49 protein-coding genes (2 of these 49 cut by a window edge) are annotated in these 57,671 nt (G+C 62.6%); 29 read left to right on the top strand and 20 right to left on the bottom strand.

Annotation, left to right across the window (positions count from 1 at the left end):
• The 3 genes from ntrC to ntrX all read left to right on the top strand — a co-directional run.
• Window positions 1-149, top strand: partial view of a nitrogen regulation protein NR(I) gene (gene ntrC, locus AC6H34_RS24265; RefSeq protein ID WP_448147515.1) — the final stretch only. It extends 1,291 nt beyond the left edge of the window; only the last 149 of its 1,440 coding nucleotides appear in the window; its start codon lies beyond the left edge, outside the window; it ends in the stop codon at window positions 147-149.
• Window positions 150-382: 233 nt separating this feature from the next.
• Window positions 383-2,692 (top strand): sensor histidine kinase NtrY-like, encoded by a 2,310-nt coding sequence (locus tag AC6H34_RS24260; RefSeq protein ID WP_497540499.1) that lies wholly within the window; start codon window positions 383-385, stop codon window positions 2,690-2,692.
• 110 nt (window positions 2,693-2,802) lie between these two features.
• Window positions 2,803-4,173, top strand: a complete 1,371-nt coding sequence (gene ntrX, locus AC6H34_RS24255; RefSeq protein ID WP_448147513.1) for a nitrogen assimilation response regulator NtrX — start codon at window positions 2,803-2,805, stop codon at window positions 4,171-4,173.
• A gap of 3 nt (window positions 4,174-4,176) precedes the next feature.
• Here ntrX and AC6H34_RS24250 read toward each other — a convergent pair whose 3' ends face one another.
• The 3 genes from AC6H34_RS24250 to AC6H34_RS24240 form a co-directional block, all read right to left on the bottom strand.
• Window positions 4,177-4,824: a protein-L-isoaspartate(D-aspartate) O-methyltransferase gene (locus AC6H34_RS24250; protein ID WP_497540498.1), complete on the bottom strand. Its 648-nt coding sequence runs from the start codon at window positions 4,822-4,824 to the stop codon at window positions 4,177-4,179.
• Window positions 4,825-4,931: 107 nt separating this feature from the next.
• Window positions 4,932-7,127, bottom strand: a complete 2,196-nt coding sequence (gene mdoH, locus AC6H34_RS24245; protein ID WP_497540497.1) for a glucans biosynthesis glucosyltransferase MdoH — start codon at window positions 7,125-7,127, stop codon at window positions 4,932-4,934.
• On the bottom strand, window positions 7,115-8,644 hold the full coding sequence (locus AC6H34_RS24240) for an OpgD/OpgG family glucan biosynthesis protein (protein ID WP_448147510.1): 1,530 nt from the start codon (window positions 8,642-8,644) through the stop codon (window positions 7,115-7,117). Before AC6H34_RS24240 ends, mdoH begins: the two co-directional genes overlap by 13 nt.
• 338 nt (window positions 8,645-8,982) lie before the next feature.
• Between AC6H34_RS24240 and glmU the strand changes: the two genes are divergently transcribed.
• Both glmU and AC6H34_RS24230 read left to right on the top strand, forming a co-directional pair.
• Window positions 8,983-10,338 carry a bifunctional UDP-N-acetylglucosamine diphosphorylase/glucosamine-1-phosphate N-acetyltransferase GlmU gene (gene glmU / locus AC6H34_RS24235; RefSeq protein WP_497540496.1) on the top strand — a complete coding sequence of 452 codons (1,356 nt, stop codon included), beginning with the start codon at window positions 8,983-8,985 and terminating at the stop codon, window positions 10,336-10,338.
• A gap of 140 nt (window positions 10,339-10,478) precedes the next feature.
• Entirely contained in the window at window positions 10,479-13,250 is a 2,772-nt protein-coding gene (locus AC6H34_RS24230) for a valine--tRNA ligase (RefSeq protein WP_497540495.1), read from the top strand.
• A gap of 111 nt (window positions 13,251-13,361) precedes the next feature.
• On the opposite strand, the gene AC6H34_RS24225 is transcribed toward AC6H34_RS24230, so the two are convergent.
• Both AC6H34_RS24225 and AC6H34_RS24220 read right to left on the bottom strand, forming a co-directional pair.
• Window positions 13,362-15,107, bottom strand: a complete 1,746-nt coding sequence (locus AC6H34_RS24225) for a hypothetical protein (RefSeq protein ID WP_497540494.1) — start codon at window positions 15,105-15,107, stop codon at window positions 13,362-13,364.
• Between the two features lie 313 nt (window positions 15,108-15,420).
• Window positions 15,421-16,122 carry an HAD family hydrolase gene (locus tag AC6H34_RS24220; RefSeq protein WP_497540493.1) on the bottom strand — a complete coding sequence of 234 codons (702 nt, stop codon included), beginning with the start codon at window positions 16,120-16,122 and terminating at the stop codon, window positions 15,421-15,423.
• Between the two features lie 140 nt (window positions 16,123-16,262).
• On the opposite strand from AC6H34_RS24220, the gene betC reads away from it, so the two are divergent.
• Together betC and AC6H34_RS24210 are read left to right on the top strand one after the other, a co-directional pair.
• Window positions 16,263-17,783 carry a choline-sulfatase gene (gene betC, locus AC6H34_RS24215; protein ID WP_497540492.1) on the top strand — a complete coding sequence of 507 codons (1,521 nt, stop codon included), beginning with the start codon at window positions 16,263-16,265 and terminating at the stop codon, window positions 17,781-17,783.
• Window positions 17,784-18,170: 387 nt separating this feature from the next.
• A complete protein-coding gene (locus AC6H34_RS24210; protein ID WP_448147504.1) occupies window positions 18,171-19,070 on the top strand; it encodes a tetratricopeptide repeat protein in 900 nt (299 codons plus the stop codon).
• A 42-nt stretch (window positions 19,071-19,112) separates the two neighbouring features.
• On the opposite strand, the gene AC6H34_RS24205 is transcribed toward AC6H34_RS24210, so the two are convergent.
• On the bottom strand, window positions 19,113-21,314 hold the full coding sequence (locus AC6H34_RS24205; protein WP_497540491.1) for a CHASE2 domain-containing protein: 2,202 nt from the start codon (window positions 21,312-21,314) through the stop codon (window positions 19,113-19,115).
• A gap of 219 nt (window positions 21,315-21,533) precedes the next feature.
• On the opposite strand from AC6H34_RS24205, the gene AC6H34_RS24200 reads away from it, so the two are divergent.
• Window positions 21,534-22,298, top strand: a complete 765-nt coding sequence (locus AC6H34_RS24200) for a FecR family protein (RefSeq protein ID WP_497540490.1) — start codon at window positions 21,534-21,536, stop codon at window positions 22,296-22,298.
• 14 nt (window positions 22,299-22,312) lie between these two features.
• On the opposite strand, the gene xth is transcribed toward AC6H34_RS24200, so the two are convergent.
• The 9 genes from xth to AC6H34_RS24155 form a co-directional block, all read right to left on the bottom strand.
• Window positions 22,313-23,095, bottom strand: coding sequence for an exodeoxyribonuclease III (xth, locus tag AC6H34_RS24195; protein ID WP_497540489.1), 783 nt, complete (start codon window positions 23,093-23,095; stop codon window positions 22,313-22,315).
• 4 nt (window positions 23,096-23,099) lie between these two features.
• Window positions 23,100-23,429, bottom strand: a complete 330-nt coding sequence (gene erpA / locus AC6H34_RS24190; RefSeq protein ID WP_448147500.1) for an iron-sulfur cluster insertion protein ErpA — start codon at window positions 23,427-23,429, stop codon at window positions 23,100-23,102.
• A 95-nt stretch (window positions 23,430-23,524) separates the two neighbouring features.
• Window positions 23,525-24,325, bottom strand: coding sequence for an ABC transporter permease subunit (locus AC6H34_RS24185; RefSeq protein ID WP_497540488.1), 801 nt, complete (start codon window positions 24,323-24,325; stop codon window positions 23,525-23,527).
• A gap of 2 nt (window positions 24,326-24,327) precedes the next feature.
• Window positions 24,328-25,185, bottom strand: a complete 858-nt coding sequence (locus AC6H34_RS24180) for a 2-aminoethylphosphonate ABC transporter permease subunit (protein WP_497540487.1) — start codon at window positions 25,183-25,185, stop codon at window positions 24,328-24,330.
• Window positions 25,178-26,314 carry an ABC transporter ATP-binding protein gene (locus AC6H34_RS24175; protein WP_497540486.1) on the bottom strand — a complete coding sequence of 379 codons (1,137 nt, stop codon included), beginning with the start codon at window positions 26,312-26,314 and terminating at the stop codon, window positions 25,178-25,180. The genes AC6H34_RS24180 and AC6H34_RS24175 overlap by 8 nt, the downstream gene beginning before the upstream one ends.
• A 9-nt stretch (window positions 26,315-26,323) precedes the next feature.
• Complete coding sequence (locus AC6H34_RS24170) at window positions 26,324-27,340, bottom strand: 2-aminoethylphosphonate ABC transporter substrate-binding protein (protein WP_497540485.1); 1,017 nt, start codon at window positions 27,338-27,340, stop codon at window positions 26,324-26,326.
• Between the two features lie 98 nt (window positions 27,341-27,438).
• A complete protein-coding gene (gene pbfA / locus AC6H34_RS24165; protein ID WP_497540484.1) occupies window positions 27,439-28,785 on the bottom strand; it encodes a (R)-1-hydroxy-2-aminoethylphosphonate ammonia-lyase in 1,347 nt (448 codons plus the stop codon).
• Window positions 28,782-29,585: a phosphonoacetaldehyde hydrolase gene (gene phnX, locus AC6H34_RS24160; protein ID WP_497540483.1), complete on the bottom strand. Its 804-nt coding sequence runs from the start codon at window positions 29,583-29,585 to the stop codon at window positions 28,782-28,784. Before phnX ends, pbfA begins: the two co-directional genes overlap by 4 nt.
• Before the next feature lie 16 nt (window positions 29,586-29,601).
• Window positions 29,602-30,735: a TIGR03364 family FAD-dependent oxidoreductase gene (locus AC6H34_RS24155; RefSeq protein ID WP_497540482.1), complete on the bottom strand. Its 1,134-nt coding sequence runs from the start codon at window positions 30,733-30,735 to the stop codon at window positions 29,602-29,604.
• Between the two features lie 165 nt (window positions 30,736-30,900).
• On the opposite strand from AC6H34_RS24155, the gene AC6H34_RS24150 reads away from it, so the two are divergent.
• The 14 genes from AC6H34_RS24150 to AC6H34_RS24085 all read left to right on the top strand — a co-directional run bounded on the left by AC6H34_RS24150 (window position 30,901) and on the right by AC6H34_RS24085 (window position 45,586).
• Window positions 30,901-32,121, top strand: coding sequence for a deoxyguanosinetriphosphate triphosphohydrolase (locus AC6H34_RS24150; RefSeq protein ID WP_448147492.1), 1,221 nt, complete (start codon window positions 30,901-30,903; stop codon window positions 32,119-32,121).
• Window positions 32,121-33,257, top strand: coding sequence for a DALR anticodon-binding domain-containing protein (locus tag AC6H34_RS24145; protein ID WP_497540481.1), 1,137 nt, complete (start codon window positions 32,121-32,123; stop codon window positions 33,255-33,257). The genes AC6H34_RS24150 and AC6H34_RS24145 overlap by 1 nt, the downstream gene beginning before the upstream one ends.
• Window positions 33,258-33,484: 227 nt before the next feature.
• Window positions 33,485-34,966, top strand: coding sequence for an SPOR domain-containing protein (locus AC6H34_RS24140; protein ID WP_497540480.1), 1,482 nt, complete (start codon window positions 33,485-33,487; stop codon window positions 34,964-34,966).
• 72 nt (window positions 34,967-35,038) lie between these two features.
• Window positions 35,039-36,061 (top strand): beta-N-acetylhexosaminidase, encoded by a 1,023-nt coding sequence (nagZ, locus tag AC6H34_RS24135; RefSeq protein ID WP_497540479.1) that lies wholly within the window; start codon window positions 35,039-35,041, stop codon window positions 36,059-36,061.
• Window positions 36,062-36,856, top strand: a complete 795-nt coding sequence (locus AC6H34_RS24130; protein WP_448147488.1) for a segregation and condensation protein A — start codon at window positions 36,062-36,064, stop codon at window positions 36,854-36,856. It begins immediately after the preceding gene.
• Window positions 36,857-36,869: 13 nt separating this feature from the next.
• Complete coding sequence (gene scpB / locus AC6H34_RS24125) at window positions 36,870-37,562, top strand: SMC-Scp complex subunit ScpB (RefSeq protein WP_448147487.1); 693 nt, start codon at window positions 36,870-36,872, stop codon at window positions 37,560-37,562.
• A 123-nt stretch (window positions 37,563-37,685) separates the two neighbouring features.
• Complete coding sequence (locus AC6H34_RS24120; RefSeq protein WP_448147486.1) at window positions 37,686-37,913, top strand: twin-arginine translocase TatA/TatE family subunit; 228 nt, start codon at window positions 37,686-37,688, stop codon at window positions 37,911-37,913.
• Window positions 37,914-37,993: 80 nt separating this feature from the next.
• Window positions 37,994-38,476, top strand: a complete 483-nt coding sequence (gene tatB / locus AC6H34_RS24115; RefSeq protein ID WP_497540478.1) for a Sec-independent protein translocase protein TatB — start codon at window positions 37,994-37,996, stop codon at window positions 38,474-38,476.
• 11 nt (window positions 38,477-38,487) lie between these two features.
• Window positions 38,488-39,282: a twin-arginine translocase subunit TatC gene (gene tatC / locus AC6H34_RS24110; RefSeq protein WP_497540477.1), complete on the top strand. Its 795-nt coding sequence runs from the start codon at window positions 38,488-38,490 to the stop codon at window positions 39,280-39,282.
• A 36-nt stretch (window positions 39,283-39,318) separates the two neighbouring features.
• Entirely contained in the window at window positions 39,319-40,602 is a 1,284-nt protein-coding gene (gene serS / locus AC6H34_RS24105) for a serine--tRNA ligase (RefSeq protein ID WP_497540476.1), read from the top strand.
• A 155-nt stretch (window positions 40,603-40,757) separates the two neighbouring features.
• Window positions 40,758-41,528 carry a 5'/3'-nucleotidase SurE gene (gene surE, locus AC6H34_RS24100; RefSeq protein WP_497540475.1) on the top strand — a complete coding sequence of 257 codons (771 nt, stop codon included), beginning with the start codon at window positions 40,758-40,760 and terminating at the stop codon, window positions 41,526-41,528.
• Window positions 41,525-42,199 (top strand): protein-L-isoaspartate(D-aspartate) O-methyltransferase, encoded by a 675-nt coding sequence (locus tag AC6H34_RS24095; protein WP_448147481.1) that lies wholly within the window; start codon window positions 41,525-41,527, stop codon window positions 42,197-42,199. The genes surE and AC6H34_RS24095 overlap by 4 nt, the downstream gene beginning before the upstream one ends.
• A gap of 399 nt (window positions 42,200-42,598) precedes the next feature.
• Window positions 42,599-44,416 carry a peptidoglycan DD-metalloendopeptidase family protein gene (locus tag AC6H34_RS24090; protein WP_497540474.1) on the top strand — a complete coding sequence of 606 codons (1,818 nt, stop codon included), beginning with the start codon at window positions 42,599-42,601 and terminating at the stop codon, window positions 44,414-44,416.
• A 213-nt stretch (window positions 44,417-44,629) separates the two neighbouring features.
• Entirely contained in the window at window positions 44,630-45,586 is a 957-nt protein-coding gene (locus AC6H34_RS24085; RefSeq protein WP_497540473.1) for an aldo/keto reductase, read from the top strand.
• Between the two features lie 68 nt (window positions 45,587-45,654).
• Here AC6H34_RS24085 and AC6H34_RS24080 read toward each other — a convergent pair whose 3' ends face one another.
• Window positions 45,655-46,521, bottom strand: a complete 867-nt coding sequence (locus tag AC6H34_RS24080) for an ATP-binding protein (protein WP_497540472.1) — start codon at window positions 46,519-46,521, stop codon at window positions 45,655-45,657.
• 432 nt (window positions 46,522-46,953) lie between these two features.
• On the opposite strand from AC6H34_RS24080, the gene yajC reads away from it, so the two are divergent.
• The 5 genes from yajC (at window position 46,954) to AC6H34_RS24055 (ending at window position 51,295) form a co-directional block, all read left to right on the top strand.
• Window positions 46,954-47,304: a preprotein translocase subunit YajC gene (yajC, locus tag AC6H34_RS24075; RefSeq protein WP_448147477.1), complete on the top strand. Its 351-nt coding sequence runs from the start codon at window positions 46,954-46,956 to the stop codon at window positions 47,302-47,304.
• Between the two features lie 132 nt (window positions 47,305-47,436).
• Window positions 47,437-49,035: a protein translocase subunit SecD gene (gene secD, locus AC6H34_RS24070; RefSeq protein ID WP_497540471.1), complete on the top strand. Its 1,599-nt coding sequence runs from the start codon at window positions 47,437-47,439 to the stop codon at window positions 49,033-49,035.
• Window positions 49,036-49,056: 21 nt separating this feature from the next.
• Window positions 49,057-50,016, top strand: a complete 960-nt coding sequence (secF, locus tag AC6H34_RS24065) for a protein translocase subunit SecF (RefSeq protein WP_448147475.1) — start codon at window positions 49,057-49,059, stop codon at window positions 50,014-50,016.
• Window positions 50,017-50,021: 5 nt separating this feature from the next.
• On the top strand, window positions 50,022-50,402 hold the full coding sequence (locus AC6H34_RS24060) for an Mth938-like domain-containing protein (RefSeq protein WP_497540470.1): 381 nt from the start codon (window positions 50,022-50,024) through the stop codon (window positions 50,400-50,402).
• Window positions 50,399-51,295 carry a phytoene/squalene synthase family protein gene (locus AC6H34_RS24055; RefSeq protein WP_497540469.1) on the top strand — a complete coding sequence of 299 codons (897 nt, stop codon included), beginning with the start codon at window positions 50,399-50,401 and terminating at the stop codon, window positions 51,293-51,295. Before AC6H34_RS24060 ends, AC6H34_RS24055 begins: the two co-directional genes overlap by 4 nt.
• On the opposite strand, the gene trmFO is transcribed toward AC6H34_RS24055, so the two are convergent.
• Both trmFO and AC6H34_RS24045 read right to left on the bottom strand, forming a co-directional pair.
• Window positions 51,292-52,710 (bottom strand): methylenetetrahydrofolate--tRNA-(uracil(54)-C(5))-methyltransferase (FADH(2)-oxidizing) TrmFO, encoded by a 1,419-nt coding sequence (trmFO, locus tag AC6H34_RS24050; protein WP_497540468.1) that lies wholly within the window; start codon window positions 52,708-52,710, stop codon window positions 51,292-51,294. The genes AC6H34_RS24055 and trmFO overlap by 4 nt on opposite strands.
• Window positions 52,711-53,115: 405 nt before the next feature.
• Window positions 53,116-53,271 carry a YjiS-like domain-containing protein gene (locus AC6H34_RS24045; protein ID WP_497540467.1) on the bottom strand — a complete coding sequence of 52 codons (156 nt, stop codon included), beginning with the start codon at window positions 53,269-53,271 and terminating at the stop codon, window positions 53,116-53,118.
• 966 nt (window positions 53,272-54,237) lie between these two features.
• Between AC6H34_RS24045 and AC6H34_RS24040 the strand changes: the two genes are divergently transcribed.
• Together AC6H34_RS24040 and AC6H34_RS24035 are read left to right on the top strand one after the other, a co-directional pair.
• The gene (locus AC6H34_RS24040; RefSeq protein WP_448147470.1) at window positions 54,238-55,344 is read left to right on the top strand and encodes a sterol desaturase family protein; all 1,107 of its coding nucleotides are present in this window, start codon (window positions 54,238-54,240) and stop codon (window positions 55,342-55,344) included.
• 189 nt (window positions 55,345-55,533) lie between these two features.
• Complete coding sequence (locus AC6H34_RS24035) at window positions 55,534-56,550, top strand: DUF707 domain-containing protein (RefSeq protein ID WP_448147469.1); 1,017 nt, start codon at window positions 55,534-55,536, stop codon at window positions 56,548-56,550.
• A 69-nt stretch (window positions 56,551-56,619) separates the two neighbouring features.
• Here AC6H34_RS24035 and AC6H34_RS24030 read toward each other — a convergent pair whose 3' ends face one another.
• Both AC6H34_RS24030 and uvrA read right to left on the bottom strand, forming a co-directional pair.
• Entirely contained in the window at window positions 56,620-56,775 is a 156-nt protein-coding gene (locus AC6H34_RS24030) for a YjiS-like domain-containing protein (RefSeq protein ID WP_448147468.1), read from the bottom strand.
• Between the two features lie 297 nt (window positions 56,776-57,072).
• On the bottom strand, window positions 57,073-57,671 hold the 3' portion of the coding sequence (uvrA, locus tag AC6H34_RS24025; protein WP_497540466.1) for an excinuclease ABC subunit UvrA. Its footprint extends 2,326 nt past the window's final position; the window shows 599 of its 2,925 coding nt (coding positions 2,327-2,925); its start codon lies beyond the right edge, outside the window — the gene reads right to left on this strand; its stop codon occupies window positions 57,073-57,075.

Here is a 57,671-nt window from a genome sequence, read left to right as displayed (position 1 = left end):
GGGACATCGAGGAGCCCCTCATCGGTGCCGCTTTGGCCGCCACCAGGGGCAACCAGATCAAGGCGGCAGAGTTGCTGGGCGTCAACCGCAACACACTGCGCAAGAAGATCCGGGATCTCGATATCCAGGTGATTCGCTCGATCCGCTAACCGGTGGGGCATTAGCCGTTCGGCAGGCTCTGCCTTCTCGCCATCCACAGGCATATCGCTTCAAACCGGTATGCAAGCACCGGTTGCAGGTACTTTCGCGGCGCATTCTCGGCGGGCGGCCTTGATTCTGTTACAATTCGGCAACAGTGTTGCAGGAATCACTCAGCGCGCCGAAAGGAAACGGAGGCGCCAGGTGCGTCTTATTGTGCAGGCAGGCGCGGAGCAGCTTCAGCATGGCGGCAGAAGACAAGGCTGAAACATCGGCGTCTGAAGCCGTCGGCATGCCGGCAAGGCGTCTGGGTCTGCTTGGCTTCGGTCTCGTCATCCTTTCAGTTGCTTCGGCCATCGGCACGTTCTTCGTGCTCGTTGACGTCGAGCCGATCTCGTCCTTGCTGAAGAACCTCGTGGCCCGGTCGCGCTTTTGGTTGGGTTTCGATGCGGCGCCTTTGCCGCCCACGACCGATGCCGCCTACAGCAATGCCGTGGACGCGCTCTTCATCGTGAACGCCTCCTTCATCGTGGCCCTGCTGGTGCTTTTGGCGGTCGAAGCCGGCAATCTGATCGCAGCGCGGCGCCGTGGCCAGGCCGGTGCTGCATTGCACATGCGGGTGATCGGCCTGTTTTCGGTCGTGTCGGCCGTCCCGGTGCTGCTGCTCGCGACCGTCGCCATCATCTCGCTCGACAGGGGGCTAGACAATCTGTTCTCGACCCGCGTGAGCAACATCGTCCAAACCTCCGTGGCAGTTGCGAATTCCTACCAGGACGAGCAGGCCCAGCAGCTTCGTTTCGCCGGTCTCTCCATGGCGGCGGACCTCAACAAATATTCGCCGCTCTATTCCGCTGACCGGGCGCAGTTCCAGCAACTGATGGATATGCTTGCCGTCAACTACAGCCTGTCGAGCGCGATGATCCTCACGCGCGAGGGGCGGGTCACGGACCAGTCCTACATTCCCGGCAGCCTGCCGTTCTTCCTGCCGCCGAAGCTCTATCCCGCCCTTGCTACCGCCGATACGCAGCCGAGCGTTCGCATCGATCCGGGCACCAAGAATGTCATGGGCCAGGTGCTGAAGCTTTCGGCCTACGACAACCGCTACCTCTTCATCATCCGCCCCTTTGATCCCAAGATCGCCGAGTATATCCGGCAGACCAGCGAGGATTCGGCTCGGTTCGAAGACCTGAAGGCCACCCGCTTCCCGACCCAGGTCAATTTTGCGCTGCTCTACGCCATCATCGCTCTCAACATGCTCCTGGCGGCGATCTGGATAGGCCTCTCCTTTGCCAACCGCCTCGTGGAGCCGATTCGCAGGCTGATCGGAGCAGCCGACCAGGTCGCAGGCGGCAACCTCAATGTTCATGTGCCCGTGACAACAGGCTCGGGGGATCTCGGCAAACTGGGGGATACCTTCAACAACATGACCGATACGCTGCGTACCCAGCGCAACGACCTGCTCGGCGCCAATGACCTGCTCGACAGCCGCCGGCGCTTCATCGAGGCCGTGTTGTCGGGCGTCTCCACGGGAGTGATCGGCATCGACGACGAGGGCCGGATCACCGTGGTCAATCCGCTGGCAAGCCAATGGATCAAGTCGCGCCAAACGCCTGTCGGCCGGCCGCTTGCCGAGTTGATGCCTGAATTGTCGACCTATCTCAACGATGCCCTGCACACGCGTTCGCGGCTGGTGCAGGGACAGATCACCATCAATCGCGACGGACGCGAGCGCAACGTCACGGTGCGCGTCACCAGCGAGCAATCGACGATGCGTGAACACGGCTATGTGGTGACGCTCGACGACATCACGGAACTGGTGGTGGCACAGCGCAGTTCAGCCTGGGCGGATGTTGCCCGCCGTATCGCCCATGAGATCAAGAATCCGCTGACGCCTATCCAGCTTTCGGCGGAGCGCATCCGCCGGAAATACGGCAAGGTGATCGTCGAGGATCGCGAGGTCTTCGATCAGTGCACCGATACCATCGTGCGGCAGGTCGACGACATCAAGCGCATGGTGGACGAATTCTCCTCCTTCGCGCGCATGCCTAAGCCTTCGATCGAGAGCGAGGACTTCGGCGACATGGTGAAGCAGGTCGTCTTCATGATGCGCATAGGCTATCCGGACATCACCTTCACCTATGACCCGCCCTCCGAGCCCGTCATTGCGCGCTTCGATCGGCGCCTGCTTTCCCAGGCCGTGACCAATATCGTCAAGAATGCCACGGAGGCGATCGCTGGCATGCCCGAAGACCACAAGGAACCGGGGCAGGTAGCCGTCTCCGTGATGCGCAGCGGATCGAACATCGCCGTGCAGGTGATCGACAACGGCATCGGCCTGCCGAAGGAGAATCGGCAGAAGCTGCTGGAGCCCTATGTCACCACCCGCGAGAAAGGCACGGGGCTCGGTCTCGCCATCGTCGGCAAGATCATGGAGGAACACGGCGGCGGCATCGAGCTTCTGGACGCGCCCTCCGTGGCGGATGGCGGCCACGGTGCGATGATGCGCCTTTGGTTCCCAGCCGAGCAGTCCGTGAAGAGCGAGGCCGCGCAATGAGTTTTAACGGCTTTCGGCTGCACCAGTTATTTCAACCGCATGATTTTCACGATGTGTCCGGCCAGGTTTCCTTGCCTGCCGGAGCCTTCCTTTTGAGCAGGGGCTAGAGAATGGCGACGGATATTCTGATCGTTGACGACGAGGCCGATATTCGAGAGCTCGTGGCCGGCATTCTGGAGGACGAAGGTCACGGTGCCCGCACCGCCAAGGATGCAGACGACGCGCTGGCCGCGATAGCGCAGCGCCGGCCCCAGCTGATCTTTCTCGACATCTGGATGCAGGGCTCCCGGCTCGACGGCCTGCAGTTGCTGGAAGTCCTGAAGGCGGAACATCCGGAAGTGCCGGTGGTGATGATCTCCGGCCATGGCAATATCGAGACGGCGGTCGCGGCCATCAAGATCGGCGCCTACGACTTCATCGAGAAGCCGTTCAAGGCGGACCGGCTCGTCCTGGTCGCCGACCGAGCGCTCGAGACCTGGCGTCTACGCCGCGAGGTCACACAGCTCAGGCAGATCTCCGGCAGTTCCTCGAAGATGATCGGCCGGTCCTCCGCCATGAACCAGCTACGCCAGATCATCGAGAAATCCGCTCCGACCAACAGCCGCGTGCTGATTGCCGGACCGCCAGGGTCGGGCAAGGAGTTGACAGCTCGCAGCATCCATCAGGCTTCGGCCAGGGCCAATGGCCCCTTTGTCGTGCTGAACTCGGCATCCATCACGCCGGAGACCATGGAAACGGAGCTTTTCGGTGTCGAGGGCGGCGATGGGCGCACGCGCAAGATCGGCGCTTTCGAGGAAGCGCATGGCGGCACGCTCTTCTTCGACGAGATCGCCGACTTGCCGCGCGAGACGCAGGGCAAGATCCTGCGTGTCCTGATCGACCAGAGCTTCACGCGCGTGGGCGGCGCCACCAAGGTACACGTCGACGTGCGTATCATTACCTCGACCTCACGTGACCTTACCGAGGAGGTCGCCGACGGCCGTTTCCGCGAGGATCTGTTGCATCGGCTCTCCGTGGTGCCGATCCGTGTGCCCGGCCTGTCGGAGCGCCGGGAGGACATTCCCGAATTGGTGGACTATTTCCAGGGCCAGATCGCTGCGGCCACCGGCCTGTCGCGTCGTGTGGTGGGGCCTGACGCCATGGCCGTGCTGCAATCGCATGAATGGCCGGGCAATGTGCGCCAGCTGCGCAACAATATTGAGCGGCTGATGATTCTGGTCGGCGGGGACCCCGATGCCACCATCACGGCCGAGATGCTGCCGCCCGAGATCGGCGCGCTGATGCCGACGCGTCCCAATGGGCAGGGCGGCGAACAGCTGATGGGGCTCCAGTTGCGCGATGCCCGCGAATTGTTCGAACGGGAGTATCTGATTGCCCAGATCAATCGCTTCGGCGGCAATATTTCGCGAACCGCCGAATTCGTGGGCATGGAGCGCTCGGCCCTGCATCGCAAACTGAAGTCGCTTGGCGTAGGCGCCTGAATATCACGGCGTGTCGCCAATGAGCGGCACGAACCTTACGGGCCCGAGGTCCTGCGTCGTGAAGCTGTCCGGTCCGGTCCTGAGCAGGTACAGGAGTGCTTGCTTGGATGCCGGACCGACGGGCATGACGAGGCGGCCGCCCGGCGCAAGCTGTTCCTTGAGGCGAGGGGGAATTTCCGGGCCGCCGGCGGAGACGATGATGGCGTCGAAGGAGAGGTGTTCCGGCCATCCTTTGGTACCGTCCCCGCAGCGCAGGTCCACATTCTCGCAACCAAGCCGCTCCAGCCGCTTGACGGCCTCGCGGGCGAGCGAGGCGGAACGTTCGAGTGCGCAGACCCGTCCCGCCATGCGGCTCAGCAATGCCGACACATAGCCCGATCCGGCGCCGACCTCCAGGACGAGATCCTCGCGTCCGATATCCGCGGCATCCAGCATCAGGGCGACGACGAAAGGCTGCGAAATGGTCTGTCCCTGGCCTATGGGCAAGGGCGAGTCCTCATAGGCGCGAGAGCCGAGTTCCTCATCCACGAAGAACTCGCGTGGCACATGTCGCATCGCCTCCAGAACCGCGGCGTTGCGTATGCCGCGAGCCGCGACCTGCCTCTCCACCATTCGCTTGCGTGCGCCGATGAAGTCCGTTTGATCAGGCACGATCCCGTCCTGCTGTTGCGTACACGCCACCCTGTACCGCAGTGAAACGACAACACCTCACGGTGCTCCTCGCTCCCTACGGAAGCAAGACCAGGACCGTCGATGCCTCAGGCGGGCTCCTGCCGCCCCCTCGCGGGTTGCTGCAACCGCGACAAGCTCTCGATCAGGTTACGATCGTGCAGCGCCACGAAGCGCTCCTTCGGGTTGAGCCATTTCGCCGCTTCCTCGATCGAAGCAGCCTCCGCTATCTTGGCTTGCGCCATCACGCGGTCCTGTTCGAAGCGGCCGCGCTCGCGCCCGTGCGCGACAGGCAGCATCATCTCGTGGAGCGCCCGGAAAGCGGCATCGTGATAGACCACCTCGATGGCATCGTCGTCATCCTCGCCGGCCGCCGCGAGCTCCTGGCTGAGCGCGTTGGCGCGAGTCGCCACCTCGGGCGGGCTGCTTTCCTCGGGCGTCGCCAGAACACCATGGCGCCGCAGCCAAAGGCCGATGCTGAGCTGACCGGAAGCCCAGGACAGCGGAATTGCAAGCAGGAGGCCGATGATCGTGGGTGACATCCAAGTGAACAGATAAGGCGAGATCACATAGGCGGCCACGCCGGCGAACAGGCCGAGAATGGTGTGCGAGCGATGCCGCTTCACGATATCGCCGAAGGGAATCGAACCGTCGTCGCGGCGCTGCGGCTTCCAGCCGGAATCGCGGCCGACCAGGATCTCGAACACCGATCCCGATTGAATCAGCATCATGACCGGCGCCAGCAGGGCCGAGAGGACGATCTCGAGAATCACCGAGAGCACCAGGCGGATTCCCCCGCCGCTCGCCTTCCTGTTCGGGGCGTCGAGCAGCATGATGATCATGCCGAAAAATTTGGGTGCGAGCAGGATGCCCATCGTGCCGCCGAACAGGGCGAGGGCGAGCTCGGCATTGAATACGGGCCACGTCGGGAACAGGGAGAACTCGTCGGTGAAATATTCGCGGCGGATGAAGTGCGCCTGCAGGGCGATGGTCAGGCCGACCAGCAGCTGCATCAGCCAGAGCGGACTGGCGAGATAGGAGAAGATCCCGTTTGCGAAATGCTGGCGCGTACAGGGGTGGAACCCCTTGGCGCCCATCACGCGCACGTGTTGCAGGTTGCCCTGGCACCACCGGCGATCGCGGGCCGACAGGTCTATCAACGAGGGCGGGCTCTCCTCATAGGAGCCGGTGACGTCGTTGAGCATGTAGACCGCATAGCCCGCGCGGCGGACGAGCGCCGCTTCAACGAAGTCATGGCTCAGGATATGCCCACCGAAAGGAGGTTTGCCCGAAAGGTCCGGCATGCCGCAATGGGCCGCGAAGGCCTTGGTGCGGATGATGGCATTGTGGCCCCAATAGTTGCCGTCGTGCCCCATCCAGAGCGACAATCCCTCGGCGATCACCGGCCCGTAGATACGGGCGGCGAATTGCTGGATACGCGCGAACAGCGTGTTGCGATTGATGATCAGCGGCAAGGTCTGGATGATGCCGGCGTCGGGATCACGCTCCATAGCGGCGGCGAGCTGGGTGACAGCGCCGCCGGTCATCAGGCTGTCGGCATCCAGCACCAGCATATGATCGTAGGAGCCGCCCCAGCGTGACACCCAATCCGCGATGTTGCCGGCCTTGCGATTGGTGTTGCGCTGGCGATGCCGATACCAGATCGCGACATCCGGACCGAGACGCTTGCGCATGGACACGAAGGCGCGTTCCTCCGCGATCCACACATTCGGATCCGTGGTGTCGGAGACGAAGAAATACTCGAAGGCCTTGCCGAGCCCGGTCTGTTCGACCGACTCGATGATGGCCTGCATCGCACCGAAAACCCGGCTCGGCGCCTCGTTGTAGATCGGCATGAGCACCGCGGTACGGGTCGTCAGTTCCTGTGGGAGCGGCTGGGTGATGCGCCGATGGAAAAGCAGGTAGACGAAACCGGCGATGGCGGCCGTAAAGGCGAGAGCGATCCAGGAAAAGTTGAGGACGAAAAGGCACACCAGTGCCCACTCCAGCAAGGTGACGCCGCCGACCTCGACCACCTTGTACATCTCCCAGGCGCCGAAGGCCGTGAGCACCAGCATGCCGCCGAAGACGAACAGGCGAATGGCCCAGGAGCCGTGGTGCAGCGCCGGATGTATCCAGGAGCGTTCCTCCGATCGAGACCACTTCGACAGCGACTGCGTCGGCATCGAGAGCGGATTCTCCAAAGGCATGGCAGGCCGGGTGTCGGGCCTTCCCTGCGAGAGAGCCGGTGTGCCTGCGCCGGTTTGATCCGCTACGGTGTCCATCGATAAAGCCACGTCTCACTCACAGGCTTGCCGTCCTTCATCAGGACGGCCCGCATTTCAGAATAGGTCTCGCTGCTCGGGTCCAGCCCGAACGTGAGACGTCCGATGCGCCGGTCCGTATCGAGAGTCAAACTCACATCGCTGAGTTTTCCTGGATTGGCGGAGATATCCGGCGTTACGCCGTTGAGATTATCGGGCTTCGCGAAAAGGTCACCCTGAAAATCGATCACGAACATGCGGCGCTTCTCGCCGAGGGCGCCGATGCGGGTGGCATGGGCGATGGCCATCTGGGGCTGCTCGGGCGGCGTCCAGCACCAGGTGGTGCGATAGTTGAAGGGATATTCTTGTCCGGCTTCCAAGGGATTCTTGGGGCGCCAATAGGTGATGATGTTGTCGTGGATCTCGGCGTCGGTGGGGATCTCGACGAGTTGGATGGAACCTTCTCCCCAATCGCCGCTGGGGGTGATCCAGACGCTCGGCTGGGTTTCGTAGCGATGCCGGCTGTCCTCGAAATCAGCCGGATCGCGATCGCGCTGGAGCAGGCCGAATCCCTTTGGCGTCTTGTCGACGAAAGCCGAGATCTGCAGCGTCTCCGGATTTTGCAGAGGGCGCCAGATCCATTCGCCGCCGCCGGAGAGCATCTGCAGGCCGGACGAGGCATGGACAGCCACGCGGACGTCATCGACGCCCTTGTGGTCGTTGGTGCCGAACAGATACATCGAGTTCAACGGGGCAATGCCCACATGGTCGATTTTCACACGCGGGTAGATCGTGCATTCCACGTCGATGGTGGTGCTGTCGCCCGGATGCAGGGTCAGCTTGAACGCGCCCGTTGCCGTTTCCGAATCAAGCAGGGCATGGACCACCAGATTTTGGGCGTTTTGTGCCGGCCGCTCGATCCAGAAGGCGCGGAAGAAGGGGAATTCCTCGCCCGTGGCCTCGCCGGTATTCACAGCCAGGCCGCGCGCCACGGCGCCATAGACCTGATTCTTGGCGATGGCGCGGAAATAGCTCGCGCCCTGGAAGATGGCGAAATCGTCGTAGCGATCGGGCGCATCGATCGGTGACTTCAAGCGGAAGCCCGAAAATCCCAGCTTTGAATCGGCGGCCGGGGGGGCGATCTTGCCGAAATCGAACATATCCGGCTCGTAGGGCACTATGAGCACGCGCCCATCCTCGACCGTGAAGAGGTCGACCGGCGCCGAATAGATGAAGCCCCGGTGCAGCGGCTCTATTACGAAACCGCGGTGGTCCATGCTCCAGATCGCCCGATCCGGGCGGAAGCGGATCGACACATACTGTTCGTAGTCCAGATTCTGGAGCGCCGAAGGCAGGGTCGGATCCGGCGCCTGATAGCTGTTCTTCGCGAGATTCTTGGCGTACTCGAGCAATTTATCGCGAGAAAAAACCTCGCCTTCCTTCAAGCCGGGGGCGTCGATCGCTGCCATCGCATGATAGGGAGAGGCCAGTACGCCGGCCGCAATGGTGGCTAATGTCAAAAAGTCGCGTCTGTTCATGGGCTTCATAACGCGCTTTCGGAACGCGCAGTGCGGGTGAGAGGGGTTGTGACGTCCCTTCGAAGGAAGTGCGGTCGCAGGTCACCATAGGTGATACGGTGACAGCCAACAACTGCTGGACGCAATTGTTCCGACACCCCCACGCCAATCAAGGACCTGCTTGCGCTCCATCAGCCGAAGAATCGTGACCGCCTCATGATGGCCGCAAGGAACTTTCCATTTTCTTTTCGTAAGGGTTTACTCGCCACGATTTTCGGTGCTGGGAAATGCTTGCATGACGTGCCGGGCTTCCCAATAAGAGCCATTCAACATCACCTCTGCAATTTCCGGATCATTCCATGTCGAGACCCACCCTCGCTGTAATCCTCGCCGCCGGCGAAGGAACCCGCATGAAGTCATCCCTGTCCAAGGTCCTGCACGCGGTCGCGGGCAGACCCATGCTCGCCCATGTGCTTGCGAGCGTGCGCGCTGCAGGCATCAGGGATGCCGCAGTAGTCGTCGGGCCTGGACGCGAGGATGTCGCCGAGGTAGCCCGCAAGAGCTTTCCGGGTTGCTCCGTGTTCACGCAGGCCGAACGCAAGGGCACCGGCCACGCCGTGCTGGCAGCCCGCGAAGCGCTTGAAGGCGGCAAGGATGTCATCGTGCTCTATGCCGACACTCCATTGGTGCAGAGCCGGTCCATCCAGGCGCTGAAGGCGGCGCTGGAGGAGGGCGCGCATGTCGCCGTGCTGGGTTTCCACACCGCCAATCCCACGGGCTATGGCCGCCTGGTGATCGAGGACGGCGCGCTCGCCCGCATCGTCGAGGAGAAGGATGCGACGGCGGACCAGAAGGTGATCGGCTTTTGCAATGGCGGCCTGATGGCTTTGCGCGGCGAGACCAGCCTGTCGCTGCTCGATGCCATCGGCAACGCCAACGCCAAGGGCGAATATTATCTCACCGATGCCGCCGAGATCGCTCATGGACGCGGTCTCAAGGCCGTGGCGCGTCTGATCGCGGAGGAAGAGGTGCAGGGGGTCAACGACCGAGCCCAACTCGCCGCGGCCGAGGCCGTCATGCAGACCCGCCTGCGCACAGCGGCCATGAAGGAGGGCGTGACGCTGGTCGCACCCGACACCGTGTTCTTTTCCTACGATACCGTCATCGGCAATGATGTCGTCGTCGAACCCAATTGCTGGTTCGGGCCAGGCGTAATCGTCGAATCCGGTGCGGTGATCCACGCCTTCTCGCATCTGGAAGGCGCGCGGGTGGCCTCTGGTGCCTCGGTCGGGCCCTTCGCGCGCCTGCGGCCCGGCGCCGATCTGGGAAGAGACGTCAAGGTCGGCAATTTCGTGGAGATCAAGGCCGCCCAGGTCGAGGAAGGCGCCAAGATCAGCCATCTCAGCTATATCGGCGATGCCCGCGTCGGAGCCGAGGCCAATATCGGCGCCGGTACCATCACTTGCAACTACGATGGCTATCTCAAGCATAGGACCGATATCGGAGCGGGGGCTTTCATCGGCTCCAATTCGGCTCTGGTGGCGCCCGTGAAGGTGGGTGACAACGCCAATGTCGGCGCTGGTTCCGTGATCACACGCGACGTCGCCGCTGATGCGCTCGCCGTTGCACGCGGCCGCCAGATCGAGATCGCCGGGTGGGCCAAAAACTACCGGGCGGCCAAGAAGGCGGAGAAAGCAGCAAAGGCCAAAAGGTGAGGCGAAGGGGTTCGCCTCACTGCCGGCTCTTCTTTCTGCTTGTTTCGTTGACTTTCGCCACTGCTTGCTGCCACTACGGGCTCGAATTACCGCGGGCTTCAATCCCGGCGGATAAACTGCCTTTGCCTTGAAAGAAAGCCATGATCGAGACCACTTTTGATCCCGCCAGCGTCGAGCCGCGCGTGTCCGCGGCTTGGGAAGAAGCGGGTGCCTTTCGTGCGGGCCGCGAAGACCGCAAGGGCGCTGCGCCCTATTCGATCGTGATCCCGCCGCCGAACGTCACCGGCTCGCTCCATATGGGCCACGCGCTCAACAACACGCTGCAGGACATCCTTTGCCGCTTCGAGCGCATGCGCGGCAAGGACGTGCTTTGGCAGCCAGGCACCGACCATGCGGGCATCGCCACTCAGATGGTGGTGGAGCGCCAGTTGCAGGAAAGGCAGATCCATCGCCGCGATATCGGCCGAGAAAAGTTCCTGGAGTATGTCTGGGCCTGGAAGGCCGAATCCGGCGGCACGATCGTCAACCAGCTGAAGCGCCTCGGCGCGTCCTGCGACTGGTCGCGGGAACGCTTCACCATGGACGAGGGCCTCTCCAAGGCCGTCATCGAGATCTTCGTGCGCATGAACGAGGCCGGCCTGATCTACAAGGACAAGCGCCTCGTCAACTGGGATCCCAAGCTGCTCACCGCCATCTCGGATCTCGAAGTGGTGCAGGAGGAGATCAACGGTCATCTGTGGCACTTCGCCTACCCGGTGGTGGACGAGGCCGGCAACGAGACGGGCGAGACCATTACGGTGGCGACGACCCGGCCGGAGACCATGCTCGGCGATACCGCCGTGGCCGTGCATCCTGAGGACGAGCGCTATACCCATCTGGTGGGGAAAAAGGTGAAGCTGCCGCTGGTCGGCCGCCTGATCCCGATTGTCGCCGATGAATATTCCGATCCCGAAAAGGGCACCGGCGCGGTGAAGATCACGCCGGCGCATGACTTCAACGACTTCGAGGTCGGCCGGCGCCATGATCTGGAGGTGATCAACATCTTCACCCCGGAGGCGCATCTCGACGACTCCGTGCCCGAGCCCTATCGCGGCCTCGAGCGTTTCGAGGCACGCAAGCGCATTGTGGCCGACATGGAAGCGGCCGGCCGCTTGGTGACGATCGAGAAGCACAAGCACCAGGTGCCGCATGGCGATCGTTCGGGCGTGCCGATCGAGCCGTTCCTGACCGACCAGTGGTACGTCAATGTGCGTCCCCTCGCCGACAGGGCGGTCGAGGCCGTGCGCCGCGGCGAGACCCGCTTCGTCCCGCAGAACTGGGAGAAAACCTTCTTCGACTGGCTGGAGAACATCCAGCCCTGGTGCGTCTCGCGCCAGCTGTGGTGGGGCCACCAGATCCCGGCCTGGTATGGACCGGACGGCGGCTACGTGATAGCCCGCGACGAGGCCGAGGCTCGCACCAAGGCCGATGCGAAATGGGGCGCGGGTTCGGCCATCACGCGCGACGAGGATGTGCTCGATACCTGGTTCTCCTCGGCGCTCTGGCCTTATTCGACCTTCGGCTGGCCCGACAAGACTCCGGAACTCGCCAAATACTATCCCACTTCCGTGGTGGTGACCGGCTTCGACATCATCTTCTTCTGGGTCGCTCGCATGATGATGACGGGCCTGTTCACCCAGAACGAAGTGCCGTTCCGCGACGTCTACATCCATGCCCTCGTTCGTGACGAGAAGGGGGCGAAGATGTCGAAGTCGAAGGGCAACGTGATGGACCCGCTCGACATCATCGACGGCATCGGGCTGGAGTCCCTCGTCGCCAAGCGTACCTCCGCGCTGGCGGACAAGCGTGACATCGTCCACGTGACCTCGGAGACCCGCAAGGCCTATCCGAACGGCATCGACCGCTATGGGGCCGACGCCCTGCGCTTCTTCCTCGCGGCGATGGCGGCGCCCGGACGCGACGTGAAGCTTTCGATCGATCGCGTGAAGGGGTATCGCAACTTCGGCACCAAGCTGTGGAATGCCACACGCTTTGCCGAGATGAAGGGCTGCGTACGCGATCCCAATTTCGACCCCAGGACCGCCAGGATCCCGCTTAACCGCTGGATCGCGGGAGAGGCGGAGAAAGCCGTTGGCGAGATCCAGCGCGCAATAGAGGCCTATCGTTTCAACGATGCCGCCGGGGCAGTCTATCGCTTCATCTGGAACGTCGTCTGCGACTGGTACGTCGAACTCTCCAAACCCCTTATCGACAATGGCGACGACGCGGCCAAGGCGGAGACGCGCGCCATGGTGGCCTTCGTCCTCGACCAGGCGACGTTGCTGCTGCATCCCTTCATGCCGTTCATCACGGAAGAGCTTTGGGCGGTGACGGCAGGTTCGGTGCCCAGGTCCACGCTCGCCGCCCTGACGGCGTGGCCTGATCTTGGCGGCCTGTTCAATGCAGAGGCGGACGAGGAGATCGGCTGGCTGGTCGATCTCGTCTCGCAGATCCGTTCTATCAAGACGGAAGTGGGCGTCCCCGGCGGTGCGCAGACGCCGCTGGTGATGGTCAATGCTTCGCCTGCCGTGGAGAAGCGGGTGGCCACCTATGGCGACACGCTGAAGTTCTTGGCCCGGATCAGCGAGATTTCCTTCGCGCCGGTGGCGCCCAAGGGATCGGTGCAGATCATCGCTCGTGGGGCTGTTGCCGCGTTGGCGCTGGAGGGCGTCATCGACATCGACGCGGAGAAGTCGCGTCTCAAGAAGGAAACGGACAAGATCGACGGCGAGATCGCCAAGATCAACGCCAAGCTGGGGAATCCCGATTTCATCTCCCGTGCCAAGGAAGAGGTGATCGAGGAAAACCGCGATCGTCTCGAGGAGGCGACCGCCCGGCGCGCCAAGCTGCAGGACGCATTGGCGGGCCTCTGACGGACAGCGCCAGGCGCTCCAGTTCCAGGAATGTCGCTCCCGTCGCCTCGGCATCACCGAAGCGGCGGGAGAGCAGCCTATTTGATGGCCGTACTTCCCGAAAAGTGGGTGTTATTTCTCCCACAGCGACGTAAAGCGCGTGTTCGACCCGACGGCATAGCCGTTGACCTGCTCCGGCCTGTAGCCCTGGGGCGGCAGATCGGCGTAAAGCTGCTGATATTGCGAGGGCGTCAGACCGTGCCGCGCCTGCCAGGCGGGAGGGTTGTCCTTGACGAAGATCGCCGCATACCGGGCGCTGCCGTTCACCCCATAGCCGCTGACGACGACAGGCCGGTACCCTTGCGCCGTCAATTGGTCGAAAGTCTGCTGGTAGTCCGCGCTGGTCAGTCCATGTCTGGCGGCCCAGGCTGGCTGGTTGGGTTTCTTGTGCCATACCGCGGCGAAGCGCGGATCCCCGCCGCCGCCATAGCCGCTCACCCAAACCGGCATGTAGCCCTGATGGGTGAGATCGTCGAACGCCTGCTGATACTGGGCAGCCGACAGGCCGTGGCGGGCAGCCCATGCAGGACCGTTCGGCAATTTGTGCCAGATGGAGGCGTAGAGATCGTGGCCGTTCACTGTATAGCCGTTCACAAGGACCGGCGTATATCCTTGTGGCGGCAGGTCGGCGAACAATTGCTGATGCTGCGCCGATGACAGTCCATGCCGCGCCAGCCATGCCGGATGTGCGGCATTCTTGCGCCAGATGGCTGCGTATCGGGCGTCGTTCCCATCCGCATAGCCACTGACACAGATGAGCTGCATTCCCTGATTACCGACCAGATCGTCGAATTTGGCTTGATATTGCTGGCCCGTAAGTCCGTGCCGAGCTTCCCAGCCACCTTCGCCATATTCGCCTCTGTACCAGAGTTCGACATTGCCATCCGTATTCGAGTTGCTGATGATCTTCGTGTGACCGCCGCATTCCGTGTGGGCGTCGTTGACGGTCCAGCTCAGATTGGGCGTCGCCGTTCCGGTCGAAATGGCAATGGAGCGCATGACCGTTTTGCTCGTAGCCGGATACTGCGAGCAATCGGTCACGCCATACGCCTCGAGCGTCTCGTTTGCCCAGGTCAACTCCTCGACCTGGCTGATCGGCAGCGTGGTGTTCGCAATCCCGTGAAACTCGCAGCTGTAATCGAACTTCGCGCCATTGTGACCAGTCAGGGTCATGATGCCGGCCAGCGTGTCGCCGACATTCACATCGATGAGGTCGGTGTGGAACGAAGGGCCGGTCTGGCCATCGGCATACCAGCTTGCAATCGACCACCGCTTGCCGCCGCCCGCGGCGGAAGGCCCCCATTGGAGGACCGGCTGATAGATCATCGTCGAGTTTTGAATGCCGTTGAACAGGAAGATGGTCTGGTCACCCTCCGTCTCGGGCGCAGGCGGCACCACCCACGTCGTGGCGAAGCGGGAGATCGGTTGGCCACTGTTGTTCGTCCAGCCCGAGTAGACGATCCACCCGTCGACGACCGGAAAGGGAACGACCTGCGGAGCTGCGAGCACGGTCGAGTTTGCGCGCACTCGCATTCTGGGCTTGGGAGGAAGCCTGCCCAGGAAGTTCCCTCCCGGGCGCTGCAGCAAGTCACTGGAAAGCGGTCTCGCGGGCGGCCCTGCCAGCTTCGAAAGGTTGGCAGGCATAAGGGGGGTCCTGGACACTTTCCTCTCGATACTCTCGAACTCGCGGACCAATTCGCCGTTCGATCGAGCCAGGACGATCTTGTTTTCCCGCATCTGCAGGATATGGCCGGTGGGGACATGGTGGACAAGTTCGGACGGCTTGTAACCGCCGGGCGTCAAGACCAGGTTCGCCATGATGTCGTGCTCCATCCATTTTGCGGAAGACTGTTGCGTGGTTAGGATCGACGATTGGTCGTGAACCCGTTTTCAGTGCGCCTCACGGGGAATGGGCAACATCTTATGTTCTTTGAAATTTACTTTTTAAATCGGTTCCAGCCAGTGTGCATTGACGAGAATATACTTTAACACTGCACTCCAAGGTGTGATTCTTGCGTGACACTCGTGGCGCTATAGGCCAGTAGATGCCGACGTCGTGGCGACATAAGTCGCCTCGAGACGAGCGCGCCGAAAATCTTGCGAACGGTACAAGCCGCCAAATTAGCGGCGACTATCCCTCGATCTGCTCGATCAGCGCCTCGAGTTCCGCGAGATTGCCGATCTCCCTGAACCTCGGCTCATGCGCCGGCGCTTCGGCGTGCTCGAACGCCCAGGTCAGTTCATGGGGGACATAGATGCCCCAGCTGCCCACTTCCAGCGCCGGGATTACATCCGACTTCAGCGAATTGCCGATCATCATGCTGTGGGCCGGTCCATCGCCGTGACGAGAGAAGGCCCTCTCATAGGTGGCCTTGTTCTTCTCGCTCACGATCTCCACGGCCTCGAAGAGACCCTGCAAGCCGGACTGCGCCACCTTGTTTTCCTGGTGAAAGAGGTCGCCCTTGGTGATCAGTACCAGGCGATACCGGCCGGCGAGTCGTTCCAACGTATCGCGGGCGCCCGGCAGAAGCTCGACGGGGTGGTGCAGCATCTGCTTGCCGGCATCGAGGATCCTGCCGAGCGTTTCAGCCGGCACCTTGCCCCCACTCACGGCGATCGCGGTTTCCATCATCGAGAAGGTGAAGGTCTTCATGCCGAAGCCGTGACTCACCACGTTGCGGCGCCCTGTATCGAGCAGGCGGGCAAGCAGCGTTTCGCGGTCGGCGAAATCCGCGAGCCACTCGATGAATCTCTCCTCGGCCTCGCGGAAATACTGCTCGTTCTGCCAGAGCGTGTCGTCGGCATCGAAGCCGATGGTCGTAAGCTGGGACATCTCGTCAAATCCAAACGCAGGCGCTACTCCATAGTCGGAAAAGCACCCCTCAGGCCAGCCCGTGTCGGATGCGGGCAAGGCCGCTCGGTCCGCCTCTTCCAACAATCATCCATACTGTTTTCCCGAGTCCAATGCCCTCCATGTCCCAGACCAAGCCCAACATCCTCGTCATCATGGTGGATCAGCTCGCGCCCGCGTTCCTGCCGGTGCACGGCTTCGATCTCGTCAAGGCTCCCAACATTTCGAAGCTGGCGGAACGCGGCGTCGTTTTCGACAGCGCTTACTGCAACTCGCCATTGTGTTCGCCCTCGCGCGCCGTGTTCATGAGCGGTCAATTGCCTTCCCGCTCCGGCGTCTATGACAATGCCGCCGAGTTCCGAGCCGATATACCGACCTGGGCCCACTATTTGCGCCGGGAAGGGTACCAAACCATTCTTTCGGGCAAAATGCATTTCTGCGGCCCCGACCAACTCCATGGATTCGAGGATCGGCTGACCACGGACATCTATCCTGCCGATTATGGTTGGACGCCCGATTGGGATCATCCCGAGGATCGGCCGAGCTGGTACCACAACATGTCTTCCGTTATGGACGCCGGCCTGTGCGTACGTACCAATCAGCTCGACTTCGACGACGAGGTGGTGTTCGCCGCCGAGCGCGCGCTCTACGATCACGTACGCAGCCCCGACAAGCGCCCCTTCTGCCTCGTAGCTTCACTGACCCACCCGCACGATCCTTATGCGATCACCGAGGAATTCTGGAACCTCTACCGCGACGATGAGATTCCGCTGCCCTCCCATGTCGTGCCGGCGGGCGAGCTCGACGCCCATTCGAAAAGGTTGCGCCATGTCTGCGACATGGACAATGCGGAGATCACCGAGCAGCAGATCCGGAATGCGCGCAGAGCCTATTTCGGTGCAATCTCCTATGTCGACAGCAATGTGGGCAAGCTGCTGAAGACACTCGAAGCAACAGGCCTGGCCGACGACACCATCGTTGTCTTTACCGGCGACCATGGCGAGATGCTCGGAGAACGGGGCATGTGGTATAAGATGAGCTGGTTCGAAGGCTCCGCCCGCGTGCCCCTCATCATCTCCGCGCCGGGGCGGTACCAGCCGCGCCGCGTGGCTGCCAGCGTGTCCCTGGTCGATATCCTCCCGACCCTGATCGACATGGCAAATCCGCAAGCTGCTGCCGCCCTGAGCGGCGTCGATGGGCGCAGCCTGCTGCCTCACTGCCGGGGGGAGGGCGGCCATGACGAGGTGATCGGCGAATATCTGGCCGAGGGTGCCATCGCGCCCGTGATGATGATTCGAAGGGGAGCTTTCAAATTCGTGCATTCCCCGGACGATCCCGACCAGCTCTACGACCTGTCGAACGATCCCGAAGAACTGGCCAATCTCGCGGATGACCCGGCGCACGCGGAGGTTCTCGAAGACTTCCGTAGGGAAGCGGCCGAACGCTGGAACCTCGTGGATATCGATGCTGCTGTTCGGGAAAGCCAGCGTCGCCGTAGAGTCGTCGACGCAGCCCTTACTTCGGGAAAACTAAATCCCTGGGATTTCCAGCCTTTCAAGGATGCTTCGAAACAATATATGCGCAACAGCATAGATCTTGATGATCTTGAAGCCATGGCCCGCTATCCACGGGTGAGGCCTTAACAACTATGGTTAATGCTTTGCCGCACTGTGTGGCAATCGCGCAACACGGATTTTAAGTCTTTCGTCCTTGGCACCCTTCCATCGACTTGGCCTAGATCCTGCCACAAACTGACCGCTGAATTCAGCCCACCGACGGACAGCCAGCTAAGGCCCGGACGCCGGCGGACGGTAGTGACAGTGGTTGAGTGGCGGTCAGACTTGGATATGGCTTTTCACAAACAGGCAGGGATTGGCGCCCTTGTTGCTTGCGGCAGCGACCGCGGCTTCAGGGAGATTTCGTTGCTGCCTGACGATGTCGTGAAAAAGCCATCAACTTTGCCGCTTTTCCATGTGGGCCGCCGTGAAGCGGTCAAAAAATCGGCAGAAGTTTCCTTTACTTCCTCCGCCATGACCGATGTTTCCATCATAGCCGACAGGCATTTCTCGGCGGACCTTGCGGGCAAGGGTCGCGGTGGCTTGCGCCGTGCCGGCAAATCGGCCTGGCTGCTCTCCTTCCTGCAGGCGAGCGGCCTGGGTGTTCTTCTCACGATCGGCTGTTGCCTCGGCGCACATGCCTTCGACGGCACGAAGACCCCGGCTGATGATCCGACTCCGATGGAGGCCTTCCGCTCTGGCACGCAGGCCTACAAGGCCGGCGACCTCTCCGGCGCCTCGCAGATGCTGGAATTCGCGGCCAGCAAGGGACATGCGCTTGCCCAGTGGAAGTTGGCGCGCATGTATTCGGAGGGCGACGGCGTCCCCCACGATGATCTGAAGGCCTTCCAGTATTACCAGGCTATCGTCGACGCCCATGGCGAAGACAGTCCCGATACCCCTCAGGCTCGCTTTGTTTCCAGTGCCATCGTGGCACTCGGCTCCTACTACCTGACCGGGATTCCCAATTCGCGTGTCCAGCCCAACGCTAGGCACGCCAACGAGATGTTCCAGTACGCTGCCACCTATTTCGGCGACAGCGACGCCCAGTACAATCTCGGCCGCATTTATCTCGACGGGAATGCCGCCCAGGGGCGTGACCCGATGATGGCGGCGCGATGGCTGCGCCTGGCCGCCGACAAGGGACATCACCCGGCTCAGGCCGTTCTGGGCCATGTGCTGTTTTCCGGCGATGACATGCCACGCCAGGCGGCCCGTGGCCTGATGTATCTTACTCTGGCCCGAGACGGTGCGTCCGGCGATCGCGACCAGTGGATCATCGATCTCTATAACGACGCTTTCGGCAAGGCCACTCCCGACGAGCGCGACATGTGCCTGACCTATCTGGCGCAGTTCCTCAAGGACCATTCCTGACGAAGCTCCCGACACGCGACAACGCACTGCCAAGGTGAAACGCTAGAGCTGGGTCACGCCGTGCCATCCGACCTTGGGATGGTCGATCAAGTTGCTGAAGTGGCTCTTGTAATAGGAAAACAGGCGGTCATACCCTCCCTCGTAGAGGGCTGCATGGCGCTCCAGCATTTCCAACGCTTCGGCGAAGGCGCCCTGGCGATATCGCCCCAGGATCTCCCCCTGTGCGTTTCGTAGCGCGACGAAGGCCGGGGTAGCCTGCCCTGTATGCAACGCGAACAGGCCGGTGACACCTTGCCGGCCGCGAACCGTCACGCGATCGATCTCCAGGAAGGGGAGACCGGCGGCCGCTTTGCTGGTTTCCTCCGTAACGACGATTTCAACGCCATAGACCTTGGTCAACGGTTCGATGCGCGCGGCAAGGTTAACCGCATCGCCCAGGGCGGAATATTCCAGGCGCTGCTCCGAACCGAGATTGCCGACACAGGCCTCGCCCGTATGGAGACCGATGCCGATCTGAATCGGCGGATCCTCGAAGCCGCGTGCCATGGCGGCAATGTCGAGTGCCGCCCGGCAGGCGAGCAGGGCGTGGTTGGGCATGTCGAGGGGGGCATTCCAGAACGCCATCATGCCATCGCCGATGAACTTGTCGATGGTGCCGCTGTGCTTGAGCACCGCTTCGGTGGCGGGCGTATGGATGCGGCGGATCAGCGACACCACGCCCTGCGGGGACTGGTTTTCGGCAATGCCGGTGAAGTTGCGCACATCCGAGAACATGATCGTCAGCTCACGGATCTCGCCGCCCAGCACGATGCGGTCCGGCGCCTCGACAAGGCGCTCCACGACGGCGGGCGTCACGAAGCGGCCGAACATGCTGCGCACCTCGGCACGACGATGCTCCGCCTCCTGATAGTGGTAGATCGTCGCCGCCAGGAAGACGGCCAGGATGCCGAGGCTCGGCATCACAGCGTCGAACAGCACACTCTCGCGCACAAAGAGGATCCACGACCAGGAGGCGAGCATGATCGGCATCGAAAGGCCCGCCGCCGCCGAGACCAGGGGCATGTTGCGGGTGCGCCGAAGGATCCAGGCCAGCAGGCCACCCAGCGAAAGGACGAGAAAGGCTTCAACGCCCTGCATCCAGTCCGGCCGCACCAAATTGGCCCCGGCGAGAATCTGCTCGACGATCTGCGCGTGGACCTCAACCCCGGGGATAGCCGGCTCGACCGCCGTGGTACGCTGATCCCGCAGGCCGATGGCGACGGCGCCGACGAAGACGATCCGGCCCCGCACGTCCTCAGGATTGAAGGAACCGTCGATCACTGATGAGGCGGATATCCATGAAGCCGGATCGGACTTGCGGGCAATCAGGCGGATCTCGCCATTGGCCTCGGTATCGACGATGATGTCGGCGGGCGGCGAACCGGCGTCACCGCCATCCTCCGAGGCGATCCGGATGGCGTTGACGCCTGACTCCGTGCCAAAGGCCGTCTGGCCACTGGCGTTGGACGAGCGCACCACGATCGTATTGGCGCGCAGGGCCACCCGGAGCGCTTCGAGCGACAGGGAAGGGGCAAGTTTGCCGCCTGCCGATATCAGCATCGGCACCTTGCGGATCACGCTGTCGGACTCGGGAATCCAGTTGATGGCGCCCACGCCCTGCGCGGTGTTGAAGAGTTGCGGGATCGGGGTTACTGCGCCGCTGAAGGCCGGCACGAAATCGATCGGATTGTCGCCCGCGATGCCAAACCCCGCCTTTGCATTGATCGGAGGACCAGTGTCACCACCGATGAAGCCCAGCACGACGGGCGAATGTTCCAGGGTCTTGGCGAGGACTGCGTCATAGGAGGCCGTCGTCGCCGACATCGCCTTCTCCAGTGCATTCCGCTCCTCGCTGGTCGGCAGCCTGTTGATCAACTGGTCCGGTGAATTCTGGTCAGGCTCGCTGAAGACGATGTCGAAGGCGATGGCGGCAGCGCCCGCATCGGTCAGCTTTTGGGTGAGAGTGGCAATGATGTCCCGCGACCAGGGGAACTGGCCGATCTTGGCCAACGACTTCTCGTCGATGACGACGATGCGCACCGGCGAATCGGGATCGTGGCGCTGAGCGTGAAGGCGCTGGTAGCCGTCGAAGACGATCTCACTGAGCCGGGGCAGCGGGTAGGGAGAAAAAAGGGTGAGAAGGCTGGCGATCAGAAGTGGCAACGCCACAACCAACGGATAGCCCAGAAAGCGTTTCAGTCGCATCTCGATGTCACGCTCATTTTCGGGCGTCCACCCTACCTCTGGAGGAAAGTACACTATTCTACCAGAGTTTTATGCGCGAAATCCCCTGTTCTAGCTCGGCTGGATGATCCGAAAGAGGCCACTTGAAGGAATATGTGAATGCGTCATGATGCATCTCGCATCCTATTCTACCTTCGCTCATCCTTCAGGCGGTTGCTTCGCTCCAACAGGTTCGCCGGCATGTTATTCTCGCGCCTCTTCTACCTGCCCGTATTCGGGGTGGTCGCCCCATTGCTGGCGGGAGCCCCGGCTTCCCTCGGAGCGGAGACAGTGGGGGATGCCGTCGGGGTTACACCCGCGGCAGTCGGAACCGTTTCCGGTGAACTCGGGGTGAACGTCGCCGTTTACCGTGATGAGACAGTGCGGACGGGCCCGTCCGGCGTCCTCGAAATCAAGTTCCTGGACCAGACCGGCCTGGCACTCGGCTCGAATTCCTCGGCCAAGCTCGACCGTTTCGTCTATTCGGGCGGCCAGGCCAAGGACGTCGTGATCGGGTTGTCCAAGGGCGTCTTCCGCTTCGCCACCGGGGTCTCGGCCAAGAAGGCCTACTGGATCCACACGCCTCTTGCGGGTATCGGCGTCCGCGGCACCAACTTCACGGCTGAGATCAGCGAGACCTATGAGCGCTTCACCATCTGGGAAGGCTCCATCGAAGTCTGTCCACGCGAGAGGGGCAAGACGGTCGAGCAGGAGCGCAAGCGCACGCGCTGCCCCGTTCTCAGCCGTCCCGGCGAAACGCTGACCGTCCTGCCGAGCGGAGGGACACGCCGGGGTGGGGCACCCGTGACCTTTGCGCTGAACTGCGCGGAAGCGGGTGCGGGCTCACAGCTATGCGGCCACTATGGCGGAGGGCGCCCGGGGCGCAACGGACAGAATCGGCCGGGCTTCAATTTCCCCACCTTCAATCCGCCACCTCGTCGTGGAGGGACCAACGGCCTGCAGTGATCTTGCAATGCCGTTCAGAGCGCGAGATCACAGCGAATCGGCACGTGGTCCGACGCTTTTTCCTGTCCCCGCATCGCCTTGTCGATGGCGCAGCCTTGTAGCCGAGCCGCTGCCTGGGGCGACAAGAGAAGATGGTCGATGCGGATGCCGTTGTCCTTCTGCCAGCCACCGCCCTGATAATCCCAGAACGTGAAGTGCCCAGGGCCCTCCTCGCACGCCCGGAAAGCATCCGTCAGCCCTAGCGCGAGCAATTCGCGAAACTTGCTCCGGCTCTGCAGCAGGAAGAGCGCATCGTTCACCCATTCGGCCGGGTTCTTGGCGTCCTCCGGGGTCGGGATGATGTTGTAGTCGCCCGCCATGACGAACGGCTCCTCGAGTGCCAGGAGGCCGGCGACGTGGATCCTCAGGCGCTCCATCCAGCGCAGCTTGTAGGGGTATTTCTCGGTGCCGACAGGATTCCCGTTGGGCAGGTAGATCGAAGCCACGCGCAATGCGCCGGAACTGGTGGAAATCACCGCTTCCAGATAGCGTGACTGTTCATCGCCGTCGTCGCCCGGCAAGCGGGCGTGCACTTCGTCAAACGGGTGCTTGGAGAGGATGGCTACGCCGTTGAATGTCTTCTGGCCATGTACGGCAACGTTATAGCCCAGCGCCTCGATTTCCAGGGACGGGAAGGCATCATCCAGGCACTTTATTTCCTGAAGGCAGACGACGTCCGGCTGCGCATCCCTGAGCCAGCCGAGCAGATGAGGAAGCCTCTGGCGGATCGAATTGACGTTCCAACTGGCTACACGCACGAGATCACACCGAGAAGCTGGTGCCACAGCCGCAAGCGGCCACGGCCTGCGGATTATTGATCTTGAAGGCGGAACCGATCAGATCCTCGACATAGTCGAGCTCCGCCCCTTCCATATATTGCTGGGACATCTCATCGATCAGCACCGTGGCGCCGTCTCTTGCGATGGCGAGATCGTCCTCATGGCGCTCGGTGTCGAAGACGAACTTATACTGGAAGCCCGAGCATCCTCCGCCTTCGACACTGATGCGCAGCATCGAGCCGGCAGGCTCGCCTTCGAGGATCTTGGCAATCCGGCGAGCGGCGCGCTCGCTGACGGAAACGGAATTGGTCATGTCTCTCTGCAACCTTGGTCGCTATCCGCCATGAAATTAGGCATGAAACGTCTTGCGTTCAATGCTTAAACCACACTCGGAGCGCATGGCAGCCCTCAGCGCCCGGCAGTAGCCTTCACCGGCACGCGCTCCAGGCACACGAGCAGCAGCAGTGTCGCCAACACAAGCACGATCGTGAGCGCCGCGCCGGAGAAGATGGCTCCCCGGTCAGTCTGGCTGAAAATGGCGACGGGCAAGGTGACCCATCCCGGGGGATAGACCATCACTGTGGCGCCGAGTTCGCCCATCGAGAGGGCGAAGCTGAGCCCGAAGGCAGCGATAAGGTAAGGCGCGACCAGCGGCAGAGTGACATGGCGCAGCCGGTAGGACGGGCGCGCACCAAGGCTCGATGCAACCTGCTCGTAGTCGGGCGCTAGTCGTGCGAGACCAGCGGAGACATTGCCGAAGGTGAAGGCCGAGATCAGTACGAAATGAGCGATCATCACGATGGCGACCGTGCCGTTCAGCAGAAGGGGGCGCTGGCTGAAGGCTACCAGCAGACCCAGGCCGACCGACACCGAGGGCACGGCGCTAGGGATGAAGAACAGCAGGCCCAGGAACTTCTGCAGATGCTCGCCCTGGATTCGAAGGGCGAGGGCGGCCCAGGTCCCCGTGACGAGCGCTAGCAGGCTTGCGAGCAGAGCGGTTACCAGGCTGGCCCAGACCGAGTCGCCGCTGGCGCCCGTGAAGACGTCCCCGTAATTCTCCAGCGTCACACCGCTTGGAAGCACTCCGTTCCATTGCTCGGCGAAGCTCGCCATCAGGATCACGGCGAGCGGCGCCAGGAAAAGGATGGCCAGAAGCACGGCACCGAAAGTCCAGATTGCGATACGGCCTGTGCGTGACCAGACAAGCATTTCTACGCCCCAAACCTTCGCGCAACGAAGCGGTAGAGACCGAAGAGCACCAGCGACAGGGCCACGTTCACCACGGCGATGATGCAGGCCGTCTGGTAGTCCGATTCCTGGATGGCCTTGTCGTAGATGAGCAGCGGCAGCGTAATCACGCCCTTGGCGCCGATGAACAGGACCACGCCGAATTCGTTCACGGTGAGGAGCAGGCACAGACTGCCGCCCGCGATGAGCGCCGGAACGGCGGCGGGCAGGATGACCTGCCGCACGATGCGCGAGGGCCGGGCCCCCAGAATGCTCGCTATCTCGATCTGTCCTCGGTCGATCAGCGAGAAGGCGGCGAGCAACGGGCGCAGGATGAAGGGCGTGTAAACCGTGACTTCCGCCAGGATCACCCCCCAGGCCGAATATAGAAAATCGACGGGAGGCGCATCAAGGCCGAAGGTATGCATGAGAACGCCGTTCAGCATGCCCGCCGAACCGTAGAGAAAGGTGAAGGCGAGCGTGACCAGAAAGGTCGGCAGGGCGATGAAGGTGTCGATCAGTCGGGCCAGGAGCACGCTGCCTGGAAAAGGGACGAAGGCGAGGATGAGGGCGATCACGAGGCCGAGGAGAAGGCAGCCCAAAGTCGCGGACACGGCGATCTCGACCGTGTTGACCAAGGCATTCAGGAAGAAGCGAGAGGACAGCACATCCACGAATTGCTGCGCTCCGACGACACCGCTCTCATCGAGGAAGGCCTGCCGCGCGATGAGGGCGAGAGGATAGAAGAACAGGATCGCGATCACCACCACGGGAGGGACGATCCATAGACCGCCGAGACCCGACAACGCCGGACGCTTACTGGCGAGGGCGGCGTCAGGCATGGGCATCATCGGGAATGAGACTGGCGTCCGATGGGGAAAAATGGATCTGCATCGCGCTGCCCGCCGGCGGGAGAACGGGCGGGCGCGTCACCACGACGCGCACCTGCGTATCGGCAACGTCGAGGACGAGATGGGTAAGTTCGCCCTGCCAATGCACGTCCTTCAGCGTCCCCGTAAGCGTATTGACGTCGCTGCCTTCGGGTTGCAGCGCCAGGTGCTGCGGCCGGATGCACAGCAGGCAGGCTTCAGCCCCCGACAGCATGCTCGCCGCCGCCAGAACGCTGGCCGAACCCACGCGCACCCTGGCAAAGCCGCTCGTGGCGCCGTTGTCGTCCATGGTGGCGGGCAGGATGTTGGCGCGGCCGAGGAATTCGGCGGCAAATCGGTTGGGAGGACGCCGGTATAGTTCCGCGGTCGGTCCATGGGCATTGAGCACGCCGTCCTTCATGATGGCGATCTTGTCAGCCAGCGTGAGCGCCTCGCTCTGGTCATGCGTCACGTAGAGCACGGTGAGATGCGGCAGCGTGCGATGCAGCTTGGCCAGTTCCTCCACCATCGCGCGCCGAATCTGCGCGTCGAGGGCTGATAGGGGCTCGTCGAGCAGCAATACGCGAGGCCGGACCGCAAGTGCCCGAGCGATCGCCACGCGCTGCTGCTGGCCGCCCGATAATTCCCTGGGATAGCGCTTGGCGTAGTTCGACATGCCCACGGTGCGCAGTGCATCCTCCACCCGATCAGCTATGAGGCTCCTGGGAGCGCCCTGTGCATTGAGGCCGAAGGCGACGTTCTGCTCCACCCGCATATGCGGGAAGAGGGCGTAGTTCTGCACCACCATGGCGAGACCGCGCTCATAGGGCGGCATGTCGGTCACGTCGGTATTACCGATGCGGATGCGTCCCGTCGCTGGGCGGACGAAGCCGGCAACGGCGCGTAGGGCCGTCGTCTTTCCCGAGCCGGAAGGCCCGATCAAGGCGAGGATTTCCCCCGCCTCGACATTCAGTGTCAGCGGCTTCATCACCACGACGCCACGATAGGCGACGCTCACTCCTTCGAAGGACACGGAAGAACCCACCTGGCCGGAGGCCTCGGCCGCCGTCCTCTGGGTGCCCGCCGGTGCATAAGCCGCCATCGACATCTCTTAGCCCTCGGTGGCCTTGTGCCAGCGGGCGACGTCGGCAGACAGATCCTTGAGCACGCTGCTCCAATCGGGCGTCCAGATCGTCACGCCCTGAAGAGCCTCATGAAGCTTAGCGAAGTTGGCGTCGGTCGGCGTCACGTCCTTGCGCACCGGCAGGCCGATGGCAACGGAGGAAACGGTCGACTGGGCCTCCTTGGCCAGCAGGAACTCGATGAGCTTCTTGCCGTTTTCCTCGTCGGGAGCACCGGTCACCAGCCCGATGTAATAGGGCAGGGCTATGGTGGAACGTTCGCCGTTCGGCCCGGCAGGCCAAAAAACCCGGATGTTGGGATTCTGCTCCATCTGGGACATGTTCATCTGCAGGTCGCCATTGGCGACATAGAGCTCGGACTTGTTGACGAGGGCCGTCAGCTTGCCCGTCGAGGCGGAGGGGCCGACATTGTTGTCCTGCAGCTTCTTCAGGAAGTCGAAACCGGCATCGCGGTCGCCATAGGCGTGGATGACCTGCAGCATCACTGCCGTGCCGTCGCCGGCCTGGCCCGGGGTGGAGTACTGGATCTTGCCCTTGAACTTGGGATCGAGCAGATCCGCGAAGCTCTTGGGCGCCTCCTTGAGAGCGGAGGCATTGTAGATGAAATTCAGGTAATTGTTGACCAATGGCTGGTAAGTATCTCTGCCGCCTGAAATTTCAGCTGCTGCATCCGGCTTGAATTTTTGCAGGAGGCCATCGCCTTCCGCTCGCTGGATGAAAGGAGGCAGGGTGACGAGGACGTCGGCCTGCGGGTTGGATTTCTCCTTGGCGATACGTTCGACAACGCCGCCGGAGCCGGCCTCGATATACTGCACCTTGACGCCGGTGGCCTTGGTGAAGGCAGCGAATTGCGCCTCGAACCAGCTGTTCTTGCCATCGTGCAGACCATCGGCCGAATAGATTGTGACAACGTCCGAAGCTGCCCATACTGGGGTCGCGAGCAAGGCGGCAGCCGTAAGCGCCGCGCTGAAAAGCACAGTCTTCATCCTGGAACCCATCCTAGTTTGCAGTAATGACTTGGCGATAGGACTGTTGGATGAAGTTGATGTGACACTTTTCCAGGTGCAATAGCGTCAATATACAACTATAGCGTGCATATTTCAGTCAATGAACTGTTCAGTATATCAAAAGCGCTTTGGAATTCGGACTCAGCGATAGTGAGGGGAGGGCACAGCGTGACGATGTTGCCGCCGCCCAGCTTGAAGCTGAGCCCTCGCCGCAGGCAGGCATAGAGCAGTTGGTCCGCCACAGCGTCGGCGTCGTCCTGGCTTTCCCCACCTATCTCGACGCCGAAATAACAGCCGCAGCCCCGGACGTCGCGGATGAGCGGGTGACGCGCCTTCAATTCATCGAGGAGCCGCAGCCCCTGTTTCCCTAGATCGCGCGCTCGGTCGACGAGGCCTTCGTCCGAGATCACATCGAGTGTCGCCAGCGCTGCCGCACAGCCGACGGGGCTCTTCTCGTGCGTATAATGGCCGAGCGCGGCCTGCGGCGCGATGTCGAGGCGCTTGTCGGCGATGATGGCCGCCATCGGCATGACGCCGCCGCCGAGCCCCTTGCCGATCACGAGGATATCGGGCGTCGCGCCCGCCTGCTCGCATACGAACATGGTGCCGCTGCGAGCGAGGCAGCTCGGGATCTCGTCGAAGATCAACAAGGTGCCGGTACGGGTGCAACTCTCGCGCACATGCGACCAAAAGCCCGGGGGAGGCGGTTCCACCGTCGTCCAGCGCATGGGCTCGGCTATCAGCGCCGCGACGTCGCCCTGGATCGAGAGGACGTAGTCGATGTAGTCGGCCAGGCGCTCGAAGGGGCGATCCCCTCCGAAGAAGCGCTCGGCAAGGTGTAACGGAGGCAGGTGCTCGCTGCCCGGCATCATCGGACCGAGACCATGACGGAAGAGCGCTTCGCCGCCGATCGAGATCGTATCGAGATTGGCGCCGTGGAAGGCGTCCCACATGGACAGCGTCTTGTGGCGACCGGTTGCATATCGTGCCAGCTTCAACGCCGTGCCGATGGCTGCCGCGCCGCTTGGGGCGAACAGGACCTTGCCCAAGTCGCCGGGCGTCAGGTCAGCCAGGCGCCTGGCCAATTCTATGGCGGGGCGATTGGTGTAGCGGCGCGGGCTGAAGGGCAGTCGGTCAAGCTCGGCCTTGACGGCAGCGACGACGCGCGGATGGCCGTGGCCGAGTTGGTGAACGCTGTTGCCGTGGAAATCGAGGATGCGGCGCCCTTCGACGTCGATCAGCGTGGCGCCCTCCGCCCGCTCGATCACGTCGAGGCAGGGGGTGGAGAGGGATTGATGCAGAAAGTAGCGCTCATCCTCGTCTAGCAGCGCGAGCGTCTCGGCGCTCAGGCCGGCACGCCAGGCGGACCGCAGAGGCGATCGATTGACATCGCCTTCGCTCGGCGCCGGATCGCCGCCTCTCACGGGCGTTCACCGCGTTCGAGCCGCCCATCAATCTCAAACAGCACCGGCAGGAGATCTGCAACGCTGTCGATGACGTAGTGGGCGCCCGCCGCGCCGAGACGCTCGGACGCAACCTGCCGCCTGCGGGCGAACTCCTCGGGCGACAGCGCCTTCGCGTCCACCTCCGACAACCCGAAGACATTGCCGCTGACGGCCACCCCAACGGTCCAGCTGCCGGCATTGAGACCCTCGGCAATGCCGACCTCGGTATCGTCGACCTTCACCGCGTGCCAGGCCGGCCAGATGCCGAGTTCGAGAAAGGTCCTATAGAGCATGAAGGGTGTCGGGCGTCCGTCCGGTGTATCGCCGGTACAGACGAGGCTGTCGGGGGCAAAGCCTTGCCGGGTCGCCTCGGGAAGGATTTCCGCCATGATCTCGCGGGTGTAGCCTGTGGTCGAGCCGATCTTGAGGCCCTCGGCCCTGATGGCCTTGGCCATATCCGCGGCACCGGGAATTAGTGTCGCATGGCTTGCCGCCACGGCTGTGTTTTTGGGGACGAAAACGGCGTAGACCGCATCGATGTCGGCCTCGGTCGGCCGGTGGCCATGCCTCGCGGCCCAGGCCTCGGCGATACGGGGAAGCGCCATGAGCGCTGTGATGTGGGGGCGCTTCGCCATGCCCATGGGGCCTCTAGCCTCGTCGATGGAGATCTCCACCCCGAATTCCGCGAACGTCTCCACGAAGGCTCCCATCGGCGCGAGGGAACCAAAATCCACCACAGTCCCGGCCCAGTCGAAGATGACCGCCTTCAGGTGCTTCATGTCATGACCTCCGATATCAGCCATAGAGCTCGCCGATCACCTCCTCCGCGATTGCAAAGGAGGTGCTCGCGCCCGTACCGCTGGTGATGAGAACGATGCGCAGGGCATCTGAGGGCCGGTCGACCAGCATGAGGCGGTCGGAGGCCGAGGCGTAGGTGCCGGTCCAGCGCTCCACCACTTCGGGCTCCGGCCCAGCGAGGATCCGGACATATTCGTCGAGGATCAGGGCATCGACACTCTCGGGCGCGAAGGGATCCGGCGTGGGAGCGTAGTGATGGGAGTCCCCGACCACGAGCGACCCATCGGCGCTGCGGACCACGATGAGATGGACACCGTTGCTGAGATGCGCGCCCTGCTCGGATTCCAATTGCCTCTTCAAGGCTGCGGCGGTGGGACGCTCGGCGTAACCCAGATAGCGCACCAGCCCCAGATCGGACATCAGGGCAGGTAGCCTTGCGTCGAAGCGAGCTGGCTTCACCCGCATCATATGCAGCTTGCAACGCGTCAGGCCGTAAGCGGCTATGCGTTCCGGATGGAGCGTGTGAAAATCGTCGCCGGGACAGACGACGGCCGTCTCGGCCTCGATCGTCCCGCGGCTGGTTTCCAGCCGGGGCGGCGTCGCCGAGTGCACCACAGTTTCCCGCAGGAAGACGACCCCGAGTTGTTCGGCCAAATAAGCCGCGAGCTTCGGTATCGCCTCGCGGGATTCCACGCGGATCTCGTGGGGGCTGTAGAGCGCTGCCGCAAAGGTCTCGCTCCTCAGCCCCTCGCCATAGGCGGCCAGGTTGCCCGGCTCGACAAGGCGGCACTCCCGTCCCATCTCGGTGGCCAGGAATTCCTCCAGCACCGCACGCGCCAGGGGGCGCCGGGCAATGGTCAGCAGGCCTTTCTGCAGGACAGGGATATCGGCCTTGCCCGCGACATCGCGCCAGATGTCGCGCGAACGCATGGCCCGCCGCCAGCACTCTCCTTCCTGCTGCCCGGTGACTGTGATGAAACCGAAATTGCGGATGGAGGCGCCGTTGGCCTGTGCATCCCGATCAACGACCACCACCCGCTTGCCCCGGCTGGCCGCGGCGAGAGCATGGGCGAGGCCGCAGATGCCAGCGCCTACTACGGCGAGGTCGAAAGCGCGGGAAGATGTCGGCATGGCGATGGATCATCAGGAAGGGAGAATGCAGATACTACCCCGGTTTGAACGGAATGTGACACTTCCTTGCGGAGAGGTACGCGAACTTCGTTCTTTCATGCGGAGCCATCACGGGTTAAGGCCATCGCGATTGCTTGAAAGCGTCTGGCATGAGGGCGAGAGCGGATGACGGGGCTGGAGATACCCGATTGCGTGGTGAGGCCAAGAGGCCCCTGGGCCGTGGCGCCGCAATCGCGCGGGCGCCTGTTCGCCGAACCCCAGTCCCCCACGCGCACCGATTTCCAGCGCGACCGCGACCGCATCATCCATTCCACGGCTTTCCGCCGTCTCAAGCACAAGACCCAGGTCTTCGTTGCTCACGAGGGCGACCATTATCGCACGCGCCTCACCCACACCATCGAGGTTGCGCAGATCGCCCGATCGATCGCCCGATCGCTCGCGCTGGACGAGGATCTTGCGGAGGCGCTGGCGCTGGCGCACGACCTTGGCCACACGCCGTTCGGCCACACGGGGGAGGATGCCCTCGACGAGGTCATGCATCCCTATGGCGGCTTCGACCATAACGCGCAGTCGCTCCGCATCGTCACGCGCCTGGAGCGGCGCTATGCGGACTTCGATGGCCTCAACCTGGCTTGGGAAACCCTGGAGGGACTGGTGAAGCACAACGGCCCGCTCCTGACCGCAACGGGCGAGCCGACGGAACGCTACCGCTCACACGGCATTCCGGTGGCGATCCTCGAATACCAGTTGCTGCAGGACCTGGAGTTGACCACGTTCGCCAGCGCCGAAGCCCAAGCCGCCGCGATTGCCGACGATATTGCCTACAACGCCCACGACATCGATGACGGGTTGCGCGCCGGCCTGTTCGAACTGAAGGATCTGGAGCAGGTGCCGCTCGCGGGCGAGTTGCTTGGCGACATCGCGGCGCGCCACCCGGGCCTTGACCGGAGCCGCACGACCCATGAACTGATGCGGCGTGTCATCACGCGCCTCGTGGAGGACGTCATCGCCGAAGGAACGGCCGCCTTCACGTCCGGCCGTTATCGATCGAGTGCCGATGTGCGAAATGCGGGCAAGGCACTCGTGGCGTTCTCCGAGCGCATCGCCGTCGCCGACAAGGGTATCAAGGGATTTCTCTATCCCAACATGTACCGGCACGAACGTGTCATGCGCGTGCGCGCGCATGCGGCCGAAGTCGTCAAGCGCCTGTTCCAGCGCCTCTTCGCAGAAATCACGCTCATGCCTGCCGAATGGTGCGAAGGCCTGGACCATGCCGGGGAAGACCGGCGCGCACGCCGGGTCGCCGACTACATTGCGGGCATGACCGATACCTTCGCGCTCAACGAGCATCGGCGCCTGTTCGGTTCCGCGCCGGAACTGCGCTGATGCAAGCAAGGGCGTTCACGCCGCCCGCATGGGACATCCCGGCGAGGCTGGAAGCCCATTTGCACAATGCCGTCGTCGCACTCATGGCCGACGAGGGCATCACCGACATGCCCGAGGCGATCACGGTCGAGCTGCCCCGCAGGGATGGACGCGGCGATTTCACCTCGGCGGTGGCACTGAGCTTGGCAGGTGGGCCCGGCCTGGAGCCGCCTCGACTTGCGGAAAAAATCGCGGCCAGGCTGCTCGGCAATCCCGATCTCCAAAGGGTCGAAATCGCCGGAGCAGGATATCTCAACCTCACGCTCTCATCCTCGGCATGGGCGGGAATGCTGGCGGGTCTGTTGGCCGAGGGCGGCGACTACGGCCGCAGCCTGCGGGGTGAAGGAAAACACATCCATCCCGGCTTCCTGCCAGTAGATTCGGAGCAGCCGCTGCCGGCGGACTATGCCCGCTGTACTGTGGTGGGCGCTGCCCTGGCGAACATCCTGGATTTCGTCGGATTTCGCACGCAGCGATCCTGGCGCATCAACGGCGAGGGGACCGTGACGATCCGGCTTGGCCAGCCCATCCGGCTCTTGCTGAGGAGGGGGCAGGAGATCGAAACCAACATGTCGCTGCCGGACCTGGACGCGGCGATCGGTGCGGATGCCACGCGCATCGGCATGCTCATGCATCGCAATGTGTCGCCGGTTACGCTCGATGGTCCACTGCTCTCGGATATGAGCCACGACAATCCGCTGTTCAACCTGCAATACGCCCATGCACGCTGCCGGGGTCTCCAACGGAAGGGTGCGCTCGCCTTGCCTGCCGAATGGAACGAGAAGGCCTGGGACGGTCAGGCCTTCGAGGCACGCGACGCGCGGTTGATTCTGCGCAGCCTCGCCCTATATCCACGGCAGATCGATCGGGCAGCCCGTTCGGGAGAACCTCAATGGCTCGCCCGATACCTTCTGGATCTCGCGAACATATTGCACGCGCAATATTATCGGGCTCTGACGGCGTCTCATTTACGCTTCATTAGGGATGATGATCGATTGTTAACAGGCGCCCGCTTGGCGTTGGTGCGTGGAGTCGGGACGGTGCTTAAGTCTGGACTCTCTCTGCTCGGCGTGAGCGCGCCGGAGGAAATCCGCTGAAACGAGAACGGTCGTCCTGACCGCTGATCGCCTCAGCGATCGGCCAGCCTGTTCAGGAACGAGTCATGATTGAAACCGAGAACCGCCGGGTGTCCAGCAGTCGAGAAAACCGCGATGAATGGCTCGCCGATCTTGCAGGAATGGCCGGCAATCGCGATGTTTATGCTGAAAGAGCCGACACAAACGCCTATGGTGCGTCCGGCGCTGCGCGGTCGCGGGAGGCGAGCATGACAGATCGCTATGATCGAGGTGGGCATGGAGCCCGCGACACCTATGAAGCTGCGGTGAAGCAGGCTCCATCATCTCGGGATGATTATTACGACGATTATCACGACACCGCTGCGACAGGGCAGGCTGCCTACTCCTATGAGGACGAGCAGTATGAGGAGGGTCCCGAGTGGACCTATGACGAAAAGCGCGAGATCTGGGTCGATCGCTACGGCAATCCTTACGTCGAGGGCTATGCCGAGGGTGAGGAAGATCGCTATGCGCCTGCCGAGGGCGAATATCTGGCGCCTCAGGCCGAAGCGCGTCTGCCTCAGCGCCGGTCCCGTGGCGGCGCCGTAAGCATTGCGGCGCTTGTCCTTGTCGCCAGCATCGGCGGCGGCCTTGCCTATGCCTGGAAGAAGGGCGGCTTCATCGGCAGCGACCTGCCCGGAATCGGCAGTGCACCGCCGGTGATCAAGGCCAGTACGGATCCCGTGAAGATCAAGCCGGCCGAGACCACAGTGGCGAACGACCAGCCGACGCGTGAGATCTTCGACCGCTCCAACCAGGCGGCACCGGCAAATGAACGCCTCGTGCGGCATGAAGAGCAGCCGGTGGCAATCGTTCCCGTACGCCCCGAGGGCGGGGGACCTGCCGTCGCAAACGGTGCACCAGACGCCACGCGTCCGGTGGCCACCAGCAACATTACCCTGCCGCCGACCGACACGCCGCCGCCTGCTGACCAGACGGCTGCAGCCGGCGGCGTCGCCGACCTGTCACCGGGCGAGGCGCCTGGCGGCCCGCGCCAGGTACGGACCATCAAGGTCATGCCCGACAATTCTGTCGTGACCGGCGAAGCGCCTATCACCGCGCCGCGGCCTGCACCGCCCGCCGATGTCGCCAATGCCGCACCCGACACGCCGCCGGCCGGAGCGGCGCAAGCTCCCGTGACCTCGACCGCGACCACGCAACCCGTCGTGCCGAGCCAGCAGACGCCCAGCGCCGATCTTCCGCCGCAACCTCCTCAGCCGAGCACCGTGACCTCGGTGACGACCGTTCCCGCGGATCCGACGGCGTCGGCACCGCCGGTGTCCAATGCGACCAGCGACGATGACAGTGCGACAACGGTGGTCGAGCCGGCTCCGCAGGCTGAGGCTGAACCACCGGCCATCCCGCCCGTAAGGCCGCGCAACATTCCAACCACCACGCAGGTTGCGTCTGCCGAGCCGACGGCTCCGGCGCCCGCTTCGAACGGCGCCTATGTCGTGCAGGTATCCTCGCAGAAGTCGCCGGCCGAAGCCCAGGCGGCGTTCCAATCCCTCCAGCGCAAGTACCCCTCTGTGCTTGGCGGCATGAAGGCTTCGATCCGCAAGGTCGATCTGCCGGAGCGGGGCACTTATTACCGTGTCCGCGTCGGCTCCTGGGGTTCCAGCACCGAGGCGGCGGCTTTCTGTGCCAAGCTGAAGGCCGCGGGTGGCGATTGCGTGATCGCCCGAAATTAAGATCGACGGCATGAGGGCCCGGCTTCGGCCGGGCCTTTTGCGTTTGGCAGCCATTCACCTGAAGAGAGTTCGATGTCCCAATCCGCGCTGATCCTGGGTTGCTCAGGCCTGTCCCTCACACCGGATGAAAAGGCCTTCTACCGCGATGTCGATCCGTGGGGGTTCATTCTCTTCCGCCGCAACGTCGATGCGCCAGCGCAGGTCAAGGCGCTCACCTCGCAGTTGCGGGAGGCAGTGGGCCGCGATGCTCCGGTGCTGGTCGACCAGGAAGGCGGGCGGGTGCAGCGCCTGACGGCACCGAACTGGCCGAAGTATCCTGCGGCGCGACGCTACGGGCAGATCCATGCCAACGACCCCACCACGCGGCGAGAGATCACGCGCCTTGCCGCCCGGCTCATCGCTTACGATCTTCTCGATGTGGGCATCAACGTCGATTGCCTGCCCGTGCTCGACATACCGGTGCCCGGTGCCCACGACGTCATCGGCGACCGCGCCTACGGCCAGGACGCCGCCACGGTCGGAACGCTCGGGCGAGCGGCTGCCGAAGGCCTGCTCGCTGGCGGCGTGATGCCGGTGATGAAGCACATTCCCGGCCACGGCAAGGCCGGCGTGGACAGCCATCTCTCGCTGCCGTTGGTCGAATCACCCCGCCACGCACTCGAATCACTCGACTTCCTGCCGTTCCGGATGCTTGCGGACATGCCCGCCGCCATGACTGCACACGTCGTTTACACCGCCCTGGACCCGTCATCCCCAGCTACGACGTCCAAAAAGGTCATCAGAAATGTGATCCGGGGCGCGATCGGCTATGATGGTCTCCTGATGAGTGACGATCTTTCCATGCAGGCGCTGGCGGGGAGCCTGGGCGAGCGGGCATCCAGGGCCTTTGTGGCGGGCTGCGACATAGGCCTGCATTGCAACGGCGTTATGGACGAGATGATCGACGTCGCCGGAGCCGCGCCGCGGCTCGCCGGCAAGGCACGTCGGCGGGCTGATGCCGCCCTTGCGCGCATTCGCCATCTGCCGGAGCCGATCGACGTCGCGCAAGCACGCGAGCGGCTGGCAGCAGCCCTCGCCACGGAGACGATGGCCTGAATGCGTGATCCCTTCGATGATGTGGTGCAGCAGGAGGACAGGGCTCTGAGCGATCCGACCTTGGTCGTCGATGTCGACGGCTTCGAAGGTCCGCTTGATCTCCTGCTCGAACTCGCACGTCGCCAGAAGGTCGACCTCGCGCGGATATCGATCCTGGCCCTTGCCGAGCAGTATCTCGCCTTCGTGGAGGAGGCGCGCAAGCTTCGCCTGGAACTTGCGGCCGACTACCTCGTCATGGCCGCCTGGCTCGCCTATCTCAAGTCGCGCCTGCTGCTGCCGGAGGCGCCGAAGGGCGAGGAACCGCCGGCCGCTGAACTGGCGGCGGCCCTGGCCTTTCGTCTTCAGCGCCTCGACGCCATGCGCGCTGCGGCGGCGACGCTCCAGGAGCGGGCGCTTCTCGGTCGCGACGTGTTCGCGCGCGGCATGCCGGAAGGGGTCCGCTCCCAGAATCATGGGCGCTTCGAGGCCACCCTCCACGATCTCCTCTCGGCTTATGCACAGCAACGCCAGCGCGCCATGGTCGGACAGGTACGTCTGCCCCACCGCAATGTCTGGACGCTGGCCGAGGCCCGTGAACTGCTCGAACGGCTCGTCGGCTCAAACATGACCTGGCTGAGCCTCGACGACTTTCTGGCGGACTATCTGGCGGAACCTTCGACGCGGGCCACCGTGCGGGCTTCGAGCTTCTCGGCAAGCCTCGAACTCGTGAAGGAAGGCAAGCTCGACCTGCGGCAGGCCACTCCATTCGCGCCGATCTATCTGCGACCCCGCGGTGAACCCGCCGACGCGGGCTGAGGAGGACACGACTTTGGCCGAGATCGCGACACTTGTTCAGCAAAGCGAGGTCGGGGACGATTTGCGTCACAACATGCGGCTGATAGAGGCGCTGTTGTTTGCCGCTCACGAGCCGCTCGACGAAGCATCGCTCGCCGCTCGCCTGCCGGCCGGTGCGGACGTCCCCGCGGCTATCGAGGCGCTGCAGTCGGACTATGCCACGCGCGGCGTCAATCTGATCCGCCTGGGCGGGCGCTGGGCTTTCCGCACTGCGGATGATCTCGCCTGGCTGCTTTCGCGAGATGCCTACGAGACGCGCAAATTGTCGCGTGCAGCCATGGAGACGCTGGCGATCATCGCCTATCACCAGCCTGTCACCCGGGCCGAGATCGAGGACGTCCGCAGCGTTTCCATTTCCAAGGGCACGCTGGACGTGCTGCTGGAAACGGGCTGGGTGCGCCTGCGCGGCCGCCGCCGCTCGCCCGGACGGCCGGTCACCTATGGCACCACGCCGGCGTTTCTCGACCATTTCGGCCTCGATGGCGTCGGAGACCTGCCCGGCCTCGATGAACTGAAAGGGGCCGGGCTTCTCGACGGGCGCTTGCCGCCCGGCTTCAGCGTCCCCACCCCCAACGACGATTCGACCCTCGCGCCGGACGAGGAACCGCTCGATCCGGCCGACCTTTCCTTCGCTTTTCCGGAACCTGAGCCGGAACATGAAGGTTGAGCAAGATACGGCGTTACGCCTTGTGTTTATGACGAAGGACGCCTAGATTCTGGGGAGTCACCGGGTCGCGAGCGGCGCCGTTGTAATATTGTTTCAACCGGCTTTGCCGCGTAGGAGGTTGTAATGGGTAGCATGAGCTTGATCCACTGGCTTATTCTGGCTGCCATTGTCCTGATTTTGTTCGGCGGTCGCGGCAAGATCTCGGACATCATGGGCGACGTGGCCAAGGGCATCAAATCCTTCAAGAAGGGCATGTCCGACGACGAGGCCGCACCTTCGCAGACCGTGAAGACCATCGATTCCCAGCCCGGCGTGACGGTGAGCCCCACCGAGCAGAGCAAGGCGGGCTAAGCAGCGCATCCTGAGGGCAGGATCTCTGTCGGCTCCGTGCCCCGGCACGGAGCGTCTTCTTTCGCCGGACCGGACGCTGCATGTTTGATATCAGCTGGAGCCATATCCTGATTGTCGGCACCGTCGCGGTGATCGTCATTGGCCCCAAGGAACTGCCTGCCACGATGCGTTCGCTCGGACGCGGCGTGAACAAGCTGCGCCGCATGGCCGGTGAGTTCCAGGGGCAGTTCAACCAGGCGCTGAAGGAAGCCAATCTGGAAGACGTGAAGAAGGAGTTCGACACGTTGCGCCAGTCCGCGGCCGCTCTCACAAGCGTGTCCAGCCCCACCGGACTCGCCAGAAACGCCTTGTCTTCCTCGATCTTCAAGGATGACGCCCTTCTCGACACGCCGGTAAGCAGTTCGGCGCTTGCCGCACCTGCCCAAAGCATTACCTCCGTTTCCGACACAGTCTCCGTTCCCGAACATTCGATCGCGGCAGCCAAGCCAGCGTCGCTGGTTGCCGGCCTTGTAGGTGTGGACATTCCATCGGCCTTCGCCCCGCTCGCCGTGTTCAAGCCGTAGATGCACACCCGATGACGACCGAAGACGATATCGACGCCTCCAAGGCGCCGCTTCTTGATCACCTGATCGAGCTGCGCACCCGGCTCATGAAGTCGGGCATTGCCTTTATTGTCTTGTTCGTGCTGGCCTTCGCCGTCTCCCGCTACATCTACAACTTCCTGCTTTGGCCTTACGAATGGGCGGCTTCCACCTTCCCTACGGGGCAGGTAAAGCTGATCTATACGGAACCCCTTGGCTTCCTGTTTACGCAGATCCGGGTTGCCTTCTTCGCGGCCGCTTTCGTTGGCTTTCCGTTCTTTGCCATGCAGATCTACCGCTTCGTGGCGCCGGGTCTCTATCGCCATGAACGGAACGCGTTCCTGCCCTACCTGTTCGCGACCCCTTTCTTCTTCTTCCTCGGCGGCATCCTGGTCTTTTTCGTCGCGATGCCGGCGGTGATGCATTTCGCGCTCGGCATGCAGCAGCTCGGGGGCAGCGGCATCGCCACGATCGAGCTTCTCGCCACGGTGGATGGCTACCTGTCCCTGGTGATGAACCTCATCTTTGCCTTCGGCATCGTCTTCCAGCTTCCGGTCGTGCTGACGCTGCTCGGCCGCATGGGCGTGATCGATTCACAGTTCCTGAAGAGCAAGCGGCGCTATGCCATCGTCATCGTCTTCGCGGTCGCGGCGGTTCTTGCTCCGCCCGACCCGTGGAGCATGATCGCGCTTGCCGTGCCCGGCGTGCTCCTTTACGAACTCTCGATCTATGCGGTCCGGTGGGTCGAGAAGAAGCGCGCGGAGAGCGATGCGGAATCTTCGGAATAGCCGGGCTGTCCTGCTGTCTGTTCTGGAGTTGCATTCATGTATGACGTGAAGTGGATCCGCGATAACCCGGGTCTCTTCGATGAGGGGCGCGCTCGCCGTGGGCTTGAGCCGCTCTCTGCCACCATACTGGAGCTGGACGACAACCGTCGCGCCCTGGTCGGCAGGCTGCAGGCCTCGCAGGAGCGCCGCAATGCCGCGTCCAAGGAAATCGGCCAGGCGATGCAGCAGAAGGACACCGCGCGCGCTGAGGCCCTCAAGGCGGAAGTGAATGCGCTCAAGGCCTCCATGCCTGCGGACGAGGAGGCGCTGCGCACCGCCGACAAGGCATTGTTCGACCAGCTTTCCTCCATCCCCAACCAGCCGCTGGACGATGTGCCGCCCGGTCTGGACGAGCATGGCAATGTCGAGCGCCATCGCCACGGTGTGGCTCGCGCCTATACTTTCGCACCGAAGGAGCACTTCGAGCTCGGCGAAGATCTCGACCAGATGGATTTCGAGACCGCCGCCAAGCTCTCCGGCGCACGCTTCGTCGTGCTGAAGAAGGGGCTGGCCCGGCTCGAACGCGCATTGGGCCAGTATTTCATCAACACCCACACCGGTGAGCATGGGTACACCGAGGTCAATCCGCCACTGCTGGTCCGCGACGAGGTCCTGTTCGGCACCAATCAGCTGCCGAAATTCGCCGAGGACCAGTTCAACGTTCAACCCGGGGGCCTCTGGCTGATCGCCACGGCCGAGATATCCCTGACCAATCTGGTGCGCGAAGCCATAACGCCCGAGGAAGAACTGCCGCTGCGCCTGACGGCGCTCACGCATTGCTTCCGCGCCGAGGCCGGGTCTGCCGGGCGTGACACACGCGGAATGATCCGCCAGCACCAGTTCCAGAAGGTCGAACTGGTTTCCATCACGACACCCGAGCAGAGCCGGGACGAGCATGAGCGGATGCTCGCCTGCGCCGAGGCGGTCCTGAAGGGACTGGATCTTCACTACCGCGTCATGACGCTTTGCGCCGGCGACATGGGATTCGGCGCCCAGAAGACCTATGACATCGAGGTCTGGCTGCCGGGGCAGGGACAATACCGGGAGATCTCGTCCTGCTCCATCTGCGGGGATTTCCAGGCGAGGCGCATGAACGCCCGCACGCGCCCGAAGACAGGCGGCGCGCCCCGCTTCGTGCACACGCTCAATGGATCCGGCGTGGCCGTGGGCCGTGCCCTCGTGGCGGTCTTGGAGAACTACCAGAACGAAGACGGCTCCATTACCGTTCCGGAAGTGCTGGTGCCCTATATGGGCGGCCAGCGGCGCATCGAGAAGGAGTGAAGCGGCGCTCCCTTTTCCGCCGGGCGCAAGGTATCGCAGTTCGATGCCTTGGCCATTTGCGATAATTCACCGCAAGATCGGGAAAGGCCTCGTCGGCGCCACTTTCCTTGTGGCACACTTGGCCTCGACTCAATGGAAGGGGACGAGGCTGGCGGATGCGAATTCTAATTACGAACGACGATGGCATCCATGCTCCAGGTCTCATAACCCTGGAGAAGATCGCCCGCGCCCTGTCGGACGACGTCATCGTCATCGCGCCGGAGACGGACCAGTCGGGCGTCTCGCATTCGCTGTCCCTGTCGACGCCGCTGCGCCTGCGCCGTATCCAGGAGGATCGCTTTGCGGTCAGCGGCACGCCGACGGACTGCGTGCTCATGGGCGTACAGCACGTACTCAAGGGCAAGGCGCCGGACCTGATCCTCTCGGGCGTCAATCGCGGGCAAAACATAGCCGACGACGTCACCTATTCCGGGACGATCGCAGCCGCGATGGAAGGCACGGTGCTCGGCATTCCATCGATCGCCCTAAGCCAGGCCTATGGCATCGGCGGCCCGGATGGGTTGCGCTGGCGGTGTGCCGAACACCATGGGCCCGTCATCGTCCGCAGATTGCTGGCTCATGGCTTCAGCAAGGGCATGCTGTTCAACGTCAATTTTCCTGATTGCGAACCGGAGGAAGTGACCGGCATTTCCGTGACGACTCAGGGGCAGCGGAACTCGGCGCTCGTGGACGTCGTCGAGCGACAGGATTTCCGTGGAGGTCCCTATTATTGGCTGGCGCCACGCCGTGAGAAGCCGCCGCAGATCGAGGGGACCGATCTGTGGGCCATGTTCCAGAAACGCATTTCGGTGACACCGCTGCATCTGAATTTGACGGATGTCGCCGCCCTGCAACGCCTTTCGGATGTTTTCGAAGCGGTATCATGAGCGACTATCAGTCTTTTCTGGATCCCAACGACGAACATGCCCAGGAGATGATGGCTTTCATTCTCCGGCTGCGTTCGCATGGTTTGACGGACCAGAAGGTGCTGAATGCGGTATCGACGCTGCCGCGACCGGTCTTCGTCCTGCCGGAATTTGCCGAGTTCGCCTGGCGCGACCTCGCACTGCCCATCCAGTGCGGGCAGACGATAACCCCGCCCGTCCTGGCGGCGACCATCGCCGAGCGTCTGGATGTCGAGCCGCTGCATCGAGTGCTCGAGATCGGTACGGGCTCAGGATATCTCACCGCGGTCCTTGGCCGCCTCGCCAAGCGGGTGCTGACGCTCGACCGCTGGCGCACCCTGGTTACCGAGGCCGAGGAAAGGCTGCGGGCGGTGACGATTCTCAACGTCACCATGATGGTGGCGGACGGAAGCCTCGGCTGGCGCCAGCAGGCGCCCTTCGATCGCATCGTGACGACCGCCTCGGTGACCGCGGTTTCGGAGGAGCTGCTTGACCAGCTCGCGCTCGGCGGCCGCATGATCGTGCCGATCGGCCCGGAGGGTGGCGAGCAGCAGTTGACCTTGATCACGCGCGACGCCGAAGGTTTCCATTACCTGCCGATGATGGAGATTCGCGCAGCGGCCATGTTGCCGGGCGTTGCCGACAGGTTGTGAACGGCACAAAGAGCTCTCCGAGCCAGCAATCCGCATTATCGATTCCCTTAATGGGGCGGCGAGTCGCCCCCCAAGCGCAGCTATTGTGCGGGTCACTCTAGGGAATCGATGGCGAAATCTTGGCTGGTCGTCGCGACGCGGCTGGGACTGGAGCCTCCCCTCATCGGCAAGCTGTATGGTCCAAGCCCAAGGGCTCACCCCTTGGGACAGTCCCCCAAATCCTTTTCTTTCCAAAATGTTAGCGGATTTCTGAAGGGCACCTGTCACGGCATGGGGCAGGGCCTCGCGGGGCTCGAATGGTAAAACTTTGGCTTAATTACGTCCGCCCTTTAAGGCGTTGTTTACCCCAATAGAGGCTTAATCACCCTGTCCTTTTTCAAGCGTGGGTGTGAGCGTCCTATGCGTTTCCCGATCGAATTGATCCGTTCGCGCCACTTGTCGCGCGTTGCGGTTATCGCCCTGGTGGCCGGCCTCGCAGCAAGCTGCAGCGACAACTCGCGGTTCTCATCGAACCCGTTCTCCAACCCCTTCACGGATGGGACGGCGGGCAGCCAGGTTGCCTATGCGCAGCCGCAACGCCAGCCCGCATACCAGCAATCGTCCGGCTATGACTCCGACTATACCGTGAACACGGTGCCGGCATCGCGGCCGATCGCATCGCAGCCGCTGCCTCCTGTGGGTTCTGTTGCCCAGCGGAGCGCCCCGCCCGCACGGTATGGCAGCGCCCGCAGCGAGCAGCCCATCGTGACGGGTGCAATTTCGACACCGTCACCGCAGATCGGCGGCTTCAAGGCCGGCGGTTGGACTGCGACAGGCGGCACGCCGGTTACAGTCGCTGACGGAGAAAACGTCAACACGCTCTCCAATCGCTACGGCGTTCCATCGGATGCGATCATGAAGGTGAACGGCCTGACCAGCCGCAATCTCACGCCGGGCCAGCAGGTCGTCATCCCCGTGTACAACGCCACGCAGCGGGCGCCCGAAGCCGGAGACACCCACTTCGTCAGCACGGACCAGCCCTATCCCGGTGATACGGCGGCCGAGGCACGCGGAAGTGTGGGCGAAGTGAAAATTCGCCCGGTTGCAACCAGACCCGCCTTCGCCAAACCGGCAGCGACAACGGTTGCCTCCCAGAGCAATGTCCATGTCGTCAAGCCCGGCGAGACTCTTACCTCGATAGCACAGGCCTATGGCACCACCCGTCCGCGCCTCGCCAAGGAAAACGGCCTGGATGAGTGGGCAACGGTGAAGATCGGCCAGAAGCTCGTCGTGCGAGGAACAGCCCGGCCTGCCGCGGCTCCGACGGCTGCGGCGACCGACCCGGTCACCGCGGAGATCGCCGACAATCGTCCGCCGCGCGACGTGCCGGTCGCCACCCGCATCACCACAGTGCGTCCGATCGCCGTGGCTCCGAAACCCGTTGCAGCCCCAAAGCCGGTGCAGACGGCAAAGTCTCAGCCGGTCAGGACGCCGGTGAAAGCGGTGGCCGCGACCCAGCCGGTGAAGACCACGACGGTGAAGCCCGTGCAGACGGGTGCCGCCAAACCCGTCGCGGCGAAGCCAACGCAGGTTGCGAAGGCGCCGACCACCGAGGTCAAGACCAAGCCCGTGCAGGTCGCCGCGGCCAAGCCGGCCGATCCTGCGAAGGCTGCCAAGTTGAAGGCCGAAAAGCTCGCTGCGGCCAAGCCCAAGGTTAGCGCTGTGAAGACGCAACAGGTTGCCCAGGCGCCGTCCATGAAGCTGCCGGAGGATCAGCCTGCGCCGACTTCCACCGGCACGATAACACCGGTCCAGGCCAATTCTCCCGCCGCTGCGCCTGCGGAACCCGCGAGGGACGCCAGTCAGTCCGGCAATCCGGAGTTCCGGTGGCCGGTGAAGGGACGCATCATCCAGAGCTTCGGCCAGAACAGCGACGGCATCAACATTTCGGTGCCAGAGGGTACCGAGGTCAAGGCAGCCGAGGATGGCGTGGTCGCGTATGCGGGCAGCGAGCTCAAGGGTTACGGCAACCTGATCCTCATACGTCATGCCAATGGCTATGTGACAGCCTACGGTCATGCCAAGGAACTCGACGTGAAGAAGGGCGACACCGTCAAGCGTGGCCAGACCATCGCGACGGCAGGGCAGACGGGCAACGTGACCTCGCCACAGGTCCTCTTTGAAGTCCGCAAGGGCGCTGCGCCGGTCGATCCGACCAAGTACCTCTCCGGCACCTGATTTTCACAGAATCTGCTTCTCCGCGAGACCCCGAAGCAGCTTGAGTGGCCCGACAGCGATGTTGGGCCACTTTCTATTTGTCGGCAGAATAGTTCTGGATCATTTTGGCCGGTGCCCGATGGGAGGGGGCGATCTTATTGCCCCGGGGGCAAATGGTCGTCGACCCTCCTCGCATCGAGCCTGCCCGAGACATGTTTCAGGAGATTTCAGCGAATGGAATTGCGCACGATTGGCACATCGGGCTTGCGCGTGTCCGTGGTCGGGCTCGGCTGCAATAATTTCGGACGGCGCAACGACCAGGATGATACGCGTCTCGTCGTCGGGAAAGCCCTCGATGCCGGCATCACTTTTTTTGATACGGCCGATGCCTATGGCGGGGATCTCGGCAGGTCGGAGGAATTCCTTGGTCGAGCCCTGGGCACACGCAGGAGGGATATCGTCCTCGCAACCAAGGTCGGCCTCCCGCTTTCTCCCGAAAGCCGGCTGCATGGAGGCTCGCGCCAATATGTCATCACCGCCGTGGAGGCGAGCCTCAAGCGGTTGGGTACCGATTGGATCGACCTCTACCAGCTTCACAGGCCCGATCCCTTGACGCCGATCGAGGAGACCCTTCGCGTCTTCGACGACCTCATCCGCCAAGGCAAGGTGCGCTATGTCGGCTGCTCGAACCTGCCGGCCTGGCAGGTGGTGGAAGCGCAATGGATCTCGCGCCAGCTTGGCCTCGAACGGTTCATTTCCATCCAGGACGAGTACAGCTTGCTGGTGCGCGACCCCGAGCGCGAATTGCTGCCCATGGCAGCGGCTCACGGGGTCGGCCTGCTGCCCTATTTTCCCCTGGCAGGCGGCCTGCTCACCGGTAAATATTACAGGGACCGGCCTCTGCCCGATGGCGCACGGCTCAATGTCCGCGGCACCCACTATGGTGATCGATTCATCAACGACCGCAATTGGGCCGTGGTGACGGAATTGCAGGCCTTCTGCGAGGCACGCGGCAAGAGCCTGCTCGAACTCGCCTTCAGCTGGCTCGCAGCGAACCCCGGCATTTCGAGCATCATTGCCGGTGCCACCAGCCCCGAGCAGGTCGAGGCCAATGTGTCGGCCGTGAACTGGACGTTGACGCCCGACGACCTGAAGGAAATCGACCGCCTCACCGGGCAGGGCAAGGCCTGATCGACAGGCGGAGCGCGGATCCCGTCATGCCCGGAGACAAGCCCGGCCCCGACAGGAGGCCGGAGCCGTCATCCGAGGGTCTTGCCGAGACGCCCGGCGAGATCCTGGACGTACTGCCAGGCCGTACGGCCCGAGCGGGCGCCGCGCGTGGTCGCCCATTCGAGGGCCTCGGCCCGCATCGTATCGCGATCGAGAGACAGGCCGAAATGATCGGCGTAGCCATAGACCATGTCGAGATAATCATCCTGGCTGCAGCGGTGGAAGCCAAGCCAGAGGCCGAAGCGATCGGAGAGCGATACCTTCTCCTCCACGGCCTCCCCGGGATTGATCGCCGTCGAGCGCTCATTGTCGATCATGTCGCGCGGCATCAGGTGGCGGCGGTTCGACGTGGCATAGAAGATCAGGTTCTCCGGGCGCCCCTCCACGCCGCCTTCCAGAGCGGCCTTGAGGGACTTGTAGGAGGTATCGTCGCTGTCGAAGGACAGGTCGTCGCAGAATACGATGAAACGATGGGGTGAACGGCGCGTGAGGTTCATCAACTCCGGCAGGCTCTCGATATCCTCGCGATGGATCTCGATCAGTTTGAGCGTGCCGCCTACCTTGGCGTTGATGTCCGCATGGGCGGCCTTGACCAGCGACGACTTGCCCATGCCGCGGGCGCCCCACAGCAAGGCATTGTTGGCCGGCAGGCCGCGGGCGAAGCGCTCGGTATTGTCGACGAGCAGATCCCGCACGAGGTCGATGCCCTTGAGTAGGGGCATGGCGACCCGGTTCACCTTGGGTACCGGCTGCAGATATTTCTCGCTCGCCTGCCAGACGAACGCCTCGGCGGCATCGAAATCCGCACGAACGGCGGCGGGCGGGGCGAGACGCTCGAGCGCATCGGCGATACGAGAGAGGAGGGCGGGCAATTCGGCAGCGGAAATTTCGGACATGGCAACCAGATGAAGAAAAAGGCGGGGCAATTCCTGTAGCGCGCGGGAGACGCCCTGAAAAGGCGCAGATCGTCTGCCAAACCATAGCCTGTGTGGCGACCGCGATTCGATGCCCGCAGCGCGATGGGACGCCCCGGACAGGCCGTTGCGCATGAAATTTTTGTCATTTCACCGGCCGCCTGTCAGGTAGTCCATGACAAGGACCCTCGCCCGGCACGCCCCATTCGAGCCGGAAGCGGGAGAAACGGTCGTGCGTGAGCCTGGAATACTGACTTCTTTCGCTATTCGCGGGGGTCCGTCCGCATCGTGGCTGAAACGCCATTTCGCCCCGCAAATTAGCGCGTTTCGTTTGCTTTCGAACGCTGGATCACTATAGTCCGGCGCGAATTTGCGGCCGGCTTGCCCGGCCGCTTCCCTTGAGAGGCGACCCAGATGTTCACGACTCCGGCCTTTGCCCAGGCAGCCCAGGGCGGCGGCGATCTCTTTTCCACCCTCGGCAGTACCCTGCTGCTGCCGATCGCGATGTTCGTGATCTTCTACTTCCTGCTGATCCGCCCGCAGCAGCGGCGTGCAAAGGAGCAGGCGGCGGCGCTCAAGGCCATTCGCCGCGGGGATACCGTCGTGCTGACCGGTGGCCTGGTAGGCAAGGTCACCAAGGCAGTCGAGGGCGAAGCCGACATCGAGGCCGAGATTGCCGACGGCGTGCGCGTGAAGGTGGTTCGCGATATGGTGGCCAGCGTCCGTTCCAAAACCGAGCCCGTCAAGAAGGCGGAAAACGCCTGAGGCAGGGCGGAGGCAAGCGCCTCATCTTTTCGTCTGGATTCTACGACACGATACCAACAGACCGAGGGCGGGCCGGCAAACATCTCTGCCGGTGTCCTGGGTAAGGCCTGTTAAGGCTCGGACTGTTCAGCCATGCTGCATTTCTCTCCCGGCAAGACCGCCGCGGTTCTCCTCACCTTGCTGATCGGCCTCTGGCTGGCCGCACCCAACCTCATGCCGGTGAGTTGGCGCAATGCCATGCCGACCTGGCTGCCCCACAATGCGCTTACGCTCGGCCTCGACCTTCAGGGCGGGTCTTACTTCCTGCTCGAGGTCGACAAGAACGCCGTGCTGCGCGAACAGGTCGCCAGCCTGCGCGGGCAGGCTCGCCAGTTGTTGAGCGACAACAAGATCCGCAGCCAGGCAGCATTGCAGCCTCGCGGCATCCTCGTGACCCTGCCGAACCCGGACGACACCACGAGGGCCACCGAACTGCTGCAGGCACTGGGCAATCCGGCCGACGGCAACCTGTTCGGCGGCGGCACCCGCACGGCGACGATCAACTCGAATACGCTGGGGCAGATCGCGATCAGCCTGACGGACGAAGGCCTGCGCGAGCGCATGAATCGTATCATGCAACGCTCCGTCGAAATCGTCGGCAACCGCGTCAACGGCACGGGCGTGGTGGAACCGATCATCCAGCGTCAGGGTGAGGACCGCATCGTCGTGCAGTTGCCGGGCCTGAAGGATCCCGATCGCTTCAAGGAATTGCTCGGAAAGACCGCCAAGCTCGAGTTTCGCCTGGTGGACCTCAGCATGTCCGTGCAGCAGGCGATGGCTACCCGTCCTCCGGTCGATTCGGAAATTCTGCCGGCACAGGACGGAACCCAGAACTTCCTGATCCAGGATCAGGTGATGGTAGCCGGCGACGAACTTACCGATGCCCAGGCAAGCTTCGATCAGAACACGCGCGAGCCGGTGGTTTCCTTCCGCTTCAATACCAACGGCGCCAAGCAGTTCGCCCGCGTCACGACCGAGAACGTCAACAAGCCCTTTGCGATCGTGCTCGACGGCAAGGTGCTCTCGGCTCCCGTGATTCGCGAGCCGATCACCGGTGGATCGGGACAGATCTCCGGCAGTTTCACCTCCCAGTCGGCGCAGGACCTGGCGCTGCTGTTGCGCTCGGGCGCCCTCCCGGCTCCGATGACCGTGGTGCAGGAGCAGACCGTTGGCCCCGGCCTCGGCGAGGCTGCGATCCATGCGGGTGAAATGGCGGCCCTCGTCGGCTCCCTGCTCGTCATCGCCTTCATGATCGCGAGCTACGGACTGTTCGGCATCATCGCCTCGGTCGCCGTGGCCCTCAACGTCGGCCTGATCTTCGGCCTGCTTTCGCTGCTCGGCGCCACGCTGACTCTCCCGGGCATCGCGGGCATCGTGCTTACGGTAGGCATCGCGGTCGATTCAAACGTGCTGATCTACGAACGCATCCGTGAGGAAGTGAGAGCAGGGCGTACGGTGCTGATGTCGCTCGATGCAGGCTTCGCCCGGGCGCTCGCGACCATCCTCGATTCCAACATCACCACCTTCATCGCCGCCGCCGTGCTCTATTTCGTCGGCACGGGCGCGGTGAAGGGCTTCGCGGTGACGCTGGGCATCGGCATCATCACCACGGTGTTCACCGCTTTCACGGTCACGCGCCTGCTGGTTTCCTGGTGGTATCGCGGGGTCAAGCCTCGTTCCATCCCGATCTGATTAATTGATGGAGTGAGCGCGGTGCGCCATCTTCGCATTGTTCCCGACAACACCAAATTCGGCTTCATCCGTTTCCGGCGCTTCAGCTTCCCGACTTCGGCGGTCCTGTCGATCCTGGCGCTGGTGCTGTTCTTCACGCATGGCCTGAACTACGGCATCGATTTCAAGGGCGGCATCGCCCTGGAGATCACGGCCAAGTCAGGCCAGTCGGATGTCCTGGCGATTCGCAGCCAGCTCGAACCGCTGCAGCTGGGTGAAATCCAGATGCAGGAATTCGGCAACAAGGGGCAGGTGCTCGTACGGGTTGCCCAGCAGCCCGGCGGCGACAAGGCACAGCAGGACGCTGCCGAACGGATCAAGACCACGCTGGGCGAGGCCTATCAGTTCGACAGCATTCAGGTCATCGGCCCCAGCGTCTCCCAGGAACTCGTGACCGTCGGCACCGTGGGCATCTTCGTCGCGATCCTGGGCATCCTGATCTATCTGTGGTTCCGCTTCGACTGGCAGTTCGCCGTCGGCGCCATGATTGCCAACGTGCACGACATCGTGCTCACCATCGGCTTCATGTCGGTGACGCAGATCGACTTCGATCTCACCAGCGTGGCGGCTCTCCTCACCATCCTGGGTTATTCGCTCAACGACACCGTGGTCATCTATGACCGCATCCGCGAGCTGCTCCGCAAGTACAAGAAGAAGCCGATGGACGAGTTGCTCGACGAATCCATCAACGCCACCCTGTCACGTTCGGTCATCACGCACGTCACCGTGGCCCTTGCCTTGCTGGCCCTGTTGATCTTCGGCGGCCACGCCATTCACAGCTTTACCGCGACCATGCTGTTCGGCGTGGTGCTGGTCGGCACCTACACCTCCATCTTCATCGCCTCGCCGGTGCTGATCTATCTCGGCCTGCGGCCGGGCAGCCATGAGGGGCAGGCTGCGGGGGCCAGGGACGGTCAATTCGACGCCCGGGCAGCGGAGTAAGCGTCATGGCGGAAGCCGAGCGGCGCTTTCTACCCCGCGTTGCGCCGATCGATGCCTATGGCGAGGATGGCTTTCGCTTTGCGGAAATGTCCCATCGCGGTTCGCTGCTGTGCCTGCCCTCCGGCATGCATGCATGGCCGATAACCAGTCCGGCCGAGTTTTCCGAACAGGCCTTCGAACCGGTCTATGCGGAGGCTGACCGGATCGAGATCCTGCTGATCGGCACGGGCAGGGACATCGCCTTCTTTCCCGAAAAGCTGCGTTGGCGGTTTCGGGATCTGAAGATCGCCCTTGACGTGATGCCGACGGGGGCCGCAACCCGAACCTGGAACGTCCTGCTTGCGGAGGACCGGCGGGTCGCCGCCGCCCTGATCGCCACGCCATGAGCCTCACGCAGGCAAACAGCAACGACAGCGTCAGCAACGAGGGCTATTGCGCCGGCTTGCTGCGCGAGCATGATCGAGACCGCTGGCTGGCCTGCCTGTTTGCGCCGGAGCAGCACCGCCGCGCGCTCACGGCGCTCTATGCCTTCAACATCGAGATCGAGCGTATCAGGGACGTGGTATCCGAGCCTTTGCCTGGCGAGGTTCGCCTGCAATGGTGGCGAGACCTCATCGAGGGGCAAGCCCGGGGCAATGCCTCCGGCCACCCGGTAGCTGCCGAGCTCATCTCGGCGATCGAGCGCTATCGGCTGCCTGCGTCCGCACTCTCGGCGCTGATCGACGCGCACACCCACGACCTCTATGACGACCTCCTGCCGACCGTGGGGGATCTCGAAGGCTACTGCGGCGAGACGAGTTCGACCCTGTTCCGCCTGGCCAGCCTCATTCTTGCCGATGGCGGGGACGCCGGCACCGCGGATCAGGCCGGCCATGCAGGCGTCGCCTACGGCATTGCAAGCCTGATGCGGAATGCAGCGCGCCATGCCGCGCGCGGACAGATCTTCGTACCCGCCGACATCGTGATCAAGCACGGCAGTGCCCGAGAGGACCTTTTGAACGGTCGGAACACGCCCGAGCTGAGCACCATGATGACCGAGTTTGCGGGCCTTGCCCTGAAGCACCAGGATATCGCCGAAAACCTGCTCTCGGCTGTGCCCGGCACCGTCGTTCCGGCCTATGTCGGCCTCGCCCTGGTCCGGCCCTTGCTCAGGCGGATGACGAGACCCGGCTTCGATCTGTTCCGCATGCGAGCGGAACCTGCCCAGTGGTTGCGGCAATGGCATCTGTGGCGTTTCGCCCGGCGGGCCGGCAGAAGGCCGGGCGGTGGCGCGCCCTAGACCTGCGGCCGCTCCTCCTCGCCTGCAGCCGCGTTCTTCCAGGCTTCCAGATCCTGCAAGGCCCTGGCGCTCATGGCGCGTTTTTTGGCGTGCGTCTTCTCGGTGCCACGCAGACGCTTGCCGTCCTCGCTCTTCGGCGTGAAATCGAGCGGTGGGAAAAGGCCGAAATTGACGTTCATCGGCTGGAAGGAGCGCGGGCCGGCCTCCTCGCTGACGATATGGCCGCCGGTGATGTGATTGAGCAGCGCGCCGAGTGCCGTCGTTACCGGAGGGGGAGAGGGTACACGGCCGAGGCGTTCGGCCGCCGCGAAGCGCCCGGCCATCAGACCCACGCCCGCACTTTCGATATATCCCTCGCAGCCGGTTATCTGCCCTGCGAAACGCAGGCGCGGCATCGACTTCAGGCGAAGCGTCGAATCGAGCAGTACAGGCGAATTGAGGTAGGTATTGCGGTGCAGGCCCCCGAGACGGGCAAACTCGGCATTCTCCAGCCCCGGTATCATGCGGAACACCCGCACCTGCTCGGCATATTTGAGCTTCGTCTGGAAGCCGACCATGTTGTAGAGCGTGCCGAGAGCGTTGTCCTGGCGAAGCTGGACGATGGCGTAGGATTTGACCTGCGGGTCACGCGGATTGGTGAGGCCGACAGGCTTCATCGGCCCGAAACGCAATGTCTCGCGCCCACGTTCGGCCATGATCTCGATCGGCAGGCAGCCGTCGAAATAGGGCGTGCCTTCGAACTCCTTGAATCCGGTCTTGTCGCCGGCGATCAGGGCATCGAGGAACGCCTCGTACTGCTCCCTCGTCATCGGGCAGTTGATATAGTCGGCGCCGGTGCCACCGGGGCCGGGCTTGTCGTAGCGCGACTGGAACCAGGCGATGTCCATATTGACGGAATCGCGGTGCACGATAGGCGCGATGGCATCGAAGAAGGCCAGCGACGTCTCTCCGGTCAGGGCGGCCACGGCCGCCGCCAGCGGCTGGGAGGTGAGGGGCCCCGTGGCGATGATGACATTGTCCCAATCGGAAGGCGGGAGCGTCTCCACATGCTCGCGGCGAACCTCGATCAGGGGATGGCTGCCGAGCCGTGCGGTAACCTCGGCGGAGAAGCCGTCGCGGTCGACGGCAAGAGCACCGCCGGCAGGCACCTTGTGCCTGTCCGCGCTGGCCATGATAACCGAATCGAGACGGCGCATCTCTTCGTGCAGCAAGCCCACCGCGTTTGTCTGTGCATCGTCGGAGCGGAAGGAATTGGAGCAGACGAGCTCCGCGAAATCCGAGGTCTTGTGGACTTCCGTCGGCTGTACCGGTCGCATCTCATGCAGAATGACGGGTACGCCCGCCTGTGCCAGCTGCCAGGATGCCTCGGAACCGGCGAGACCACCGCCTATGATGTGTACAGGTGCAATTGTCATGAGGGCTCTTTAGAGCATCGAGCGCCTCGGTCCAAAGCAAAAAGCCGCCCGGGACGGGCGGCTCTGCCGAGGGCGATATCGCAATCCGTCCGCCTCATCCGCCCGGAATGGGGTGGACGGCGACGTCGCCGGAGGGGCGCGTCACTACCTGCGGAAGATCCAGGCAGGCTTTTTAGTTCCCTGGACGGGAGCACGTTTTCCGAAACACCGCTGCAGAAGATTGCGCGCGGGCGGCGTCTCCAGAGCAATAGACAGCCAGGCCGAATCGCGCGCCCAGCCTTACATCCAAAAAAACACAAGCATTTCGCAATTCGTGGCGGTTCCGCCTGGAAGCAAAAATGCTCTGAACTGCACCAATGAGCGCATGCCGGGGGCATGCGGCTCATTGGTATCAATCGGCGCCGGTTAGGCGCGGGCTGCCTGACGCGCAATCGCGCGAACGTCGGCAGGGTTAATACCGATGTCGGTCAGATCGCGTACGTTCAGGCGCTTGAGCTCGGCCAGCGTCTCGCGCTCACGGCGCCAGATGCGGACACGTTCGATCAAAGCAGCGAACAACATGATAAGGTTCCTTCTTCGTGAACCAGGCACATGAAGGAGAATTCTTCAGCGCCGCTCACAAACCCTATATGCCCCTTTAAATCCCTTCGCGCTAGATGCTGCACTGCACAACGATCATGCGATAAATGCATATCAAATGGAAAAATAGCGTCGATAATGTTCATTATTTCGAACATTCCGCATTAGTATTGCAAATTTGTCATATCTTAAGAAGTCGTAAACGACGGTGCCGTTCCAGGCAGCCAAAGCACGGGCGCTTTTCGAGATAGGGCAGCGGGTGACGGTCCCATAGGCGGGCGCCTGCCAGCAAGATGCCGCGTGCCGTCGATTCATTGCGACGGCATCTACCACCGAGGCATGAAACGCATCGACGCATCGTGTCCATGACGACGACCATCACAGCGCCGTCACGCCAGTCGTGACATTCTTCGTCATACATCGGCGCAAACGTCTGGATATCAGGGAGAAGTTCCTCGTAAATCAAAAGACGATCGAGCAGTAACGAATTATAATTCGAAATATACGCATATAAAGTCTTGATGATATCCAATAAATTATAATTTATACATCGATAAAATATAAGTTTTATTTGAACGAAATTAAAATTAAACACAACGCCTTAGTAAAATATCGTCGATATTACGCTACGTAATTCAAATATAAGTATTTTGGAGGCGAGAATCGTCCTGTGTCAAACACAATGCGCTCGAAAGCAGGGTGCTGATACGAATTCATTACGGCGTACCAACAAATGGTAGGGGACCCATGTCTTGTTCCGCGTTGAAGATTCGCCGTTCCCAACTAAAATGCCATGTCGTCGTGATTTGATTGAAGAATTCAAGGTAGCCGGGGATTGCGTGTTCCTCTGGTGCTTTCGATCACAACGGTCGGGCAGGTAAGACGTTACACAAGAACGGGCGAAGCTCGGTTCGGAGCTGGCAAGAACCGAAATCTGCCGGGGGATTTATGAACGAAGTCTACACAAACTTCAGCGCCATCAATTTGCCGATGTTCATCGTCACGTGGCTCACATTCTTCGCGACGGCGATCGTGTGTTTCGCGCTCCAGTTCCGGTTCAGCGGCGAATATACTGGCCTGATGGGCTTCGTACGTTACTGCTTTCCATTCGACGAATGGCAGAAGAAGACTTCGACGATCGATGTCGTCATGTACCTCGCCTCCAAGTTCATGAAAGCCATATACGGTGTCAGCGAAACCGTGTGCGCCACCTTCATCGCGCTGTCAGTAGAGGCTGGGCTTTCCTATCTGTTTCCAGACTTCAGGCCGATGGCCTTTGGCTACGGGACCATCATCGTCTGTTCGCTGATAATCTTCGTCGTCAACGATTTCATGATCTTCTACACCCACTACCTTCAGCATTTCGTGCCGGTCTTGTGGGAATTGCACAAGGTCCATCATTCCGCCACCTTCCTGAACCCGGCAACGACGGATCGTACCCATCCCGTCGGCAATCTGTTCGATCTCCTGTGCGCAGCCTTCATGGTGGGCATCACCATGGGCGTGATGGGTTTCCTTTATGGTTTCAGTATTCCCGATCTTCTGGTCCTGTTCTTCAACGCCAAGATCCTGGGCTCGATCGTCATCCTGAATGTTCTGAGGCATTCCCATTTCCCGGTCAGCTTCGGGCCATTCGACCGGTTCCTGCTCAGCCCGCACATGCATCAACTGCATCACAGTTCCCAACTCCAGTACTGGGATAAGAATTTCGGCGACAAACTTTCGATCTGGGACTGGTTCTTCGGCACAGCTATCATACCCGCCAGGAACGAGACATTCATATATGGGCTCGGGAAACCGGAGGAGGAAGAGTACAACGACGTCTCGGGAGCCTATCTCCTGCCCATGATAAAGATCTGGAGGCTTGTCGTGCGCAATTCGAAGTCGGCACTGTCTCCGCAGGCGGCTGGGCGACGCTGGGCAACGCTGGGCGAGGGCACACTCTGGCGCGAACCAGGCGACGACAGCGTCTACCCGGTCCCTCCGGCAGCGGTCCCGAAGCCGGTTGAGACGCAAGCCGTGCCGATGGCGCAGGCGGTCCACAAGCGGGCCTAGCCGCCGGCGCGACAGCGGGCATGTCGATCCCGGCCGACGTCATGTTATCCGACATCTTTTGCCCACTTTGGTGTGCCAGCAGTGTCGTTACGGCAGCGGGTCAGTGCTTCCCCGTTTCGAGCCTCGTCCCTGAGGAAATCTCGTCCGGCATCGAAGCCCGCAACTCGCCTTCAGGCAAGGGCATGTAGAATGAGTGACGTCCTGATCGATCCCCCCTTCAAGACGAGCAAGGACTACCTGCTGGTTTCCCGCATCGGGCGGAAAAGCCTGCACATGCGCTGGCTCGCCACCGCGGACGACAGAAATTTCGACGTCTTCCTGAGTTGCTATGACGTAACAGTCCCCGTGACGGCGGGCGAGGGCATCCGTTTCGAATACAGGCCGGGCAAGAAGGTCGCCGGTTACGCCGGCTTCATGAAGGAATACGCTTCGCTGCTGCGCGATTACAAATATATCTGCTTCTTCGATGAAGATATCGACGTGGATGCGGCGACGATCGCCGGCGCTTTCGATCTTTGCAGGCAGCACAACCTCAAGATTGCCCAACCGGCACTGACCTGGGACAGCCATTTCACGTTCGCGGCGCTGCTGCAGCAGCCGGGGTTCGATCTGCGCTACATCAACTATGTCGAGATGATGTGTCCATTCTTTCGGCAGGACATCCTGGAACGCGTCGCCCCCCTCTATTCGCTCGGCTTCGAGAGCGGCATTGATCTCGTCTGGTGCAATCTCGTAAGCGAAAGCCCCCGGGATTGCGCCGTCATCGACCGCTTTCCGGTGAGGCACACCGAGCCGGTGGGAGGCAACAAGGCGGCCAACGGTTTCGTTGGCGGGCGCATCTACGAAGACGACATCTACGCCGTCCTGAAAATGTTTAAGCTGCCATGGTTGAGAACCGTGCCGTTTGGCGGCATCGAGCATTCGGGAAGGCAGACGACCAGCCGCCTTCAGCTGTTTCTCACCGCCATTCCACTGCTGGGGGCCATCTCGCAGCAGAAGCCCTTCAGGTGGCGGCTGCGCGCTGTGATGGTCTATCTCTACCACCTGCTCCTCGGGCCGGCCGCCAACATCAAGGTCAGTCTTCCCGGGCATTCGCAGCGGGGGCCGACGTTACCGCCCCGTCCAACGCCTCTACGCCGGATAGAGACGGTCGCGAACTCGGCTTTTGGCGGGTCGTCACCCCGGCCACCGGCGACATCGCGATAGCCAAATAAAAAGCCGCCCGAAGGCGGCTTGTCATCGATCCGTCGAGCGGATCCTACGTCGAACTCCCGATCAAGCGCGGGCGGCGGCGCGAGCGATCTCACGGATCTCGCTGGCGTTGATGCCGATATCGGCAAGGTCACGAGCGTTCAGGCGCTTGAGCTCGGTCAGCGTCTCGCGCTCACGGCGCCAGGCGACAACACGTTCAATCAAAGCAGCGAACAACATCTTCCTATCCTCGAGAGATTTTCCGGCCCCTCGGCATCGGAAACATCTCTACCTTTCTAGTGATCGCATTCTCTTCACGCCCGGCGGCAGCCGCCTTGCTCGAAAATGCGCTTGTGAACTTCGTTTCAGCGTCTCCGTTCATGGCCATTTATATAAATGAATCGATTTACGCGAGGTAGATACCGAACCTCTCGGCAGATATGCAGAAACGCATGGCACGGAGCTTGGGTCGCTCGTAAAAGCCAAAAAAACACCATAATGCACAATAGCTATGCATCCGCATGCATAGCTATTGGCTCATTCGGCAGCTACCCCCCGCCGTCCCTGAGGGCGCCGCTCCATCACCTCGCGCAGGAAGCGGCCGGTATGGGAGCGCGGCTCCCGGGCAATCTGCTCGGGCGTGCCCTGCGCCACCACTTCGCCGCCGCCATCGCCGCCTTCCGGCCCCATGTCGATGACCCAGTCCGCCGTCTTGATCACTTCGAGATTGTGCTCGATCACCACGACCGTATTGCCCTGCTCGACGAGTTCGTGAAGCACTTCGAGCAACTTGGCGACGTCGTGGAAATGCAGACCGGTGGTAGGCTCGTCCAGGATATAGAGCGTACGGCCGGTCGAGCGGCGCGCCAGTTCCTTGGATAGCTTCACGCGCTGCGCTTCGCCGCCCGACAGGGTGGTGGCCTGCTGCCCCACCTTCACATAGCCAAGCCCCACGCGCGCCAGCGTCTCCATGGTGTTGCGGATCGTCGGCACGGCCTTGAAGAACTCGGCCGCCTCATCGACGGTCATGTCGAGCACATCGGCGATCGACTTGTTCTTGAAGCGCACGTCGAGCGTCTCGCGATCGTAGCGTTTGCCCTTGCAGACGTCGCAGGTGACATAGACGTCCGGAAGGA

This window comes from Labrys sp. ALF-8, assembly GCF_059699065.1.
The sequence above is the reverse complement of the archived record's forward strand: the minus strand, read 5'-3'. Positions and strand labels throughout refer to the sequence as shown.

Bases quoted from the DNA above. Each gene is read 5' to 3' on its own strand.
- AC6H34_RS24260 (WP_497540499.1), top strand. From the start codon at position 383: ATGGCGGCAGAAGACAAGGCTGAAACATCGGCGTCTGAAGCCGTCGGC.
- ntrX (WP_448147513.1), top strand. From the start codon at position 2,803: ATGGCGACGGATATTCTGATCGTTGACGACGAGGCCGATATTCGAGAG.
- mdoH (WP_497540497.1), bottom strand. From the start codon at position 7,127: ATGGACACCGTAGCGGATCAAACCGGCGCAGGCACACCGGCTCTCTCG.
- AC6H34_RS24240 (WP_448147510.1), bottom strand. From the start codon at position 8,644: ATGAACAGACGCGACTTTTTGACATTAGCCACCATTGCGGCCGGCGTA.
- glmU (WP_497540496.1), top strand. From the start codon at position 8,983: ATGTCGAGACCCACCCTCGCTGTAATCCTCGCCGCCGGCGAAGGAACC.
- AC6H34_RS24230 (WP_497540495.1), top strand. From the start codon at position 10,479: ATGATCGAGACCACTTTTGATCCCGCCAGCGTCGAGCCGCGCGTGTCC.
- AC6H34_RS24225 (WP_497540494.1), bottom strand. From the start codon at position 15,107: ATGGCGAACCTGGTCTTGACGCCCGGCGGTTACAAGCCGTCCGAACTT.
- AC6H34_RS24220 (WP_497540493.1), bottom strand. From the start codon at position 16,122: ATGTCCCAGCTTACGACCATCGGCTTCGATGCCGACGACACGCTCTGG.
- betC (WP_497540492.1), top strand. From the start codon at position 16,263: ATGTCCCAGACCAAGCCCAACATCCTCGTCATCATGGTGGATCAGCTC.
- AC6H34_RS24210 (WP_448147504.1), top strand. From the start codon at position 18,171: ATGACCGATGTTTCCATCATAGCCGACAGGCATTTCTCGGCGGACCTT.
- AC6H34_RS24205 (WP_497540491.1), bottom strand. From the start codon at position 21,314: ATGCGACTGAAACGCTTTCTGGGCTATCCGTTGGTTGTGGCGTTGCCA.
- AC6H34_RS24200 (WP_497540490.1), top strand. From the start codon at position 21,534: ATGTTATTCTCGCGCCTCTTCTACCTGCCCGTATTCGGGGTGGTCGCC.
- erpA (WP_448147500.1), bottom strand. From the start codon at position 23,429: ATGACCAATTCCGTTTCCGTCAGCGAGCGCGCCGCTCGCCGGATTGCC.
- AC6H34_RS24185 (WP_497540488.1), bottom strand. From the start codon at position 24,325: ATGCTTGTCTGGTCACGCACAGGCCGTATCGCAATCTGGACTTTCGGT.
- AC6H34_RS24180 (WP_497540487.1), bottom strand. From the start codon at position 25,185: ATGCCTGACGCCGCCCTCGCCAGTAAGCGTCCGGCGTTGTCGGGTCTC.
- AC6H34_RS24175 (WP_497540486.1), bottom strand. From the start codon at position 26,314: ATGGCGGCTTATGCACCGGCGGGCACCCAGAGGACGGCGGCCGAGGCC.
- AC6H34_RS24170 (WP_497540485.1), bottom strand. From the start codon at position 27,340: ATGAAGACTGTGCTTTTCAGCGCGGCGCTTACGGCTGCCGCCTTGCTC.
- phnX (WP_497540483.1), bottom strand. From the start codon at position 29,585: ATGAAGCACCTGAAGGCGGTCATCTTCGACTGGGCCGGGACTGTGGTG.
- AC6H34_RS24155 (WP_497540482.1), bottom strand. From the start codon at position 30,735: ATGCCGACATCTTCCCGCGCTTTCGACCTCGCCGTAGTAGGCGCTGGC.
- AC6H34_RS24150 (WP_448147492.1), top strand. From the start codon at position 30,901: ATGACGGGGCTGGAGATACCCGATTGCGTGGTGAGGCCAAGAGGCCCC.
- AC6H34_RS24145 (WP_497540481.1), top strand. From the start codon at position 32,121: ATGCAAGCAAGGGCGTTCACGCCGCCCGCATGGGACATCCCGGCGAGG.
- AC6H34_RS24140 (WP_497540480.1), top strand. From the start codon at position 33,485: ATGACAGATCGCTATGATCGAGGTGGGCATGGAGCCCGCGACACCTAT.
- nagZ (WP_497540479.1), top strand. From the start codon at position 35,039: ATGTCCCAATCCGCGCTGATCCTGGGTTGCTCAGGCCTGTCCCTCACA.
- AC6H34_RS24130 (WP_448147488.1), top strand. From the start codon at position 36,062: ATGCGTGATCCCTTCGATGATGTGGTGCAGCAGGAGGACAGGGCTCTG.
- AC6H34_RS24120 (WP_448147486.1), top strand. From the start codon at position 37,686: ATGGGTAGCATGAGCTTGATCCACTGGCTTATTCTGGCTGCCATTGTC.
- tatB (WP_497540478.1), top strand. From the start codon at position 37,994: ATGTTTGATATCAGCTGGAGCCATATCCTGATTGTCGGCACCGTCGCG.
- tatC (WP_497540477.1), top strand. From the start codon at position 38,488: ATGACGACCGAAGACGATATCGACGCCTCCAAGGCGCCGCTTCTTGAT.
- serS (WP_497540476.1), top strand. From the start codon at position 39,319: ATGTATGACGTGAAGTGGATCCGCGATAACCCGGGTCTCTTCGATGAG.
- surE (WP_497540475.1), top strand. From the start codon at position 40,758: ATGCGAATTCTAATTACGAACGACGATGGCATCCATGCTCCAGGTCTC.
- AC6H34_RS24095 (WP_448147481.1), top strand. From the start codon at position 41,525: ATGAGCGACTATCAGTCTTTTCTGGATCCCAACGACGAACATGCCCAG.
- AC6H34_RS24090 (WP_497540474.1), top strand. From the start codon at position 42,599: ATGCGTTTCCCGATCGAATTGATCCGTTCGCGCCACTTGTCGCGCGTT.
- AC6H34_RS24085 (WP_497540473.1), top strand. From the start codon at position 44,630: ATGGAATTGCGCACGATTGGCACATCGGGCTTGCGCGTGTCCGTGGTC.
- AC6H34_RS24080 (WP_497540472.1), bottom strand. From the start codon at position 46,521: ATGTCCGAAATTTCCGCTGCCGAATTGCCCGCCCTCCTCTCTCGTATC.
- yajC (WP_448147477.1), top strand. From the start codon at position 46,954: ATGTTCACGACTCCGGCCTTTGCCCAGGCAGCCCAGGGCGGCGGCGAT.
- secD (WP_497540471.1), top strand. From the start codon at position 47,437: ATGCTGCATTTCTCTCCCGGCAAGACCGCCGCGGTTCTCCTCACCTTG.
- AC6H34_RS24060 (WP_497540470.1), top strand. From the start codon at position 50,022: ATGGCGGAAGCCGAGCGGCGCTTTCTACCCCGCGTTGCGCCGATCGAT.
- AC6H34_RS24055 (WP_497540469.1), top strand. From the start codon at position 50,399: ATGAGCCTCACGCAGGCAAACAGCAACGACAGCGTCAGCAACGAGGGC.
- trmFO (WP_497540468.1), bottom strand. From the start codon at position 52,710: ATGACAATTGCACCTGTACACATCATAGGCGGTGGTCTCGCCGGTTCC.
- AC6H34_RS24045 (WP_497540467.1), bottom strand. From the start codon at position 53,271: ATGTTGTTCGCTGCTTTGATCGAACGTGTCCGCATCTGGCGCCGTGAG.
- AC6H34_RS24040 (WP_448147470.1), top strand. From the start codon at position 54,238: ATGAACGAAGTCTACACAAACTTCAGCGCCATCAATTTGCCGATGTTC.
- AC6H34_RS24035 (WP_448147469.1), top strand. From the start codon at position 55,534: ATGAGTGACGTCCTGATCGATCCCCCCTTCAAGACGAGCAAGGACTAC.
- AC6H34_RS24030 (WP_448147468.1), bottom strand. From the start codon at position 56,775: ATGTTGTTCGCTGCTTTGATTGAACGTGTTGTCGCCTGGCGCCGTGAG.